Origin of the sequence: Pseudomonas sp. GD03944, assembly GCF_029839275.1 — a bacterium.
Lineage (GTDB): Bacteria > Pseudomonadota > Gammaproteobacteria > Pseudomonadales > Pseudomonadaceae > Aquipseudomonas.
Map to the genome: position 1 here is coordinate 111,583 of NZ_JAOCAH010000004.1, position 57,003 is coordinate 168,585.

The window sequence follows — 57,003 nt, forward strand, 5'->3', positions numbered from 1 at the left end:
CCAGCGGTAGCGCCGGTGCGCTGTTCTACACCTGGCTGCGTCGACCAGCCGTTCAGTCGTAATGCCGGTTTCTCCCTGATCAACCAGAAGGTTTTTTCCATGACGAGTGTCGTTCGCGGTCTGCTGGCTGCCTGTGTGCTGGCCAGCCCTTGGGTCCAGGCCATGGATTACCGGGTCGAGACCGTCACCGGGGGGCTCGAGTACCCCTGGGCCATGGCATTCCTGCCGGACGGGCGCATGCTGGTCACCGAGCGTCCGGGGCGCCTGCGCATCGTCGGGGCCGATGGGGCGTTGCAGGCCGAGCCGGTTGGCGGCTTGCCGGAGGGCTTTCATGCGGCCCAGGCCGGGTTGATGGACGTGGTGCTCGACCCCGACTTCGCCAGCAACCAGCAGCTTTACCTGAGCTATGCCTACGGCACGCTGGACGCCAACAACACGCGGCTGTCCCGCGCCCGCCTGGTCGACGGCCAGTTGCAGGACGTGCAGACGCTGTTCAGCGCGCAGCCGGCCAAGGCGGGTGCCTCGCATTACGGCGGGCGCCTGGCATTCCTGGCCGATGGCACCCTGGTCCTGACCCTGGGCGACGCGTTCGATCTGCGCGAAGAGGCGCAGAACCCTGCCAATCACCTGGGCAAGATCGTGCGCCTCAACCGCGATGGCAGCGTGCCCGCGGACAATCCGCTGGTAGGCAAGGCCGGTGCGGCGCCGGAGATCTACAGCCTGGGGCACCGCAACGTACAGGGCATCGCCTATGACGCGCAGAACCGGCGCCTCTACAGCCACGAACACGGCCCCCGCGGCGGTGACGAACTCAACCTGATCGAGCCGGGCAATAATTACGGCTGGCCCCTGGTGTCCTTCGGGGTCGACTACACCGGCGCCCATGTCACGCCTTATACCGAGCTGCCGGGCTACGAGCCGCCGTTGCTGCACTGGACGCCCTCCGTGGCGCCTTCCAGCCTGATGCTCTACCGCGGCCAGCGGTTCCCGCAGTGGGACGGCGACCTGTTCGCCTCGACGCTGGCGGAGAAGAGCGTGCGCCGCATCCGTCTGCAGGACGGCATGCTGGCAGGGGAAGAGGTGTTGTTCGAGGAGCTGGACGAGCGTATTCGCGCGGTCTACGCCGGGCCCGACGGCGCCCTCTATCTGCTGACCGACAACGCCAAGGGGCGCGTACTGCGCGTCGTGCCGACGGAATGATGGGGCTCGGGGCGGTGCGTGCGGCATACTGCGCGCCCTGATCACACGCCACGACCGCACCATGACGCCACTGAAGTACCTGCAGGGCTACCCTGAATCGCTGCAAGCGCAGATCCGTCGCCTGATCGACGAGCAGCGCCTGGGGGATTACCTGGCGCAGCGTTACACCGGCCGGCATGACGTGCAGAGCGACAAGGCCCTGTACGCCTACACCATGGCCCTGAAGCAGGAGCACCTGAAGAGCGCCCCCGGCATCGACAAGGTGCTGTTCGACAACCGCCTGGACCTGACCCACCGTGCGCTAGGGCTGCACACGGCGATCTCCCGGGTCCAGGGCGGACGGCTCAAGGCCAAGAAGGAAATCCGCGTGGCGGCGTTGTTCAAGGACGCGGCGCCGGAGTTCCTGCGCATGATCGTGGTGCACGAGCTGGCGCACCTGAAGGAGGCCGACCACAACAAGGCCTTCTACAACCTGTGCGAATATATGTTGCCCGGCTACCACCAGGTCGAGTTCGACCTGCGCGTCTACCTCACCTGGCGCGAGCTGCCGAAGCAGCCCTGAGCATTCAGCCCCGCAGGCGCACGTTGAGCTGATCGACCACCACGGCCCAGTCCGCGTCTTCGAGGAGTTCCTCGCGCAGCAGCGCCGCCTGCGCCTTGTTCCAGAATGGCGCCTCCGACAGCTTGCAGGTCGGGGCCAGGGGCGAGTGATCGCGGATGAATCGGTCGATGCTGGCCTGGTCGGCGGGCAGGCCCAGTTGCTTGAACAGGGCGGACAGGTCGTGAACCGGATTTTCCATGGCAGGGGTCTCCTCGAGTGGGTGTCTATTAGATGGACTCGCGCCGGGCGAGAACGATCCCTGGATGCAGCATTCGCACGAGGTGCTGCTAGTCTGGATAACAGGCGGTGCGCCTTCGGCATAAGGTCCTGAGAACATGCATTCTGGCGTTCTGCGTAGCGTACTCGCGGCGTGCTTGGCGCTGTGGGTCGGCGTGGCCTCGGGCCGTGAGATCCTCGCGGTGGGCACGAGCTTTCCCGGTGTGTTCGAGCGTACCTCGTCGGGGGAGTACCGCGGCCTGGCCACAAGCGTATTGACCATCGCCCTGAAATCCATGGGGCACAGCGTGCGGTTCGAGCTGTATCCCTGGGCCCGGGCGCAGCGGATGGTCGAGCAGGGCCAGGCCGACGTGCTGATCGGACCGTACCGCAACCCCCAGCGCGAAACGCGCTTCGCCTTCGCCAGTGACGCCTTCTACCGCGACCGCATCGTGTTCTACCGGCACGCCAGCCATCGGCCGCACTGGTCGGGCAACTACCAGGACCTCAAGGGGCAGCGTATCGGCGTGGTGCGGGGCTGGTCCTACGGGACGGATTTTGACGCGGCGCGCTGGCAGCTCGACCTGGTGACGGTGGAAAGCGTGGAAAACGGCCTGCGCATGCTCAGCATCGGGCGCCTGGAGCTGCTGGCCAGCAACCAGCGCAACACCCGGCCGATGCTCCAGGAGCTGGGCCTGAACGACGAAGTCGCCGAACTCGCGCAGGAAATCGACACCCAGGACGGCTACTTCGCCTTCCCAAGGCTGCCCAGCCATCAGCCGCTGCGCGAGTCGTTCGACCAGACTTTCCGGCAGATGATCGACCAGGGACGCCTGGCCACCCTGGCCGCCTATTGGCAGGTCGACATCCCCACGCCGTGACGGTCCGCCGGGCGCCGACTAGCGAACGCGCAGCACCTCGAATACCTGAACACGCCCAGCGACCTGCACGCTGACCTCGTCGCCCTCGCGGCTGCCGAGCAGCGCCTGGCCCAGCGGCGCGCGTGGGCTGATGACGCGGATGTCCTGCCCCTCCAGGGATACCTTCATGCCGGCACCGTGCGGGCCGAGGAACAGGCACTGCTCGTCGCCTTCGGCATCCGCCAGCCAGACCAGTGCCGACAGCTGGATGCCCTGCTGCTCGTCGAACGTGCGCAGTACCAGGTGCTGCCAGGTGCTCAGCGCCTGGCGGATCTCCTCCACGCGGCGAGCCTGCCCGGCGGCCAGGTAGGAGGCTTCCAGCCCCAGCGTGTCGTACTTGTTCTCGGCGATGTTCTCTTCGTGGGTCGCGGTCTCGTACGCCGTCAGCGCCGCCCGCTCCGCATTCGCCAGGTCGGCGCGCAGGGTTTCGATGATCAGGTGGTGCAGCTGGGATTTGTCCACGGGGCGCTCGGCTGGCAGGAGGCGTGAGGGATTATCGGCGATCGCGGTGCGTCCTGGCAGCCCTGACGCTCGTCAAGGCTGCCACGGACCTCAAGCGGCTGCTGGCCGTCCCTTGATCAGGTGCGCCGCGAGGGTACGCAGCGGGCCGAGCTGGCGGCAGATCAGCGCCAGTTGGGTCTGCACCAGGCGCTGCGCGTCGTCGGCGTCGTCCGGCAGGCGTTCCAGTTCGCAGGCCAGCTGTTCTTCGGTGTCGCTGTGGATCGCCACGGCCTGCTGGTCGCGCAGGCCCCGGGAGATGTCGTCGAGGCTGTCGGCCAGGCGCGTGGCGCTCTGCATCAGGTGGGCCTGCTCGTCCGCCAGGAGGATTTCGCCGCGGTGCGCGCCCAGGCCCGAGAGGTAGCTCAGCAGGGTGTGGGAAAGCACCAGGAAGCGGAAGCCGATGTCGGCCTCCTTACGGAAATGCCCCGGCTCCATGAGCATGTTGCCGAGGGTGGTGGACAGCGCCGCGTCGGCGTTGTGGGCGTTGCGGCGGGCCAGGCGGTAGTCCAGGTTGTCGCGTTTGCCCTGGGCGTACTGCTGGATGATCTGGCGCAGGTAGGTGCTGTTGCAGCTCAGGGTATTGGCCACGACGCGGTTCAGGCGGCGGCCCTGCCAGTCCGGCAGGATCAGGAACACCGCCAGGCCGGCGATCAGGCTGCCGAGCAGGGTATCCACCAGGCGCGGCACGATCAGGCCGTAGCCGTCGCCCACCTGGTTGAAGCAGAACAGCACCAGCAGGGTGATGGCCGCCGTGGCCAGGGTGTAGCGGGTGCTGCGCGTGGCGAAGAACACCACGCCGGCCACCACTGCCAGCAGCGCCTGGATCAGCGGTGCGGGGAACAGGTCGATCAGCGCCCAGCCGAGCAGCAGCCCGATCACCGTGCCGCTGATGCGCTGCACCAGCTTCATGCGGGTCGCGCCGTAGTTCGGCTGGCAGACGAAGACCGTGGTCAGCAGGATCCAGTAGCCCTGTTCCGGGTGAATCCAGTGCAGCACGCCGTAGCCGGCCGCCAGGGCGATGGACAGACGCAGCGCATGGCGGAACAGCAGGGAGGTCGGTGTCATCTGCAGGCGCAGGCGTTCCCAGACGTCCTTGAACGATTGCGGCTCGCGGTCGAGCAGGCTGCTGTCCTGTTCTTCGGCCAGGGCGTCGGGGTTGCTGGCGTTGCCGAGCAACTGGTCGAGGGTCGCCAGGTTGCCGGTCAGTGCGTTCAGCGAACGCAGCAGGTGGCGCCAGGCCGGGTTGCTCTGCACCCGCAGGTGTTCCAGGGAGGCGCGCAGGTCTTCCAGGGCCTGGCTGCACAGCTCACGGTATTCGAAGGACTGGCGCAGCTCGATGGCCTGGGCCAGGCGCTGACAGGCCTCGCCGTGCAGGCGCAGCAGGCGCTGGCAGCGGAACAGCACGTCGCTGTGGAAGAACGCCTCGGCCAGTTCGTTGTAGGGGTAATGGGACGAGCTGGCGCGCTCGTGGATGTCCTGGGCCAGGAAGTACAGCTTCAGGTAGCGGCTGACCTTTGGCCCCGGTCGGCCGTTGCCGACCCGGTGCAGGATGATTTCCTTGGTGGCGTTCAGCGCAGCCACCACTCGACCGTTCTGCTTGGCCAGGGCCAGGCGCCGCTCTTCGACGTCCAGCTGGCGCAATGGCTCGAACAGCGCGGCCTTGAGCTTGAGGTACTGGCCGAGTTCGCGGAACAGCCGCGCCAGGCTGTGTTGCACCGGCTGGTTGGAGAACAGCGCGTTCCAGATCACCGAGAGCACGCCGTACCAGGCCGCGCCGGCCACCAGCAGCAGCGGTTCGAGCCACAGGCCGGCGGTGCCGCCGCGCTGCTCCACGCCGATCATGCTGTAGACCGCCAGGATCAGGGTGGCCGAGCCCAGGGTGGCGAAGCGCTCGCCCAGGGCGCCGAGCATGGTCAGGGCGAAAGCCGAGACGGCCAGGGCGCTGACGAACAGCCAGGGGTAGGGGAACAGGAATTCGACGGTGTAGGCGGCAGCCGTGAAGCAGCCCAGGGTCACCAGCAGGGCGCCCAGGCGGCCTTGCCAGCTGTCGTCGGTTTCCGCCAGGGCGCTGGCGATCACCCCGAGGAACAGCGGGATCAGGCTGTGCATCCAGCCCTGGGACCAGCACAGCAACAGGCTGCCACTCAGCGCGATGAATACCCGCAAGCTGTAGCTGAACTTGTCCAGCGCCCACAGACGGCGCAAAGAATGGCTGAGTGAAGTGGCGGGCATTCGAACGGCCTTGTTCCTCATCGATTAAGAGCAGACTAACGGAGTATTCGGACGCCTGGCACTCCCCCGGCGGCACCTTTTGCGGCGTGCGTCTCGTCGCGGCGGTTGCCGGCCTGTTCGGGCCGCCCTCCAAGTCGATTCACGCGCGCAGTGGCAGCGGTGCCGCTGCCGCATCTGCTGGGGCTTTCAGTGGATTTCCCTGAAATCCGAAGGCTATTCAGGTGGGCCGTGGCGTGCGGTTTTCTAGACTTTCCTCTGTCAATCCACGCAATTGCCCGGAGGTTTGCCATGCGAGTGGGTGTCCCCAAGGAAATCAAGAACCATGAGTACCGCGTCGGCCTGACGCCGCAATCGGTGGCGGAGCTCAGTGCCCTCGGCCATGAGGTCTGGGTCGAGACCCAGGCCGGCGCGGCGATCGGTTTCAGCGATGCCGACTACCAGGCGGCGGGTGCCCAGGTCGCCGCCACGGCCGAGGCGGTGTTCGAGGCCGCGCAGCTGATCGTCAAGGTCAAGGAGCCGCTGACCGAAGAGCGCGCCCGCCTGCGTGCGCACCACACCCTGTTCACCTACCTGCACCTGGCGCCCGATCGGCCACAAACCGATGAGCTGATGGGCAGCGGAGCGACCTGTATCGCCTATGAGACCGTGACCGATGGTAATGGGCGCCTGCCTTTGCTGGCGCCGATGTCGGAAGTGGCGGGGCGGATGTCGATCCAGGCCGGTGCCCATTGCCTGGAGAAAGCCCGCGGCGGACGTGGTGTGTTGCTGGGTGGTGTGCCGGGTGTGGCGCCGGGCAAGGTGGTGATCCTCGGCGGTGGGGTGGTGGGTAGCCATGCCCTGGCCATGGCGGTGGGGCTCGGTGCCGAGGTCGTGGTGCTGGACAAGAGCGTCGACGCCCTGCGCCGGCTGGATGCCCAGTACGGCAACCGGGTCACCACCCTGTATTCGACCCGGGCGGCAGTGCGCGAGCAGGTGCTGGCGGCGGACCTGGTGATTGGCGGCGTGCTGATCCCCGGTGCGGCGGCGCCCAAGCTGATCAGCGCCGAGATGGTGAAGCAGATGCGGCCCGGCGCGGTGCTGGTGGACGTGGCGATCGACCAGGGCGGCTGTGCGGAGACCTCGAAAGCCACCACCCATGCCGACCCGATCTACCTCGTCGACGAGGTGGTGCATTACTGCGTGGCCAACATGCCCGGCGCGGTGGCACGAACCTCGACCCTGGCCCTGAACAACGCCACGCTGCCCTTCGTCGTGGCCCTGGCGGAGAAGGGCACGCGCCGCGCCCTGGAGGACGACCCGCACCTGCTCAACGGCCTCAACGTGGCCCGCGGCGCGATCACCTGCGGCAGCGTGGCGGAGGCCCATGGCCTCGCCCATCAGTCAGCGGAGGGGGTGCTGGAACACCTGCGGGACGCGGGCTGAGCGATCACACGTACTGGGCAGCCGCGTAGCCGGACGCCCAGGCCCACTGGAAGTTGAAGCCGCCGAGGTGGCCGGTGACGTCCAGCACTTCGCCGACGAAATACAGGCCGGGCGACTTCAGCGATTCCAGGGTCTTGGAGGACACCTCGCGGGTATCGACACCGCCCAGGGTCACCTCGGCGGTGCGGTAGCCCTCGGTGCCGGCGGGCACCAGTTGCCAGTCCGCCAGTTGCTCGGCAATCGCCTTGAGTTCGCCCGGGGTGTACTGCTTCATCGGTTTGGAGACGAACCAACTGTCGGCCAGCAGCCCGGCCATCTTCTTGGTGAACAGCTCGGCGAGCAGGGTCTTCAGCTCACTGTTGGGGCGCTCGCGTTGCTGGCTGGCCAGCCAGTCCGGCAGGTCGATATGGGGCAGCAGGTTGATGCTGACGGTATCGCCCGGCTGCCAGAACGAGGAAATCTGCAGGATCGCCGGGCCGCTGAGGCCGCGGTGGGTGAACAGAATGTTCTCGCGGAAGCTCTGGCCGTTGCAGCTCACCAGGCAATCCTCCACCGAGGTGCCCGACAGCTCGCTGCACAGGGCTTTCAGCTGCGGGTCGGTGATCGTGAACGGCACCAGACCGGCGCGGGTCGGCAGCAGCTCATGGCCGAACTGTTTGGCCACCTGGTAGCCGAAACCGGTGGCGCCCAGGGTCGGGATCGACAGGCCGCCGGTGGCGATCACCAGGGATTCGCAGCGCACCGCACCGGCACTGGTCTGCAGGCGGTAACCGCTGTCGGTCTTCTCGACCTGCTCCACCGAGGTGTCCAGGCGCAGCGTCACACCGGCTTCGTTGCACTCGGCCAGGAGCATCTCGAGGATGTCGCTGGACTTGTGGTCGCAGAACAGCTGGCCGAGCTTCTTCTCGTGGTAAGGCACGCCGTGCTTGGCCACCAGGCCGATGAAATCCCACTGGGTGTAACGGGCCAGGGCCGATTTGCAGAAGTGGGGGTTTTCCGAGAGAAAATTGCTCGGCTCGCAGTACATGTTGGTGAAATTGCAGCGCCCACCCCCGGACATCAGGATTTTCTTGCCGGCCTTGTTGGCATGGTCGAGCAGCAGCACCTGGCGCCCACGCCCCGCGGCGGTGAGCGCACACATGAGCCCGGCGGCTCCGGCTCCGATGATGACGACCTGGGGTGTAAGCACGGCAACTCCTCGCGACCTGACTGCACCGCTAACGGGCGCAAAAACAGCGCGCATCTTACCTCAGGCGCAGGCCCGCAGCGTCCTGTAGACGGCACCGTCAACCGGGGGCTTTGGGGTCGTTTCGCTCATCGCTCGCACTCACCTGTCAGGCATCGTCGCTTGCCAGACGCTAACCAGAAGCCGGGGCCTTGTTCATTGTGGCGCGGCGTCTCGTCATGGCCGTTTCATTTCTGATACATATTGCAGGCGGGTGCGGGCTGATGTTTTGTTCAGCCGCAGCTAGTCTTGTTCCTTCGCCCTCCGCGGAAAACGCCCATGAATGGACTGCGTGCGTGCTGCCTCTTGTTGCTCTGGCCCGTCCTGGGACAGGCATCGGAAGCACTGCGCCTGGTGGCGAATCCCTGGCCGCCGTTCACCGATCAGCGTATGGCCAACGGCGGTGTGGCCACCGAGCTGGTGACCACCGCGTTGACCCGTGCCGGCTACCGCACGCAGTACAACGAAGTGCCGTGGGAGCGGGCGATCCGGGGCTTGCAGCGCGACGATTACGACGTGCTGGTCAACGCCTGGTACACCGATGAGCGCGCCCGCTTCGGCTATTTCTCGCAGCCGTACCTGATCAACCGGGTGCGCTTCATGCAGCGCAAGGGCGCGGGGATTCGTTACCAGAGCCTGGTGGACCTCTATCCCTACAGCATCGCGGTCGTCCGCGGCTATGCCTACTCCAGCGAGTTCGACCAGGACAGCCGGCTGACCAAGGTGGGGGTGCTCGGCTTCGAAACCGGCGCGCGCATGCTGCACGCCCGGCGGGTGCAACTGATGGTGGAGGACGAGCTGGTGGCGCGCTTCTACCTGGGCCGCGAGCTACGGTCGATTCGCAACGAGCTGGAGTTCCTGCCGCAGCCGTTGAGCGAGAACGGCCTGCACATTCTGGTCAGTCGCCAGCACCCGCAACACAAGGCGATTGCCGAGGCGTTCGACCAGGCGATCGAGGCCATGCACGCCGACGGCACCTATGCCGAGATTTTCGCGCGCCACGGCCTGTAGCGATCACTGCCAGTGGGTGCGTCCGCGGCCCTGGCGCTTGGCCTGGTACAGCCGCTGATCGGCCTCATGCAGCAGGCTTTCCAGGTCCTCCGGATGGCCGTGGTAGACCCCCGCACTGAATGACAGCGGCGGTGCATCCACCGCGTATTTCAACGTGCCGCAGTGCACCCGCAGCGCATCCAGCAGGCGGGCGAGACGCACGTCATCGAGGTGGCTGACCAGGGCGAATTCTTCCCCGCCCAGCCGTCCCACGAGGGTGTCCGGGAAGGCCAGGGACAGCGCCCGGGCGAAGGCCACCAGGGCCGCGTCGCCGCTGGCGTGGCCATGTTCGTCGTTGATGCGCTTGAAGAAATCCAGGTCGAGCATCGCCACGCTGAGGTTGCGGCCATCGCGCTGGGCCTGCTGGAACAGCTGCAGGCCTTGTTCGTAGAAGGCGCGGCGGTTGTTCAGCCCGGTGAGGGCGTCGAACTGGGCGGCCTGCTTCAGCGCGCGCATCAGGTCGCGGCGCTCCAGGGTGGAGATCACCCGGCAGTTGAGTTCTTCGGGGCAGAAGGGCTTGCGCAGGAAGTCATCGGCGCCGTGCTTGATGAACATGGCGCTGAGCGAGCCCTTGGTGTCGGCGGACAGGCCGATGATGATCAGCTCGTGCAGGCGCATCTTCTGCCGCAGGATCTTCACCAGCTCGAAGCCGCTGATGCCCGGCATGCTGTGGTCGACCACCAGCAGGTCGATGTCCGGCTGTTCGCGCAGGATACGCAAGGCTTCGTCGCCGTCCTGGGCATCGATGACCTGGAAGCGTTGCGGGGTCAGCACGTGGCGGATGAAGTGGCGGGTGGCCTCCGAGTCTTCGGCAACCAGGATCTTCACCTGGCTGTTGCTTTCCAGGCGGTGCAGCAGGCGGAAGGCGTATTCGTAGGAGTGCTGGCTTTCCTTGAGCACATAGTCGACTACGCCCTTGAGCAGCAGTTCGTCGCGGCGCTGCTCGTTGTAGGCACCGCTGAGGACGATGCACGGCAGGTTGTAGCGCATCACCAGGTCGACGCTTTCGCCATTGGGCGCATCGGGCAGGTGCAGGTCGACGATGGCGGCGAAGAACAGGTCGGCCGAGGTTTCCAGCATCACTTCGGCCTCGCCCAGGGAGGCACAGAATACCGGCTGCAGGTCGTACTCCTGGCGGAACAGGTGCTCGAGGATTTTCAGCACCATCGGGCTGTCTTCGATAACCAGGATATTGCGCATCGGAACCTCCGAATTGTCCGGGTGCCTGTCACGTCCCAGGCGCGGCGCCGCCGCGCGATCGTCCGCTGAGCTTACAGTGTTCTGACGCGCAACGAGCGCCCCTTGATCTTGCCTTCACTCAGGCGCTTGAGCGCCTGCTTGGCCACGCCACGCTCCACGGCGACGAAGGCCTGGAAGTCGAAAATCGCGATCTTGCCGACCTGCGCCCCGGGAATGCCCGCCTCGCCGGTGAGGGCGCCGAGGATGTCGCCAGGGCGCAGCTTGTCCTTGCGCCCGGCCGCGATGCACAGGGTGATCATCGGCGGCTGCAGCGGCTCGCCGCCCTTGGCTTTGAGGCTGCTGAGCGGGTGCCAGTTGAGCGGGCTCTTCTGCAGCGTTTCGATGGCCTGAGCGCGGTGCGCTTCGGCCGGCGCCACCAGGCTCATGGCCATGCCTTGCTCGCCGGCGCGACCGGTACGGCCTACGCGGTGGATATGGGTTTCCGAGTCGCGGGCCAGCTCCACGTTGATCACCATGTCCAGGGCATCGATATCCAGGCCGCGGGCAGCCACGTCGGTGGCCACCAGCACGGACAGGCTGCGGTTGGCGAACATTGCCAGAACCTGGTCGCGGTCGCGTTGCTCCAGGTCTCCATTCAGGGCCATGGCGGAAATGCCGTTGCCCTTCAGGTGGTCGACCACGTCCTGGCACTGCTGCTTGGTGAAGCAGAAGGCCACGCAGGATTGCGGGCGGAAGCTGGTCAGCAGCTTGACCACCGCGTCCAGCCGCTCTTCGGGGGCGATTTCATAGAAGCGCTGCTCGATCTGGGTGTCGTCGTGCAGGGTTTCCGCCTTCACCTGCTGCGGGTCGCGCATGAAACTGCTGGCCAGCTGCTTGATCCCGGCCGGGTAGGTGGCCGAGAACAGCAGGGTCTGCCGGCGGGCCGGGGTCTGCTGGATGATCTCGGCGATGCTGTCGTAGAAGCCCATGTCGAGCATGCGGTCGGCTTCGTCGAGCACCAGGGTGTTGAGTCCGTCGACCTTCAGCGTGCCCTTGGCCAGGTGCTGCTGCACGCGGCCCGGGGTGCCGACGATGATCTGCGCGCCGTGTTCCAGCGAGCCGATCTGCGGGCCGAACGGCACGCCGCCACAGAGGGTGAGAATCTTGATGTTGTCTTCGCCCCGCGCCAGCCGGCGCAGTTCCTTTGCCACCTGGTCCGCCAGCTCACGGGTCGGGCACAGCACCAGGGCCTGGCAGCCGAAGTAGCGCGGGTTGAGCGGGTTGAGCAGGCCGATGCCGAAGGCCGCCGTCTTGCCGCTGCCGGTCTTGGCCTGGGCGATCAGGTCCATGCCCTTGAGAATCACCGGCAGGCTTTGTGCCTGGATCGGTGTCATTTCGGCGTAGCCGAGGGACTCCAGGTTGGCCAGCATGGCGGCGGACAGGGGGAGTTTGGAAAAGGCGCTGGTGCTCACGGCGAAGACTCGGGGGTGATGAAACAGGCCGGCAGTGTAACAGCCGGCCCGCGTCGTGTCGGTGACTCGGCGCGTGCCTGGCGGATGACGCATGACGCGAAGGGCCTGGCATCGGCACCCTTGGAATGTAATAGTGTTTCATTGTTTCCAGAGAACCGTCCATGACCGCTGTACCGTCCACCCGCCTTCACTCGATCGACGCCCTGCGCGGCCTGGTCATCCTGTTCATGCTGCTCGACCACGTTCGCGAGACCTTTTACCTGCACCTGCAGGTGTCCGACCCCATGGACGTGACGACCACCGACGCGGGGCTGTTCTTCAGCCGTACCCTGGCGCACCTGTGCGCGCCGGTGTTCATCCTGCTCACCGGCCTGGCTGCCTTTCTCTATGGCGAGAAGTACCAGGGCCGCGCGGCGGTCTCCAGCTTCCTGTTCAAGCGTGGCCTGTTCCTGGTGGTGCTGGAGCTGACCCTGGTCAACTTCGCCTGGACCTTCCAGTTCCCGCCCAGCGTGATCTACCTGCAGGTGATCTGGGCCATCGGCCTGAGCATGCTGGCGCTATCCGCCCTGGTCTGGTTGCCGCGCGTGGCGCTGGCCGTGCTCGGCCTGGTGCTGGTCGCCGGACACAATCTGCTCGATGGTCTGCACTTCCCGCTGGACTCCTGGCTGCATGCGCCCTGGGCCGTGCTGCATGACCGCGGCTGGATCGAGGTTTTGGAGGGGCTGCGCCTGCGCACCTCCTACCCGGTGCTACCGTGGATTGGCGTGATCGCCCTCGGCTATGCCATGGGGCCCTGGTTCGCCCGGGGCAGCGATGCCCAGCAGCGTCGCCGCTACCTGATCAGCACTGGCGTGGGCGCGCTGGTCGGGTTCGGGGTGCTGCGCCTGCTCAACGGCTATGGCGAGAAACCTTGGTTCAGCGGTGACACCGCGGTGCAGACCCTGATGAGTTTCTTCAACATCACCAAATACCCGCCGTCGCTACTGTTCCTGGCGCTGACCCTGGGGATCGGTGTCCTGCTGCTGGTGCTGTTCGAGCGCCGCAACGAAGGCCGGTGGGTGCGCTGGCTGGCGGTATTCGGTGCCGCGCCGATGTTCTTCTACCTGCTGCACCTCTATGTATTGAAGGTGCTGTACCTGATCGCGGTGGCGATCTGGGGCACCAACCAGGGGCAGTACTTCGGTTTCGATGGGCTCTGGAGCGTATGGCTGGGGGCAGTGCTGCTGTCGGTGGCGCTGTACCTGCCGGTGCGCTGGTTCGCCCGCCTAAAGGCTCGGCGCCGTGACATCGCCTGGCTCAAGTACTTGTAGATGAGGCACTGAATGGTGGACACGCTTCGCGGTGTCCACCCTACGGCGGGCTCAGGTTCTGTGGGAGGGGCTTTAGCCGCGACTGCTCCCATGGGATCAAAAAAACTCGCGGCTGAAGCCCCTCCCACGATTCTCCGTCAGGCCGCTGAATGCTGGTCGCGCAGCGCCGGTTTGCGCACCGGCGTATCGCCGGCCACATAGTAGGGCGCCGTGCTGCGCGGCAGCGCCTGACGGCCGCGGATACGGTCGGCGATTTTCTCGGCAATCATGATGGTGGTGGCGTTGAGGTTGCCGGTGATGATCTCCGGCATGATCGACGCATCCACCACCCGCAGGCCCTGCACGCCGTGCACCCGGCCCTGGCCGTCGACCACCGCCATGTCGTCTTCGCCCATCTTGCAGGAGCAGGACGGATGGAACGCGGTTTCCGCGTGTTCGCGAATAAAGGCATCCAGCTCAGCATCGCTCTGCACGTGGGCACCGGGGCTGATCTCGCGGCCACGGTACGGGTCGAGCGCCGGCTGCGCCATGATCTCGCGGGTCAGGCGGATGCCGTCGCGAAATTCCTGCCAGTCCTGCTCATGGCTCATGTAGTTGAAGAGGATGCTCGGGTGCTGGCGCGGATCCCTGGATTTCAGGTGCACACGGCCGCGGCTCGGTGAGCGCATCGAACCCACGTGGGCCTGGAAGCCGTGTTCGTTCACCGCGTTGCTGCCGTTGTAATTGATCGCCACCGGCAGGAAGTGGAACTGGATGTTGGGCCAGGCGAATTCCGGCCGGGTGCGGATGAAACCGCCGGCCTCGAACTGGTTGCTGGCGCCGATGCCGTGGCCGGTGAACAGCCATTGCGCGCCGATCCCCGGCTGGTTCAGCAGCTTCAGCGCCGGGTACAGCGACACCGGTTGGGTGCACGCGTACTGTAGGTACATCTCCAGGTGGTCCTGCAGGTTGGCGCCGACGCCGGGCAGCTCATGCACCAGGTCGATGCCCAGGCTGCGGAGCAAATCGCCGGGGCCGACGCCGGAGCGTTGCAGGATCTGCGGCGAGGCGATGGCGCCAGCGCACAGCAGCACCTCGCGGCGGGCGTGAACGGTGGTGGCGCTGTTCGCGCTGCCCACCAGGTAGGCGACGCCGCTGGCGCGCGTACCGTCGAACAGGATGCGGTCGGTGGTGGCGTGGGTGACGATGGTCAGGTTCGGCCGCTCCCGCGCCTGGTCCAGGTAGCCACGGGCGGTGCTGGCGCGGCGGCCTTCCGGGGTCACGGTGCGGTCCATCGGGCCGAAGCCTTCCTGCTGGTAGCCGTTGAGGTCTTCCGTGCGCGGGTAGCCGGCCTGCACGCCGGCCTCGACCATGGCATGGAACAGCGGGTTGTTGCCGGCCTTGGGCGTGGTCACGCTCACCGGGCCGTCGCCGCCGTGGTAGTCGTTGGGGCCGATGTCGCGGGTCTCGGCCTTGCGGAAATACGGCAGGCAATCGAGGTAACTCCAGTCTTCCAGGCCGGGTTGCTGCGCCCAGTTGTCGAAGTCCAGGGCGTTGCCGCGGATGTAGCACATGCCGTTGATCAGCGACGAGCCGCCCAGGCCCTTGCCGCGCCCGCATTCCATGCGGCGATTGTTCATGTGGGGCTCGGGGTCTGTCTCGTAGGCCCAGTTGTAGCGCCGGCCCTGCAGCGGAAAGGCCAGGGCGGCGGGCATCTGGGTGCGGAAGTCCAGGCGATAATCCGGGCCGCCGGCTTCGAGCAGCAGCACGCTGACGTTTGCGTCCTCGGTCAGGCGGGTCGCCAGCACGTTACCGGCCGAGCCGGCACCGATGATGATGTAGTCGAATTCCTGAGGCATGGCTCCTCCTGCTGCCCGGGTGCGACTCGGGGCATGGTGTGGCGGTCCCGGTCACTCCGGGCGGCGCGGTGGCGGGTTGTGTGGAAGGGGCTTCAGCTGCGATAGGGTTCGCTGCTGAAGCGCCTCCCACAAGGCGGTGCGGGCGTCAGAACACCGAGGTGTAACCGCCCAGCTCGACCTGCACGGACTTGATCCGGGTGTAGTGCTCCAGCGTGCTCAGGCCGTTCTCGCGGCCGACGCCGGACTGCTTGTAGCCGCCCACCGGCATCTCGGCCGGCGATTCGCCCCAGGTGTTGATCCAGCAGATGCCGGCTTCCAGCTGGTGGATGACCCGATGCGCACGAGCCAGGTCGCGGGTCACCAGGCCGGCGGCCAGGCCGTAGGTGGTGTCGTTGGCGCGGCGGATCACTTCTTCTTCGCTGTCGTAGATGAGGATGCTCATCACCGGGCCGAAGATTTCCTCGCGCACGATGGTCATGCTGTCCTTGCAGTCGGTGAATACCGTCGGTGCGACATAGGCGCCGTTGGCGTGGTCGCCCTCGGTCACTCGTTCGCCGCCAATCAGCAGGCGCGCGCCTTCGCTGCGACCTTTTTCGATGTAGCCGAGCACGCTTTCCATGTGGGCGAAGCTGGTCAGCGGGCCGAAGTTGGTGGTTTCCGCCAGCGGGTCGCCCAGGCGGATGCGTTTGACCCGCTCCAGCACCTTGGACTCGAAGCGCGCTTGCAGCATGCGCGGCACGAACACCCGGGTGCCGTTGGTGCACACTTGGCCCGAGCTGTAGAAGTTGGCCATGACCGCGATGTCGGCGGCACGGTCCAGGTCGGCGTCTTCGAAGACGATCAGCGGCGACTTGCCGCCCAGCTCCATGGTCACTTCCTTGAGCGACGAGCTGGAGGCGCTGGCCATGACCTTCTTGCCGGTCTCGGTGCCGCCGGTGAAGGAAATCTTCTCGATCTGCGGGTGCTCGGTCAGCCACTGGCCCACTTCGCGGCCGCTGCCGGTGAGTACGTTGAACACGCCATCGGGCAAGCCGGCCTCGGTGTAGATCTCGGCCAGCTTCAGGGTGGTCAGCGAGGTGACTTCGCTGGGCTTGAACACCATCGCGTTGCCGGCGGCCAGGGCCGGTGCGGACTTCCACAGGGCGATCTGGATCGGGTAGTTCCAGGCGCCGATGCCGGCCACCACGCCCAGGGGTTCGCGACGGGTGTAGACGAAGGACGACTCGCGCAGCGGAATCTGCTGGCCCTCGATGGCGGGCACCAGGCCGGCGTAGTACTCCAGCACATCGGCACCGGTGACGATGTCGACATAGCGGGTTTCCGACAGCGGCTTGCCGGTGTCCAGGGTCTCCAGTTCGGCCAACTGGTCATTACGTTCACGCAGGATGTCCACGGCCTTGCGCAGGATGCGCGAACGCTGCATGGCGGTCATCGCCGCCCACACCTTCTGCCCCTTGGCAGCGCTGGCGACGGCCAGCTCGACATCCGCCTGGCTGGCGCGCTGCACCTTGGCCAGCACCTCGCCGGTGGCGGGGTTGATGCTGTCGAAGGTTTCGCCGCTGCTGGCGGAGACGTAGCGGCCACCGATGTAGAGCTGCTGTTCGTCGAAGCGGGGCATGGGCTGTCCTCTGGCAAGTGGTTTGGCTGAGAACAGGCTATTTTATTTATATTGAACGATCAATCAATAAAAACGACAGGGCGAACGCCAATCGCGACATGATCACCGTGGCCGGGGCTGTGGATAAGGCTGAAGAGCTCGGGGCTGAAGCCCCTCCTACAAGGGGCGCACACCCTCTTTGTGGGAGGCGCTTCAGCGGCGGCTGGGCGACCTAGCTGCCTGCCTTGCCCAACTGCAGGTCCAGGTAGTCGTAGGCGATGCGCATCGCCTGCTGGGTGTCGAAGGCCTCGCCGGACAGCGCGCCGCGCAGCCACAGGCCGTCGATCAGCGCCGCCAGGCCACGGGCTGCAGCACGGGCCTGCTCGCGGGGCAGGGCGCGGACGAACTGCCCGCACAGGTTGGAATACAGGCGGTGGTCGTTGATCCGCTGCAGGCGCTGCAGCGAGGGCTGGTGCATGCTGGTGGCCCAGAACGCCAGCCAGGTCTTCATCGCCGGGCCGCTGACCTGGGTTTCATCGAAGTTGCCGTCGATGATCGCGCGCAGGTGGGCCCGTGGCGTGTCTTCGCGCAGGGCGTTGCGCCGTGCACGCACGGCGTCGCTCAGGGCCTGCATCAGGTGGCGCATGGTGGCGTCGAGCAGGCCGTTCTTGTCCTGGAAGTAATGGCTGATGATGCCGTTGGACACGCCGGCGAGGCGCGCGATGTAGGCAATGCTGGCGTCGCTCATGCCGACCTGGTCGACCGCTTCGAGGGTGGCCGCGATCAATTGCGAACGGCGGATCGGCTGCATTCCGACCTTGGGCATTTGTCTCTCCGTGGAGGCGGGGTTCCGGTTGCGCGCAGTCTAGGCCGATTTTTATTGATCGATCAATCAACCTGGCCAGGTGCGCAAATGCAGGCCACCTCCTTCACGGAAACGAAAAAGCGGGCCGAAGCCCGCTTTTTCAATCACGCAAACGGTGGCTTATTTCAGCCACTCGGCCACGCGATCCGGGTTCTTCGCGATCCAGTCCTTGGCCGCGTCTTCCGGCTTCACGCCGTCGCGGATGGACAGCATCACCGCCCCCACTTCTTCGGCGCTCCAGGACAGTTTCTTCAGGAAGGCCGCGGCGTCAGGTGCCTTGGCTTCCAGGCCCGGGTTGGCCACGGTGTCGACGTGCTCGGCTTCACCGAAGACGTTTTTCGGGTCTTCCAGGAAGCGCAGCTTCCATTGGGCGAACATCCAGTGCGGAATCCAGCCGGTCACCACGATCGGCTTCTTGGCCTTCTCGGCACGGGTCAGGGCGGTGGCCATGGCCGGGCCCGAACTCGGCATCAGCTTGATGCTCTTGAGGTCGTATTCCTTGATGGCGTCTTCGGTGCGGCGCATCACGCCGGCACCGGCGTCGATGCCGGTGATCTTGCCGTCGAAGTCCTTGGCGTATTTCTCCAGGTCGGCGATGGTCTTGGCTTCCACGTATTCCGGCACGATCAGGCCGATCTTGGCGCCGTCATAGTTGGTGCCCAGGACGGTGACCTTGTCCTTGAGCTTCTCGAAATATTCGCCGTGGGTGGCGGGCAGCCAGGCGGACAGGGTGGCGTCCAGGTCGCCGCGGGCCACGCCTTGCCACATGATGGCCGGCTCCACCGGCTGCAGGGTGACGTCATAGCCCAGCTTGGTCTTGAGGATTTCGCCGGCGACATGGGTCACGGCGACGCTGTCGTCCCAGCCGTTGACGTAGCCGATTTTCAGGGCAGGTTTGTCCGCTGCCATGGCGCCGGACATGCCCATGGCCAGAGCGGCGACGCCCAGGCTTTGCAGGCAGAGGGTTTTCAGGTTGCGCATACGTGTTTGCTCCATCAGTGAGTGGCAGTTCGAATTGTGTTACTGGCTCGTTCTGATTGCGGGCCTTGCGGTCGTCGGCGTGCGCTAGCAGGGAACATTCCCTGTGGCCGGTCCGCGAGGAAAGCCGGTGCATCGGTTGCGGCGGCTTTACCAGGCCCACCCGCCTGATGCGGGTGGGCCGGGTGGGTGACGGGCGATTACAGCCCGACGTGTTTCTTCACAGCGGCGACGCCGTCCTGGCCGTCATAGGTGGTGACGCCGGCCAGCCACTTGTCCAGGGCTGCCGGGTTGGCCTTGATCCAGCTCTTGGCCACGTCGACCGGGTCCTGTTTTTCCAGGACCTTCTCCATCAGCTGGCTTTCGATCTCGACGCTGAACTGCAGGTTGTTCAGCAGCTTGCCGACGTTGGCGCAACGTGCCTCGTAGTCCGGCGGTACCACGGTGTAGACCTTAGCGGCGCCGTAGTCCGGGCCGAACACGTCATCGCCGCCTGACAGGTAGGTGATGTCGAACTGGGTGTTCATCGGGTGCGGGGCCCAGCCGAGGAAGACCACCGGCTCCTTCTTGCGCACCGCGCGCTGCACCTGGACCAGCATGCCGGCCTCGCTGGACTCGACCATCTTGAAACCGCCGAGGCCGTACTGGTCACCCTTGATCATTTTCTCGATCAGCAGGTTGCCGTCGTTGCCCGGCTCGATGCCGTAGATCTTGGCGCCCAGCTGGTCCTTGAATTTGGCGATGTCCTGGAAGCTTTTCAGCCCGGCTTCGGCCGCGTAGGTCGGCACGGCCAGGGTGTACTTGGCGCCTTCGAGGTTGGCGGTCGGCAGCACCTTCACGCCGTTGTCCTTGAGGAATGGCTCGATGACCGCGTCCATGGACGGCGCCCAGTAGCCGAGGAAGACATCCACCTGGCCGCTCTTCACACCGGTGAAGGCGATCGGCACCGACGCCATGATCTTGCGCGGCTGGTAGCCCAGGCCTTCGGCCAGGGTCATGGCCACGCCGGTGGTGGCGGCGATGTCGGCCCAGCCGATTTCGGCGAAACGCACCTGCTTGCAGCTTTCCGGTTCCTGCGCCCACGCACCTTGCACCAGTGCGCAGGACAGCAGGCCGGCGCCCGCCATTGCTTTCAGTTTGTTCATTTACGACTCCCTGTGTCCGTGAAAAGTGAGCTGTTGCTTACTGCCGTTGCAGCTTCGCGCTCAGCCAGCCGAACAGACTGCTGCGGTTGGCGGGTTGCGGGGTGCCGAAACTTTCAGTGATGCGGTCGAGAATGATGGCCAGCAATACGACGGCCATGCCGCTCTCGAAGCCTAGACCGATATCGAGGCGTTGGATGCTCGCCAGTACGTCGTTGCCCAGGCCACCGGCGCCGACCATGGAGGCGATGATCACCATCGACAGGGCCATCATGATGGTCTGGTTGACCCCGGCCATGATCGAGGGCATGGCGTTGGGCAGCTGGACCTTGAACAGGAGCTGGCGGCTGGTGCAGCCGAAGGATTGACCGGCTTCGACGATTTCCTTGTTGACCTGGCGGATGCCCAGGCTGGTCAGGCGCACCGCCGGTGGCATGGCGAAGATCACCGTGGCGATGATCCCCGGCACGCGGCCGAGGCCGAAGAGCATGGCCGCCGGGATCAGGTAGACGAACGCCGGCATGGTCTGCATGAAGTCGAGGATCGGGCGGATGATGGTCGCCACGCGCTCGCTCTTGGCCGCCCAGATGCCCAGCGGGATGCCCAGCAGCAGGCTGATCAGGGTGGCGGAGAAGGTCAGGCCCAGGGTGACCACGGTCTGTTCCCAGAAGCCGGTCATGACGATCAGGACGAACGACACCGCGGTGAAGATGGCGAAGCGCGCGCCGATGCGCCACAGGCCGAGGCCGACGAAGATGGCGATCAGCAGCCAGGCCGGCGGCAGCATCAGAATCTTCTCGATGGCCTCGGAGAAGCCGGCGACCACACTGCCGATGCTGTCGAAGGCACCGCTGTAGTTATCCAGCAGGTGCTGAACGACGTCGTTGACCCAGCTGCCCAGGTCGAGCTTCTTCTCACTCATGGGATTCTCCCTGCAGGCGGGTCAACAGGCGGCCCTTGCTGATGGCGCCACAGTAGTGACCGTGCTGGTCGACCACCGGGATCGGCCCCTCGTTGTCCACCAGGCGACCGATGACCTGGTCCAGCGGCAGGTCTTCCGGCACCGGGTCGATGTGCTTGAGCACGTTCGGTTCCAGGCTGCAGGATTCGCCGCCTTCGACCAGCAGGGCGATCTTCTCCAGGCTGATGGAGCCCTGGAAGTTGTTCTGCTCGTCGACGATGAACGCGTAGTGCTTGTCCAGCGCCTGCAGCTCCTGGCAGACCTTCTGCGCGTCGGGGGCGCGGCCGTTGTGCACGTAGAGCGGCACGCTGTCGGCCATCAGCTGGCCGGCGGTGAGGTAGCGGCTGGTGTCGACGGTGTCGAAGAAGTTGCGCACGTAGTCGTTGGCCGGGTTGTCGATCAACTCCTGGGGCGTGCCGACCTGAATCAGCTTGCCGCCTTCCATGATGCCGATGCGGGTACCGATGCGCATGGCTTCCTCGATGTCGTGGGACACGAAGATGATGGTGCGGCGGTGGGTCTTCTGCAGCTCCAGCAACACGTCCTGCATCTCGCGGCGCTTGAGCGGGTCGAGGGCCGAGAAGGCCTCGTCCATGATGATCATCGAGGGGTCGACGGCCAGGGCGCGGGCCAGGCCGACACGCTGCTGCATGCCGCCGGACAGCTCATGGGGGAACTTGTGGGCGAAGGTGTCGAGGCCGACCTGCTTGAGGACTTCCATGGCGCGCTGTTCGCGCTCCTTGCGGCCCTTGCCGGCGACTTCGAGACCGAACGCGGCGTTGTCCAGCACCGTGCGCGAGGGCATCAGGGCGAAGGACTGGAAGACCATGCTCATGTCGCGGCGGCGCAGGTCGATCAACTGCGACTGCGGCAGCTTGGCCACGTTCTGGCCGTCGATGTAGACGTTGCCGGAGCTGGGCTCGACCAGGCGGTTGATCAAGCGGATGAGGGTGGATTTGCCTGAGCCGGAAAGGCCCATGAGGACGAAGATTTCGCCTTCTTCAACGCTGAACGACACATCGCTGACGCCGATCACTGCGCCTTTTTCGGCGAGGATCCTGTCTTTGCTCCAGCCTTGCTTGAGCAAATCGATGGCTTCTTGTGGCTGTGGGCCGAAAACCTTGTAGAGATTCTCGACGACGATTTTTCCAGACTGCATGGGATTGTTCCCCTTCAGTAGACATCCAGACAGCTACACGGAACCCGCCGCGCGCCCGAAAGCGCTCGTCAGGTGATGCCGACTGTTCTTGCCTGTGTGGGTTTGCATGATTCCGAGGTTGGGACGGCGTTTCGCTTACATGCCAGCATGGGACACTCGGGCACCGCACAGGTTGCGCGCCGCGTGCAAAGAGAGCACAGGGCGTTACCTGAACGAGTGGATGAGTGAAACCTGCTATGCCGTGTTGCAAACCGCTTTCCGAACCCTCTGGCAGTTACGAAGCCCAATCCTTTGGGGTTTCACACCTCATTCCCGAGATGTGCGTACATCCGAAATTTCTTGTTGGGCTGGCGCCCGTCTGGGGGATGCCAGCGCTTATCTGTTCTTCGGTCCAGAGCGGTGGAGCTCCGGTCTGTCATCCCCGGTTCAGGGCGACAGCGACGAAATCGGCTGACTCAACGATATAGCCTTCCAGTCGGCGCAATTGTCGGTTTACGACTCTGACGTGTTGGGCGACGACATGGGGCTGATCTAAAAAAACCATAACAGATTAGTTCGGCCCTTGGCCAAGCCTGGAGGCCACGAACGGCGCGGTTTTCAGCCGTTGCCCGGCGCGCAGGCAAGGTACGCCGGGGGCTGTGGCGAATTGAAAAAAAATGAAATTTATAGCCGTTTGCCAGTGTCTGATGGCCGATTTGCGACGCTGCCGTCGCGTCGCGTGACGCCTTCGAGCCATCGATCGAGCACCTGCGGATTGGCCTTCAACCAGGCCTTGGCTTCGCGTCGCCGGTTGGTGCTCTGGTTGAGAATCGCACCCATCAGGTGGTTCTCCATGTCCAGGCTGAAACGCAGGTTTTTCAGCAGGCGTCCGATGTTCGGGCACTGCTCCGCGTAGCCGGCGCGCACGTTGGTGTAGACCGTGGCACCGCCGAAGTTCGGACCGAAATACGCGTCGCCACCGTCGAGGTAGCGCAGGGCGAACTGGTTGTTCATCGGGTGCGGCTCCCAGCCGAGAAACACCACCCACTGCTTGAGGTGTTCGGCGCGCTTGACCTGCGCCAGCATGCTGCTTTCGCTGGATTCCACCAGGGTGAAGGTGCCCAGGCCGAAGGCGTCCTTGTCGATCATCTGCTGGATCAGCTTGTTGCCGTCGTTGCCCGGCTCGATGCCATAGATCCTGCCGCCGAGCTGCTCCTTGAATGTCGCCAGGTCGGCGAAGTTCTGCACGCCGCCGTCGAAGGCCACCTGGTTGACGGCCAGGGTGTATTTGGCGCCTTCCAGGTTGGCCGCGATGGTCTGCACCGTGCCGTTCTCCACATAAGGTTTGATGTCGTTTTCCATGCTCGGCATCCAGTTACCGAGGAATACGTCGATCTGCTTGTCCTGCAGGGCCTTGTAGGTGTCGGGCACCGACAGCCGCTTGACCTGGGTGCGGTAGCCCTGGTCGGTGAGTACCACGCGGGTCACGGCGGTGGTGACGGTGATGTCGGTCCAGCCGACATCCGCGAAACGCACCACATCGCAGTCGGCGGGTTCCACGGCGGCGTTGGCCAGCCAGGGGGCGAGCAGGGCGGCGCTCAGCAGTGCGCGGGTATGCAGGTTCATCGGCACCTCCAGTCTGTGGGTGGGCAGATCGGCCATGGGCGCCAGGATCATGGCGCTGGCGCCGTGTCGCTGCCTATCGGCCGGGTCGTAACCAGAACGGTGCTGTCGCGCCGGGAATGCAGGCACGTTGCGCGCGGTGCGGATACGACAGTGACCGTGGCGGATTTGGATATGGGCGAGTCGGTGTGAGGCGATTGCCGCCTGGGGGAAAGCCAGATGATGGTGACGTAGCCGTCCTTCAGCTCGGGAGTCAGCCGTGGCGATTAGTGTTTTCGACCTGTTCAAGATCGGTATCGGGCCTTCCAGTTCGCATACCGTCGGCCCCATGCGCGCCGCCGCCCTGTTCGTCGGTGCGCTGCGTGAACGTCAGCTGCTCGAGCGCACCGGGCGCCTGGAGGTTCGTCTGTACGGCTCCCTGTCGGCCACCGGCGTTGGCCATGGCAGCGACAGCGCCGTGATCATGGGCCTGATGGGCGAGTGGCCGGACAGCATCGACCCGCAGCAGATCACCCCGCGCATCGCCACGCTGCGCGAGCGCGGCGAACTGCTGCTCGACGGCCGTCTGCCAGTGGCGTTCGACTGGTCGCGCGACATGCTGCTGCTCGACGAAAACCTGCCCTATCACCCCAACGCCATGACCCTGACCGCCTTCGACGGGCAGGGCGACGAGCTGCACCGCGACACCTATTACTCGATCGGCGGCGGCTTCGTGGTCGATGCCGAACAGGCGGCCGCCGGACAGCTGGACCAGGACCACACGGCGTTGCCGTACGATTTCTCCAGTGCCGTCGAGCTGCTGGAGCTGTGCCAGCGCCACAACCTGCGTGTGTCCGAACTGATGCTGGCCAACGAGCGCGCCTGGCGCAGCGATGCCGAGATCCGCAGCGGCCTGCTGCGCCTCTGGCAGGCCATGCGCGACTGCGTGGAAAACGGCCTGAAGCACGAAGGCATATTGCCTGGTGGGCTCAACGTGCAACGCCGCGCCGCGCGCCTTCACCGCAGCCTGCTGGAGCTGGGCAAGCCGAATGTCATCGGTTCCACGTTGTCGGCCATGGAGTGGGTCAACCTGTTCGCCCTGGCGGTCAACGAAGAAAATGCCGCCGGCGGGCGCATGGTCACTGCACCCACCAACGGCGCGGCGGGCATCATCCCGGCGGTGCTGCACTACTACATGAAGTTCAACCCCGATGCCTGCGACGACGACGTGATCAACTACCTGCTCGCCGCCGCCGCGGTGGGCATCCTGTGCAAGAAGAACGCCTCGATCTCCGGCGCCGAAGTGGGTTGCCAGGGCGAAGTCGGCTCGGCCTGCGCCATGGCCGCCGCCGGCCTGGCGGAAGTGCTCGGGGCCACTCCGGAGCAACTGGAAAACGCCGCGGAAATCGGCCTGGAGCACAACCTCGGGCTGACCTGCGACCCGGTCGGCGGGCTGGTCCAGGTGCCGTGCATCGAGCGCAACGCCATCGCCGCGGTGAAGGCGATCAACGCGGCGCAGATGGCCCTGCGCGGCGACGGCCAGCACTTCATTTCCCTGGACCGGGTGATCCGCACCATGCGCGACACCGGTGCCGACATGCAGGACAAGTACAAGGAAACGTCGCGCGGCGGACTGGCCGTCAGCGCCATCGAATGCTGATCGCTCGACCTGCTTTCGCTCACCGGAAAATGCCGCCGCCAGCTTTTGGTGCGCGGCCTCTCGAGACGTGATTTTCGGGGGTGAAAAGCGCCGTTTCAGGCGCCGTGTTACCGCCCGGATTCACACCGCCGAGGCGGGTGACAGTCACCCCGTTCACAGTGCTACCGAAATGCTCACACCCCTTTAGCCACGGGGCTTTCGGTCGCAAACAGAATACTTCTGTCGCTCCTGCCAAAGCCACGTGGCACGCACCTTGTAAAGGCGCCGAATTTTTTATTGAACGCGCGATCAATCTAGGCATGAGGTTTGCGTTGGAATTGGCATCGATCCGGGGTGGTTTCAACCCGGACGCAACAAAAACAGAGCCCGTCTGAAAAAGGGCTCGACACCGTGCTTAGCGTGAGGGCTTCACTGATGTCACAGTTCAACCAAGGGGCCCAGCCCCAGAGCCGTGTTCCGCAGTCCATCGGCTTCCTGCTCCTGGATAACTTCACCCTGATTTCCCTGGCTTCGGCAGTCGAGCCCTTGCGCATGGCCAACCAGTTGTCCGGCAAGGAACTCTACCGCTGGCACACCCTCACCCAGAGCGGCTCGCCGGTGTCCGCCAGCGACGGTCTGCAGATCACCCCGGACGCCGGCCTGCACAACGCCCCGGCACTGGATGCGGTGATCGTCTGCGGCGGCGTGGACATCCAGCACAGCGTCACCCGCGAGCACCTGCACTGGCTGCAGGGCCTGGCCCGCCAGGGGCGGCAGATGGGCGCGGTGTGCACCGGCAGCTGGGCGCTGGCCAAAGCCGGCCTGCTCGACGGCTACGATTGCAGCGTGCACTGGGAATTCCTCGCTGCCATGCAGGAAGCCTTCCCCCGCGCCGCCATCACCACCCGCCTGTTCTCCATCGACCGCAACCGCAACACCTCGTCCGGCGGTACCGCGCCGATGGACATGATGCTGCACCTGATCGCCCGGGAGCACGGCCGCGAACTGGCGGCGGCGATTTCCGAGATGTTCATCTACGAGCGCATCCGCAACGAGCAGGACCACCAGCGCGTGCCCCTCAAGCACATGCTCGGTACCAACCAGCCGAAGCTGCAGGAAATCGTCGCGCTGATGGAGGCCAACCTGGAGGAGCCGATCGACCTCGACGAGCTGGCCTGCTACGTCGACGTGTCGCGGCGCCAGCTGGAGCGCCTGTTCCAGAAGTACCTGCACTGCTCGCCGTCGCGCTACTACCTCAAGCTGCGCCTGATCCGCGCGCGCCAGCTGCTCAAGCAGACGTCGATGTCGATCATCGAAGTGGCGTCGGTGTGTGGTTTCGTGTCCACGCCGCACTTCTCCAAGTGCTACCGCGAGTACTTCGGCATTCCGCCGCGCGACGAGCGCGCCGGCCAGGCCTCGAACGGCATCGTCGCGCTGGTGCCGATGCCGGAAGACCTGATGCGGCCTTCGTCCTCCACTGCCATGGCGGCCCTGGCCCGGGCCCAGGGCGAGTCCACCTTCGCCAGCGTACGGGTGTAACGGCGGCGGGCGGGTCGAAAACAGGCGCCGGTGGCGCCTGTTTTCATTCGGCTGATATTTCAGCGCACTCCAAAAACAAGCCCGCTCCTACACAGGGCAATACCAGCCCCGTAGGAGCGGGCTTGCCCGCGAGCTGTTGATCTTCTTCTAACGCAATCAGGCCATCACGCCTGCCGCGGTACCAGCGCCGGCAGCAGGGTGCGGGAGATCGCCTCGCGCACGTTGGGCAGCAGGGTGGCGCTGCCGCCCAGCAATTCTTCCACCAGGCGACGCAGCGCCACGGCGCGTTCAGGGCTCAGACCGCTGACGGCATGCTCGCACGCCTGTTCGGCGGTTACGCCCGGCGGAATGGCCAGGCCCAGGGCCACCAGGCGTTCGCGCAGGTCTTCCTGGTCGATCAGATCGGCATGCATCATCGGTTCATCCTCCATTGGTCAGACTGTGGCCACCCCGGCCGCCCCTGTAGGAGCGGCCTCAGCCGCGAGCTCTTTGGCCGTTCATGTCGCGTCAGCGCAGCACGCCTTCTTCGAGCAGCAGTTTGAAGATAGCCTCCGCGCCGGCTTCGGGCGAGACATCCTTGAGCACCTGTCCGCCGCCACCCGAGGCTTTGGCCGTGGCGGCTTTCATTCGTTCCGCGCCGGTCTTTGCCTTGATCACCTTCAGGCGCTTCGGCCGTGGGCGGGCGGGCTGCAACTGGGTCTGTTCGAACAGCGGGTCGTCGGTCACCGTGACCTCGTGGGCCTCCAGCTGGCCGCGGCGCGCCGGGCCGAAGGCGCTCTGGCGGGCCATGGGCGCGGCGTTGTCGATGCTGGCCAGGAACGGCACGCGCACTTTCAGGCGCCGCCGTTGGCCGCGGGGCAGGGCTTGCAGCACCTGCGCCACGCCGTTCTCGACCTTTTCCACTTCCGCCAGGCCGACCACCAGGGGCCAGCCGAGGCGTTCCGCCAGCAGGAACGGCAGCAGGCCGGAGCCTTCACCGGTTTCCGCCTGGCTGCCGGTCAGCACCAGTTGGGCGCCGGCCTCCTTGAGGTGATCCACCAGCACCGGCAGGGCGTCGGCACCGGCCGGTTGCTCCAGCACGTGCAGGCGCTCCAGGCCCATGCCCAGGTAGCCGCGCAAGGCGTCGGCCTGCGGGTCGCCGGCATGCAGCACCTGCAGATCGGCACCGGCCAGGCGCAGGCCGAGCTCGACGGCGCGGGCATCCTGTTCGGCGCGGCGCGGCCGGCCGGAGGTCGGGTGGGCGCCCACGGACACCAGGGCGACGATATTCAGGTCAGTCATGAAAACCTCGATCCGCAGCGGTGGCGTCAGCCGCGGTCAGATAGCGCGAGCAAACGCTCGCGGCTGAAGCCCCTCCCACGGGGGAATAGCGGTGTGCGTCAGGCTGCATCGCGCTTGCCCTCCTGGCGCCAGGCGGCGATGCGCGCCATCAGCGCGGTCAGTACTGCCGCCGAGTCGCCGATCACCGAGAGGTCGGCGCGTTTGATCATGTCGCAGCCGGGGTCCCTGTTCACCGCGATCACCTTGTCGCAGGCGCCAATGCCCTGCAGGTGCTGGATCGCGCCGGAAATACCCACGGCCATGTACACCCGGGCCGTGACCCAAGTGCCAGTGGCGCCGACCTGACGGTCGCGCGGCATGAAGCCGTCATCCACCGCCACCCGCGAGGCACCTTCGGTGGCGCCCAGGGCTTGGGCAGCCTGGTGGAACAGGGCCCAGTCCTTGACCCCGTTGCCACCCGACAGGATGAATTCCGACTCGGCCATGGGGATCAGCGCCGGGTCCACCGCCACCGCGCCGAGGTCCTCGATGCGCGGCAGGCTGTGGGCAATGGCTGCGGTCAGTTCCAGCGGGCGCGCCTCGTGGCGGGTTTCGCTGACCGGTTCTGCGCACTCCACGGCGGCCAGCATCAGGCGAGGCGCCGGGCGCGCCAGGTCTTCCTGGCCAGCCCCGGCGCGGCCGATGCACTGCCCGTCGTTGACCTGCCAGACCCGCGTCGCCGGGCGCTCGCCGAGTTTGGCGGCCAGGCGGCGACCCAGCTCACCGCCGCCAGTGCGGCTGTCCGGCAACAGCCAGTGGCGCGGCGCCAGCTGGCTTTCCACGGCACTGAGGGCCAGTACCCGGGATTCCGGGGCGTAGCCGTCGAAGGCGTCGCCCTCGATCTGCAGCAGGCGGTCCACGCCAGCAGTGGCGAAGGCGGTTTCCTTGTGCTCGCCGAACACCACGGCCACCACCGCGCCGTCGCTGCCGGCGAGCTTGTGGGCCAGGCCGAGCAGGTCCTTGTCGTGGCTGCTCAGGCGGCCGCCTACCATGTCCGGCACCACCACGATGTGGAATGCCGGTTGTTCGATGGTGTGCAACGGCAGCTGGACTGTTTCGCTGGCGGCGCTGCGTTTGCCGGCGGTGCCTTGCTGGGTGCCGCTGCGGTCGATGCGCTTGAGTCCGGACGGGCCGACGAAGCCGGCGGCGATGGCGTGCGGGTTCTTGCGCAGGATGCCGTTGGGCCCCATCCAGGTGGTCTGGTGCTGCGCCTGCACGGCCGCGTGCAGCGGATGCAGGCGGTTACGGGCGATCCACTCGGCCCGCGGGTCGCGGCGGATGATGTCGCTCATGGGCGGTTCTCCGTGGCTCGTGCCGTCTCTGTGGCGAAGGTATCCATCACTGCACCTCCGCCAGTTCACGGGCGGCCGGGGCCGGCTTTTTTGCCGCGGGCGCCGCCTCGATCAGCGCCTCGGCCACCAGCTCGGCGATGTCCTTGATGTCAGGGCGCGGGGCGACCACGCCTTCGAGCATCACGGTGCACTGCGGGCAACCCACGGCCACCACTTCGGCACCGGTTTCCTTGATGTCGACCATGCGCATGTCGGGAATCCGCTGCTTGCCCGGGATGTCGGTGATTGGCGCGCCGCCACCGCCGCCGCAGCAGCGCGAGCGGAAGCCGGAGCGCTCCATTTCCTTGACCTCGATACCGATGGCCTTGAGCACGGCGCGCGGTGCCTCGTACTCGCCGTTGTAGCGGCCCAGGTAGCAAGGGTCGTGGTAGGTCACCGAACCGTTGGCCAGGGCGTGTTGGCCGAGGCTGAGCAGGTCACGCTGCATCAGGGTCTCGATGAAGGTGCTGTGGTGCATGACCTGGTAATGGCCGCCCAGCGCACCGTATTCGTTCTTCAGCACATGGAAGCTGTGCGGGTCGCAGGAGACGATGGTCTTGAAACGGTATTTGGCCAGGGTGGCGATATTGCGGCTGGCCAGGTGCTGGAAGGTCGCTTCGTCGCCCAGGCGCCGGGCCACGTCGCCGCTGTCGCGTTCTTCCAGGCCGAGCACGGCGAAGTCCACGTTGGCCGCCTTGAGGATCTTCACGAAGGCACGCAGGGTGCGCTGGTTGCGCATGTCGAAGGCGCCGTCGCCGACCCAGAACAGCACCTCGGTCTGCTGCTTGTCACTCATCAGCGGCAGGTTCAGGTCGGCCGCCCAGTTCAGCCGGCCGCCCGGTGCGAAGCCGCCCGGGTTGTCGGTGGCGATCAGGTTGTCCAGCACCTCGGCGCCCTTGTTCGGGGTGGCGCCTTTTTCCAGGGTCAGGTGGCGGCGCATGTCGACGATGGCGTCGACGTGCTCGATCATCATCGGGCATTCCTCGACGCAGGCGCGGCAGGTGGTGCACGACCACAGCGTCTCGGCATCCACCAGGGCCTTGCCGTTCAGGTTGACGATGGGTTGGTGCGGGCCGCCGCTGTGTTCGCCCAGCGGCTTGCCAGGGTACGGCGAGCCGGCGAACGAGGCGTCGTTGCCACCAGCCAGGCCGATGACCATGTCCTGGATCAGCTTCTTCGGGTTCAGCGGCTGGCCGGCGGCGAAGGCCGGGCACATCGCCTCGCACTTGCCGCACTGCACGCAGGCGTCGAAGCCGAGCAACTGGTTCCAGGTGAAATCCGTGGGTTTTTCCACGCCCAGCGGGGCGTTCGGATCGTTCAGGTCCAGGGCTTTCAAGCCGGTCGAGCGGCCACCGCCGAAGCGTTCGGCGCGGCGGTGCCAGGCCAAGTGCAGGGCGCCGGCGAAGGCGTGCTTCATCGGCCCGCCCCAGGTCATGCCGAAGAACAGCTCGGACACGCCCCAGGCCACACCCACCGCGAGAATCGCGGCCAGCACCCAGCCGCCGAAGCCTTCCGGCAGAATCCCGGCCACCGGCAGGGTGGCGATGAAGAAGCTGGCCGCGAACATCAGCAGGCTTTTCGGCAGGCGCATCCACGGGCCTTTCGACAGGCGCGCCGGCGGGTCGAGGCGGCGTTTGGCGACGAACAGCGCACCGACGAACATCAGCACCGTGGCGGCCAGCAGGGCATAGCCCAGCAGCCGGCTCTGCAGCCCGAACCCATGGACCAGGATCGCCAGCAGCGCCGCCAGCACGAAACCGCCGGCGGTGGCCACGTGGGTCCTGGACATGTACTTGTCGCGTTCGACCACGTGGTGCAGGTCCACCAGGTAGCGGCGCGGCATCTTCAGCAGCCCGCCGATCCAGTCGACCTTGGCCGGCCGGCCACGGCGCCACATGAAGAAGCGCTTCGCCGCGCCGAGCACAGCGAGGCCGAGGGCGGCGAAGAGCAGGATGGGGAGCAGGGTGTTTAACATCGACGACATCCTCAAGCCCGAGGGCGGGGCTGGTGGGAGGGGATTGGCCGCGATGCGTGTCGCCCCGGCCAAGCCTCTCCCACACCGATTCAGCGTTTAGATCAGAAGTCCTTGCACAGCCGCAGCGCGTCGTAGATCGCCGCGTGGGTGTTGCGCTGGGCCACGCAGTCGCCGATGCGGAACAGCAGGTAGCCGTCGCCGGCCTGGGACAGGCAGGGTTGCGGCTGGATGGCGAACAGCGCCTCGACGTCGATCTGGCCCTTGTTGCGCGAGCCGTCCTTGAGCGCGTAGTACAGGGTTTCGTCCGGCCGTACGCCGTTCTCCACCACCACCTGGTCGACCACCCGCTCTTCCTTGGCGCCGGTGTATTCGTTCTCCAGCACCGCCACCACCTTGTCGCCCTCGCGGTAGACCTTTTCCAGCATCAGGTCGCCGGTCATGATCACTTCCTTGGGGTACAGGCTGCGGTAGTAGGTCGGGAAGCTGGTACCGCCGATGGCCACGCCCGGCTTGATGTCGTCGGTGACGATTTCCACCTTGGCGCCTTTCTCGGCCATGAAGTCGGCCACCGACATGCCGGTGAATTCGCAGATGGTGTCGTACACCAGCACGTTGTTACCCGGTGCCACCTTGCCGTCGAGGATGTCCCAGCTGCTGACCACCAGGCCTTCGGCCGAGCCCCAGTGCTCGTTCTGCTCGACGAACGGGTGGCCGCCGTTGGCCAGCACCACGATGTCCGGGCGCAGGTCGAGAATGGTGTCGACATCGGCGCCGGTGCCCAGGCGCAGGTCGATGTTCAGGCGCGCCAGCTCCAGCTGGAACCAGCGGGTGATACCGGCCATCTGGTCACGTTGCGGGGCCTTGGCGGCCAGGCTGATCTGCCCGCCGAGGCTGTCTTTCTTCTCGAACAGGGTCACGTCGTGGCCGCGTTCGGCGGCTACGCGGGCGGCTTCCATCCCGGCCGGGCCGCCGCCGACGATCACCACTTTGCGCTTGGGCCCGGTGGATTTCTCGATGATGTGCGGCAGGCCCATGTACTCGCGGCTGGTGGCGGCGTTCTGGATGCACAGCACGTCCAGGCCCTGGTACTGGCGGTCGATGCAGTAGTTGGCGCCGACGCACTGCTTGATCTGGTCGACCTGGCCCATCTTGATCTTGGCGATCAGGTGCGGGTCGGCGATGTGCGCGCGGGTCATGCCGACCATGTCCACGTAGCCGCCTTCGAGGATGCGCGTGGCCTGGTTCGGGTCCTTGATGTTCTGCGCGTGCAGCACCGGCACCTTGACCACTTCCTTGATCCCGGCCGCCAGGTGCAGGAATGGCTCCGGCGGGTAACTCATGTTCGGGATGACGTTCGCCAGGGTGTTGTGGGTGTCGCAGCCCGAGCCCACCACGCCGATGAAGTCGAGCATGCCGGTGTCGTCGTAGTACTTGGCGATCTGCTTCATGTCCTCGTGGGACAGGCCGTCCGGGTGGAACTCGTCACCGCAGATGCGCATGCCCACGCAGAAATCGTCGCCCACTTCGGCCCGCACGGCCTTGAGCACTTCCAGGCCGAACTTCATGCGGCCCTCGAAGGTGCCGCCCCATTCGTCGGTGCGCTTGTTGACCCGCGGCGACCAGAACTGGTCGATCATGTGCTGGTGCACGGCGGACAGCTCGACGCCGTCCAGGCCGCCCTCCTTCGCCCGGCGCGCGGCCTGGGCGTAGTTGCCGATCACCCGCCAGATTTCCTCGACCTCGATGGTCTTGCAGGTGGCGCGGTGCACCGGCTCGCGGATGCCCGACGGCGACATCAGGGTCGGCCAGTGGAAACCGTCCCAGCGCGAGCGGCGACCCATGTGGGTAATCTGGATCATGATCTTGGCGCCGTGCTTGTGCATGGCGTCGGCCAGGTTCTGGAAATGCGGAATGATGCGGTCGGTGGACAGGTTGACCGAGCTCCACCACTGCTGCGGGCTGTCGATGGCCACCACGGACGAGCCGCCGCAGATGGCCAGGCCGATGCCGCCCTTGGCCTTCTCTTCGTAGTACTTCACGTAGCGCTCGGTGGTCATCCCGCCGTCGGTGGCGTAGACCTCGGCGTGCGCGGTGCTGAGCACGCGGTTGCGGATGGTGAGCTTGCCGATCTGGATCGGCTGGAACATCGATTCGAAAGCCATTGCGGCACCCTCTGAAAACTACTGCGCTCGGTTATGCGGCGTTGGAGGCAGAAGCGAAAATGCTCATTTACTACTCGTAAACTCCGCTTTTCGCTTCTGCCTCCGCCTTGCCTACCCTTCGCTCGCTACGTTTTCAATCACGGTTGAATTGGGTTTCTTAGAGTGGTTTCACACGGAACAGCCCATGGTCGTGGCCGTCCTGGGAGGCGCCGTAGACCTGTTCGGCCACGGTGCGCAGGGCGCTGCCCTTGGCGGCCAGGATCTGGTCCATGGCGCCGGCGAACCAGCCGGTGAACATGTAGTCCACCGGGCGCCCGCACTGGCCGTAGACGTAGACGAAGGCGGAGTGGTCCAGGCGCACCTCGCAGGTGCCCTTGTCCAGGTCGATCGACTGGATCTTGAACAGGCCCCAGCCGCGTTGCGACAGGCGCTTCATGTAGTGCTCGAACACCTCGACCCCCACCAGCCCGTGGCACTCGGCCTCTTTCTCGCACCAGTGCCAGGCGGACTTGTAGCCGGCCTTGTAGAGAATCTCGGCATACGCCTCGGCGCCCAGCACCTCTTCGATACCGATGTGGTTGTTGACGAAGAAATGCCGCGGCACATACAGCATCGGCAGGGCATCGGTGGTCCAGACGCCGGTTTCGTCGTCGACCTGGATGGGCATTTCGGGGGCGTGAGAGGCCATGTGTTTAAGCTCCAGAATTCGTTGTCTTGCGTGTTTGAAAAAGCATGGATGAATGCCTGTGGAGCCGTAGCGAGCACGCCGAGAGCAAGGAGACCCGCAGCGACACGCGAGAGCAGTACGCATGTACGGCGAGCGTGTCGCGAGGACGCGACGCAGCTATCGGTGGGCGCAGCAGGCTCCGGAGGTATTCGTCATTCGCCCCAGACGTCCTTGAGAACCCTTACCCAGTTCTCCCCCATGACCTTGCGCACCACGCGCTCGGGCATGCCGCGCTTGAGCAGGGTCTCGGTGAGGTTGGGGAATTCGCCCACGGTGCGGATGCCCAGCGGGTTGACGATCTTGCCGAAGTTGGTCAGGCGGCGGGCGTACCCCTTGTCGTGTGTCAGCCACTCGAAGAAGTCCTGGCCGTGGCCCTGGGTGAAGTCGGTGCCGATGCCGATGGCGTCTTCGCCAACGATGTTCATCACGTACTCGATGGCCTCGGCGTAGTCGTCGATGGTCGAGTCGATGCCCTTGGCCAGGAACGGCGCGAACATGGTCACGCCGACGAAGCCGCCATGATCGGCGATGAACTTCAGTTCTTCATCGGACTTGTTGCGCGGGTGTTCTTTCAGGCCGGACGGCAGGCAGTGCGAGTAGCAGACCGGCTTCTTCGATTCGAGGATGACCTCTTCGGAGGTCTTGCTGCCGACGTGGGACAGGTCGCACATGATGCCGACCCGGTTCATCTCGGCGACGATCTCGCGGCCGAAGCCCGACAGGCCGCCGTCGCGCTCGTAGCAGCCGGTGCCCACCAGGTTCTGGGTGTTGTAGCACATCTGCACGATGCCCACGCCGAGCTGCTTGAACACGTCCACGTAGCCCAGTTGGTCCTCGAACGCATGGGCGTTCTGGAAGCCGAAGAGGATGCCGGTCTTGCCCTGTTCCTTGGCCTTGCGGATGTCGGCGGTGGTGCGCACCGGAATCACCAGGTCGCTGTTGTCGCGGATCAGCTTCTGGCTGGCGACGATGTTGTTCACCGTGGCCTGGAAGCCTTCCCACACCGACACCGTGCAGTTGGCGGCGGTCAGCCCCCCCTTGCGCATGTCTTCGAACAGTTCGCGGTTCCATTTGGCGATGATCAGACCGTCGATGACGATGCTGTCGGCGTGCACTTCGGCTGGGCTCATCAGGCTGTCCCCTTAGCTCGGCGCGCCGAATCTTCTGCCGGCGCTTTGGGGTGAGCATATCCCTGGGGGGCGGGGCGCCCCGGTGCAAAAACGACGGGGGTATTGCCGAAAGCGTCAAGCGCAGGTCGCGAACGGATAGGCCGCCAGCCTGATCGTCCAATGGTCTGTGGGAGCGGGCTTTAGCCGCGACGGCCGCTGGCGCGCCGGTTTCAGGTCGCCAGGGCGGGCAGGGCGTGGCGGTCCTGGCTGGGGCGGGTGGCGAAGCGCGAGCGGTAGCAGCGGGAAAAATACGATGCCGACTCGAAGCCGCAGGCGACACCCACGTCCATGACGCTCATGTCGGTCTGGCGCAGCAACTGGCGCGCCTTGTCCAGGCGCAGGGCGAGGTAGAAGGTCGACGGCGTGGCATCCAGGTGCTGGCGAAACAGGCGCTCCAGCTGGCGGATCGTCACACCGACCCGCTCGGCCAGGGCCTGGGTGCTCAGCGGTTGCTCGCTGTGCTGCTCCATGGCGCCGATGACCTGCACCAGCTTTTTATTGTGCACACCGTAGCGGCTGGCGATCTGCATGCGCTGGTGGTCCTGGCGCGAACGGATACGGCCGACCACGAACTGTTCCGACACCGCCACGGCCAGGGCTTCGCCATGGTCCCGGCCGATCAGGGTCAGCATCAGGTCCAGGCTGGCGGTGCCGCCGGCACTGGTGATGCGACGGCCGTCGATCTCGAACAGCTCCTGGGTCACGTTGAGGCCGGGGTAGCGCTCCTGGAAGGCGCCGATGGCTTCCCAGTGCAGGGTCAGGCGCTGGGTATCGAACAGCTCGGCTTCGGCCAGCACGAAGCTGCCGGTGTCGATGCCGCCGAGCAGGGCGCCTTCCCGTTCGAGGCGGTTCAGCCAGTGGCCCAGGCGCGGGGTGAAGGTGGCGAGCGGGTCGAAGCCGGCCACCACGAACAGGGTGTCGCCGCTGCCGAGGGCTTCCAGGGCGCCATCGACGTTCAGCGACATGCCGTTGCTGCTGGCCACCGCGGCGCCGTCCACGCTGAGCAGGTGCCAGCGGTACAGCTCGCCCTGGAAACGGTTGGCCACCCGCAGCGGTTCGATGGCCGACATCAGGCCCATCATGGAAAAGCCCGGCAGCAGGAAAAACCACAATGTCTGAGGCATTCGGTGTGTCCTTGGGTCTTTCTTTCAGGTGCGTGCGCGAAGCGTCTGGCCCATCGGTTCGACCAGGGCTGGCGCCGCGAAAAACCATCGAGTGTACCGTTCGTTACTAAACGGCAGGTAGGGTAGGAGGGCAAGCAAAGTGGTCGCTTCTGTTCAACAGGTAGTCGTTTTAGTGCGTTTTCCACGCCATTTCGCTGCGTAATGTGGCCACATCGGGCGTCGTGCACCTGCTCGAACGCAGGTGCGGAACCCCGAGCACGGAGGGGCTGAATGCCTCTGCACAACAACAGACAGGGCGCACGGCCGCATGGCCGGCCCCTGATAAACCGTACCGCCGAAGGGGAGCATCAATGAAAGGTCTCAACACACTCGCGGGTTGCTGTTTACTCACTCTGTTCAGTTCGTCGCTGCTGGCCGCGGACGACGCCAGTTGCCAGAAAGTGCGCCTGGGCGCGGTCGGCTGGACCGACGTGGTCGCCACCACGGCCGTGGCGACCGAGCTGCTCAACGGCCTGGGCTACGAAACCACCCAGACCCAGGCCTCGCAGCAGATCATTTTCGCCGGCATCCAGAAGGGCCAGGTCGATGCCTTCCTCGGCTACTGGAAGCCGATCATGGACGACAACATCAAGCCGTTCCTCGCCAGCGGATCGGTCAAGGTCGCCCCCGCACCGTCGCTCGACGACGCCATCGCGGTACTCGCCGTACCGACCTACACCGCCGAGGCGGGCCTGAAGACGTTCGCTGATATCGCCAAGTTCAAGGACCAGCTGGACGGCAAGATCTACGGCATCGAATCCGGCTCCGGCGCCAACACCGCGATCCAGAAGATGATCGACAGCAACCAGTTCGGCCTGGGCGGCTTCAAGCTGATCGAGTCCAGCGAAGCGGCGATGCTGACCGCGGTCAGCCGTGCGGTGAAGAACGAGAAACCGGTGGTGTTCTTCGGCTGGAAGCCGCACCCGATGAACATCCAGATGCCCATCACCTACCTGACGGGCAGTGAAGATGTGTTCGGCCCCAATGACGGTGCCGCCACGGTGTCCACCGTCACCGCACCGGATTTCGCCACGCGCTGCCCGAATGCCGACCGCCTGCTGACCGGCCTGCGCTTCACCAGTGCCCAGGAAGCCGAGCTGATGGCGCCGATCATGGACCGCCAGGCCCCAGCCACGGTCGCTCGCGACTGGCTCAAGGCCAACCCCGAGGTGGTCAAGGGCTGGCTTGACGGCGTGACCAGCTTTGACGGCAAGAACGGCGCCGACGCGGTGATCGCTTCGCTCCAGTAACGCCTCTCTCACTGACGCTACACCCGTGCGCGGCTCGACCGCGTACGGCTCCCTGCCGCCTGAAAAAAGGATCTGAACCGTGAATTACGAAGTCATCGTCACCTGCGCGGTCACCGGCGCCGGTGACACCGTTGGCAAGCACCCGGCCATTCCCGTCACCCCCAAGGAAATCGCCGCCGCCGCCATCGAAGCGGCCAAGGCCGGGGCCACGGTCGCCCACTGCCACGTGCGCGACCCTCAGACCGGCAAGCCGAGCCGTGACGTGGCGCTGTACCGCGAACTGGTCGAGCGCATCCGTGAAAGCGACACCGACGTGATCATCAACCTCACCGCCGGCATGGGCGGCGACCTGGAGATCGGCCGCGGCGAGCAGCCCCTGGAGTTCGGCGCCGGCACCGACCTGGTCGGCCCGCTGGAGCGCCTCAAGCACGTGGAAGAGCTGCTGCCGGAAATCTGCACCCTGGATTGCGGCACCCTGAACTTCGGCGACGGCGACTTCATCTACGTCTCCACCCCGGCGCAGCTGCGTGCCGGTGCCAAGCGCATCACCGAACTGGGGGTGAAGGCCGAGCTGGAAATCTTCGACACCGGCCACCTGTGGTTCGCCAAGCAGATGCTCAAGGAAGGCCTGCTCGACGACCCGCTGTTCCAGCTCTGCCTGGGCATCCCGTGGGGCGCCCCGGCGGACACCACCACCATGAAAGCCATGGCCGACAACCTGCCGGCGGGTGCCACCTGGGCCGGTTTCGGCATCGGTCGTTCGCAGATGCCGATGGTGGCTCAGGCCATGCTGCTGGGCGGCAACGTGCGGGTCGGCCTGGAAGACAACATCTGGCTCGACCGCGGCGTGCACGCCAGCAACGGCCAACTGGTTGAACGCGCCGTCGAGATCATCGAACGCCTGGGCGGCCGCGCCCTGACCCCGGCCGAGGGCCGCGCCAAGATGAACCTGAAACGTCGCGGCTGAAGCCCCTCCCACGGGGGTTACGCCAGGCCCATACACAGTTTGTGGGAGGGGCTTCAGCCGCGAGCTTTTTGCAGCGTTCGCCAACCCCTCCCACACCACGCAGATCAATCGACCAGGAGCTGTCATGCCCTACATCACCGACATCAAGACCTTCGCCGCCCTCGGCACCGGCGTCATCGGCGCCGGCTGGATCGCCCGTGCCCTGGCCCATGGCCTGGACGTGATCGCCTGGGACCCGGCCCCTGGCGCCGAAGCGGCCTTGCGCACGCGCCTGGAAAACGCCTGGCCGGCGCTGGAACAACAAGGCCTGGCCCCCGGCGCCTCGCTGCAGCGCCTGCGTTTCGTCGACAGCATCGACGACTGCGTACGCGACGCCGACTTCATCCAGGAAAGCGCCCCGGAACGCCTCGAACTCAAGTGTGAGCTGCACGCGAAAATCAGCGCGGCGGCCCGCCCCGATGTGCTGATCGGCTCCAGCACCTCGGGCCTGCTGCCCAGCGAGTTCTACGCTGACGCTGTGCACCCGGAGCGCTGCGTGGTCGGCCACCCGTTCAACCCGGTCTACCTGCTGCCGCTGGTGGAAGTGGTGGGCGGCGCGAAAACCGCACCGGAGGCGGTGCAGGCGGCGATTGCGGTGTACCAGTCCCTGGGCATGCGCCCGCTGCACGTGCGCAAGGAAGTGCCGGGTTTCATCGCCGACCGCCTGCTCGAAGCGCTGTGGCGCGAGGCCCTGCACCTGGTCAACGACGGCGTGGCCACCACCGGCGAGATCGACGATGCCATCCGCTTCGGCGCCGGCCTGCGCTGGTCGTTCATGGGCTCGTTTCTTACCTACACCCTGGCCGGCGGCCCGGCGGGCATGCGCCACTTCATGGCCCAGTTCGGCCCGGCGCTGAAGCTGCCCTGGACCTACCTGGAAGCACCGGAGCTGACCGACGCGTTGATCGACAAGGTGGTGGAGGGCACCGCCGAGCAGCAGGGCTCCCGCCAGTTGCCCGACCTGGAACGCTACCGCGACGACTGCCTGCTGGCGGTACTGGCCGCGATCCGGGAAACCAAGGCCAAGCACGGCTTCGACTTCGCTGAATAATCCCAGGTGTAGGAGGGGCTTCAGCCGCGAGCTTGTTTCGCTCGTCAACGGGGCCACCTCCTCCCGACGTTCTGTTTGCTTCGCCACCCGCCTGCCCAAGGACACCCTATGCCCCTCACCACCTACCGCACCCCGGTGCTGCCCGACTGGGTCGACTACAACGGCCACCTGCGCGATGCCTTCTACCTGCTGATCTTTAGCTACGCCACCGACGCCCTGATGGACCACCTCGGCCTGGACGAACAGGGCCGCGCCCGCACGGGGCACACCCTGTACACCCTGGAATGCCACCTCAACTACCTGGCCGAAGTGAAGCTCGGCAGCGATGTCGAAGTGCGCACCCAGTTGCTGGCCCACGACCGCAAGCGCCTGCATATTCACCACGGGCTGTATCTGCCCGGAGCCGAATCCCCCCTGGCGGAAAGCGAACAGATGCTGATGAACATCGACACCACCAGCGGCCGCTCTGCCGCGTTCGATGAACAGGTGGCCCTAGCGGTAACGGCCTTGGGCGAGGCGCACCGGCAACTGCCCAGGCCGGCCTGCGTCGGTCGGGTGATCGGGCTGCCGGCGTAGTGCTTGGTTCGCTGAAGGGAGAGGAGCGGCTAGCGTTCGATCCGCAGCCGCGTAGAGCCTTGGCGCAGGGCGATACCGTCATCCACATCGACGGTGTTGACGGCGTAGAGCCGGCGGTCCGGCGTAACCAGGCACCAGTTGTAGCCCTTGGGTAAGTCGAGGGCTTGAGGCTCTAATAAGACATCCGTTGAAAAGGTCTCGGCTATCTTATTAGCGAGGCTGATCTCATCTATCTGCAATTCGTCTGAGGCCCACGAAAGTCCTGCGCTTCGCTGAAACTCCGCGTCATGCTCAAGGTACTGTAAGAAAATTGCGGAGGGTGCCTTTGGGAAATCTAAGGACTCAACACCTTCAGGAATAGCCTTGTTGAACAAGGCAACTACTTTATCTTCAGGAATATGATCTCTTATGAAAAAACTAATAAATTTGCTCATTTAATACCTCTATCTTGCATGAGGTCCAGCAGTTGAGAGGTCCGTTGTTTTTGCTCGGGGGTAAAGATTCCTTTTTGGGACATTATGTCCAAAGATTGTCTTGCGTTAGAAAGTCCCTTCTTCTTTGCCGTTACCAAGATGTTGTACTCCGCCGAGGTTATGTTTACGGTTCCTGGGCCGCTTACAGGATGTATGGAGTTTTCGTGCAATCCAAATACTCTTCCTGACGAGGTATTGAAGAATTCTCCGTTCCGGATTTCTTCTCCTCGTGTATGTATTTCTTTTAAATCTTTTGCCACCTCCTCAGGCGCTACGGTGTACATCGTATTTCCTGTGTTTTTGGGAATGGTAACCTTATGAGGGAAGTGCCTTTCACTTAATTTCAGGTGGCTCCAACTACGCAAGATCGGGACCGCAGGTACTTCAACTGGAATCGCTGGCGGCCTTTTGACTTCAACTATCTGAGCTCCCTGCCCAGTCCCCCGCACATGTCCACTTAATTTGATCCTGGCGCGTTTGAGTGCTGCGCTCAAGCGTTTTAGTGCATTGCCCAGTCGGGTGAGCTTGCTTACGTAGCTGACCGAAGAGGCCCCGCGGGCGGCCAGGCCTAAGCCACCGGTGAAGACGATTAGTAGAGCGGCTAGGACAATTTCAAATAGCGCTGCTCCCCCGAATTCCGCCACTTCTTCGACGTTCTGGGCTTTGGCATAGTCGACGGCGAAGCGGCCGAGCATTGCCTTGCTGGGGCCGTCTTCGTAGATGAAGTTGGCCAGTTCGTAGGCCTCTGCCAGCTGTTCACGGGTGATGCTGGTCGGGTCGAAGCCCAGGGCTTCCACCAGCTCCCGGTGTTGCTCGGCGCTGAACTGGCGGTTGTAGGCGGCAAGCCAGCTTTCTCCCGTACTGGATTTTGCTTGCCAGGCACTGCGCAGGGCATTGGTGAACACCGTAAACGGGTTAACCAGGTCCGAGTACTCCTTGACGGTCTTGAGGAGTCCCCAGGCTCCTAGGAAGAAGCCTTTTCCGGCAGCCAGCCGAACATGGATGTAATTGGACACGACATTGCGCTGATCCTGAACGGCCTGCAGCTTGGCCGCTTCCGCGCGTTCCGCAGCGAGTATCTCGTCCAGCACTGTCTGCAGTTCTGATCGTGCGCTGGTGATGTCGTTGTCCACATCTGTATCAGCCAGCAGCTGCGCATCGTATTCGTTGCTCTGGATAGTCTGGGTCAAGCTCCCGCGGGCATCCAGGCCGCCGCGGATGACGTTGCCGCCAGCAGTGGAGAGACTGTAGGGAATGTTGGCGCCCAGGCATTCGCCATTGTCCCAGACGAAGCGCAGACCGATTAGGCAACGGCTGGTCTGGGCCGCCCCGCCCTCCAGGGGGCGCGGAGCCTGGCGATCGAAGTCGCCGTTGTAGGGCTCTTGTGGTGGGGCTGGGCGCTCGTTGCGGTTGTTGGGGACGTAACCACTCATCGTCTTGCATCCATGCTGTGCCGGTATCGGCGAGGGTACTTGATCAGCCTCCGATGCTAATCAGGGAGCCGTGTGCAAAGTCTTGCGCACTGCCGAAGGGGATTTGTATTTTTGTGACGCAGGCTTGAAAAATAGCGGAGCGGATGGGCGATTTCGGATGAGTGGCAGGGGCTGGGCCCGACACCGCGCCATAAAAAAAGCCCCTGTCAGGTGATACGTCCTGACGGGGGCAAACAACCCTTTCGGGCCTCAGTGTTCGGGGCGGCGCGGCTTGCAGGCGATCAGGCCATAGATGGCCAGGGCGATCACCAGCAGCAGGCTCAGGCTCACGCGGGTCAGTCCACGCCGACCTGGCGCAGGTAGGGCGCCGGGGCTTCGCCCAGGTTGTTGAGCAGGCGCGCGCTGTACCAGTCGATGAAGTTGACCACGCCAAACTCGTAGGTCTTGGAGTACGGACCCGGCTGGTAGGCGGTGGAGTTGATGCCGCGCTGGTTCTCTTCGGCCAGACGGCGGTCCTGGTCGTTGGTGGCGTCCCAGACCTGGCGCAGGCGGGCGACGTCGTAGTCGACGCCTTCAACGGCATCCTTGTGCACCAGCCACTTGGTGGTGACTATGGTTTCCTGGGCACTGATCGGCCAGACGGTGAAGACGATCATGTGATCGCCCATGCAGTGGTTCCAGGAGTGCGGCAGGTGCAGGATGCGCATCGAGCCGAGGTCCGGGTTCTGGATGCGGCCCATGAGTTTCTTGCAGCCCTGCTGGCCGTCCATGGTCATGGAGACGGTGCCCTTGAGCAGCGGCATGCGCACGATGCGGTTGCGCAGGCCGAAGCTGGCGTGGGCGTAGGGAATCTTCTCCGCATCCCACTTGGCGGCGGATTCGGCCACGTGGTCCTTGAACGCCTGGCTGGCGCGGGGGTCGGTGACGTCGTCCCATTCCAGCAGGGTGTTGAGCAGCTCGGGGTGCGAGCCGTTGCAGTGGTAGCACTCGCGGTTGTTCTCGAGCACCAACTTCCAGTTGGCCTTTTCCATCAGGGTGGTCTGCACCGCCACCTTGGTGTTCTCCATGTCGTAGGGCTCCATGTAATGAGCCAGGGTCGACAGGAAGTCATCGATGGCCGGTGGGTTCTCGGCCAGGGAAATGAAGATGTAGCCGCCGGCGACCTTGCAGTTCACCGGCTTGAGGCCGTACTGCTTCATGTCGAAGTCGGCGCCCATTTCGGTGCCGGCGAACAGCAGGCGACCGTCCAGCTCGTAGGTCCATTGGTGGTACGGGCAGACGAGCTTGGCCACCTTGCCCTTGTCGCTGGTGCACAGGCGCGAGCCGCGGTGGCGGCAGACGTTGTGGAAGGCGTGCACCACGCCATCGGCGCCGCGGATCACCAGGATCGGGTTGTCGCCGATCTGCAGGGTAAGGAAGTTGCCCTTGGTCGGAATTTCGCAGGTCATGCCGGCGATCAGCCATTCCTTGTGGAAGATCTCCTGCATGTCGATCTGGAACAGGCGTTCGTCGTTGTAGAACGGCTGGGGCAGGGAGAAGGTGCGCTCGCGGGTCTGCAGCATTTCGGCCGTTGCCTTGCGTGCCGGCGCCAGCGGATCGCCCAGACTCAGGGTGGAAGTGACGTCCATCGGTAACTCCTCAATGGCGAATCGCCCAGGCGATTGCCGCAAAAAGTGGCTGTTTCGGTTGTCACGCAAGGTGGCGTTCGGCCCCGCCCCGCACCTGCCGATGGCGCCTGGGAGGAAGGGGAGTCCGCTCATGACCTTTATGGTTCGGCTGAGTTGGAGTGTGGAGTCGGCCGTGGCAATGACCTTATCCATGGGCGACATGGCCGAATCCGTTTCCGACGCGGTAAGCCCCGTGGTTTGCGGCAGGTCGCGATAAGCATGTAAATGTCGCTGGCAGATAAATGAGTGCGCCTGACGATGCGCACAATCCGCCGCAAGAGGCGGACCCATAGCCGCCGTGCGCGAGAGAGACGACCATGTCGAACGACTTCCTCAATCCTGTTACGACCCAGACCTGGAGCAACGGCCGGCACGTCGTGCGGTGCGTCAAGGTGATCCAGGAAACCTGGGATGTGCGCACCTTCTGTTTCATGGCCGACCAGCCGGTCCTGTTCTTCTTCAAGCCGGGCCAGTTCGTCACCCTGGAGCTGGAGATCGACGGCCAGCCGATCATGCGCTCCTACACCATCTCCAGCTCGCCGTCGGTGCCCTACAGCTTTTCCATCACCATCAAGCGCGTGCCGGGCGGCAAGGTCTCCAACTGGCTGCACGACAACCTGCACGAGGGCCAGGAGCTGGCGGTGCACGGCCCGGTCGGCCTGTTCAACGCCATCGACTTCCCGGCGCCGAAGGTGCTGTACCTCTCCGGTGGCGTGGGCATCACCCCGGTGATGTCGATGGCGCGCTGGTTCTATGACACCAATGGCAACGTCGACATGGTGTTCGTGCACAGCGCCCGCTCGCCGAAGGACATCATCTACCACCGCGAGCTGGAACATATGGCGGCGCGGATCAGCAACTTCAGCCTGCACGTGATCTGCGAGAAGCACGGCCTGGGCGAGGCCTGGGCCGGGTACCGCGGCTACCTCAACCAGCGGATGCTGGAGCTGATCGCCCCGGACTACCTGGAGCGGGAAATCTTCTGCTGCGGGCCGACGCCCTACATGAGCGCGGTCAAGCGCCTGCTCGAAGCCAACGGCTACGACATGGCGCGCTACCACGAGGAAGCCTTCGGCCCGACGCCGCCGGAAGTCCGTGCCGAGGTCAAGGAACTGGCCGCCTCGGCCGCCGAAGCACCGCCGGTGCCGGTGGCCGACCAGTTGCAGGTGGCCTTCGCCGCCACCGGCAAGAGCATCCGCGTCGACCCGGGCGAGACCGTGCATACCGCCGCCGCCAAACTCGGCCTGCACATCCCCAAGGCGTGCGGCATGGGCATTTGTGGCACGTGCAAGGTGATGAAGACCTCGGGCGAGGTGGAGATGGACCACAACGGTGGCATCACCGACGAGGACGTGGCCGAGGGCTACATCCTGTCCTGCTGCAGCGTGCCCAAGGGCGACGTGGTCATCGACTTCTGAGGCAATCGCTCAAAAAACGAGCGATACCCTGCAGGCCTTGTCGTATACGGCCTGCAGGGTTATCCACACACCTTATGCACAGCTCTCTGCACAGTAATTGTGGGCTAACTCACTGAAATGGCTGGGAAAAGCCCACGGCTCTCGGGCCTTTCCAGGTCGTTGTCGCGGGCGCTTTCGGTGCTCAGAAAACAGCCAGCGCCCTGTATACCCCGAAAACCCGGCTCTGTGGCGGTGTTTCTACAGCTTGTCCACAGATCGATCCCCTGTCCGTGTGGTTAATTTGGCCTGTCAGCGTGCGTCGTTTCGTTTTCTCTGGGGATAAGCCCGTTCTAGCGGCCTTCGCCCTGCCGTTGCGCAAACCGTGCTCAACAGGCTGAACACGCCGTTTTGTAAAGGCTTCAGCCATCTATCCACAGCTAATCGACAGCTTAATGCACAGTATCTGTGCGCAACGCGGTGCTGCAGGTCATTGAAATTGCTCATTAAATAGACGCAAGGCCGCAGCTGCCGTGGGCCCTGGGCTGCAGAGGAGGCTGTACAGCTTATCAACAGGTTGGTCCACGATAACCGGGGGTAAGTGGCGGCTTCCGCCGCCGTGCGGCCAGGCGTGGCATCTGGCGTTGGCCTGTCTACGAGGCTGTTCGAAAACTGATCGATTGCCTGCAGCCCTTTATTCATGCGCGCTGGCGCGTTTGTCGTACAGCTTATCCACAGATCGGTACAGGGTTTTCGGGGGTAAGTGCCGGTGAGTTGGACGTCTTGAAATGGCATAACGTATTGAAGTTGCTCGAAAAATATCCAATGACGCGCAGCCCTTGCGCTTTGTGGCCTGTAGTGGCCGCCCTACAGGTTTTCCACAGCTTGCTCCACCGATACCGTGGGTAAGTTCAGGCCTTGGCAGACGCCTCCGATTATTCAAGGTCGAAACCTGCCTCGCCAGGCCAGTCCGGCGGGTAGATGCCGGCCCGCACGGCATGGTGAAAACTGGAATGGGGCCAATCCCCGACGCGACGTGCCCAGCCGTGCTTCACCGGGTCCAGGTGAATGGCGTCGTAATGGCGGCGAAAATCCTCGGCATCACGAATCCGGTGTTGCTCGTGGTGTCGCTGCCAGACACCCAGCCGGCGCCGTCGGCCGAACGTGGCGCGCAGGGGGAGGTGGCGGGTGAACTGGTGCTTGAGCAGCGTCCAGCGACAATCAGGGTCGTTATCGCCCTGGGGCAGCGTCCACAGGCAATGCATGTGGTCGGGCAGCACCACCCAGGCATTGATGCGCAGCGGATGCTGCAGCCGGGTGAGGTCGGTAGCCCGGCGCAACAGGTCGATGTGGCGGGTCAGCAGGTCGCTGCCGCGATCGCTCAGGCTGACGGTGAAGAAGTAGGTGCCGCCTGGCACCCAGGCAGGAGGGGTCTGTGGCATGGGACGCATCCGTGTGTCCGTTGATATGCCCGAAGCAGTGTAGCCAGCGCCGTGCGGGCGCGTCTTATGCACAGTGAGATCGTGAAAACCCTGTCTAATCGGTCAGCAACGCTAACTGACTGAAATCGTTCGAAAAACGATCGATGAGCTGTAAGCCTTGGCGTACGTGACGTTGAGCAGTTGTCCTACAGTTTATCCACAGGCTAATCCACTGCTATAGGGGGTAAGTGGAGCGGCATAGGTCGCTCCACTTTCAGGCGTTCAGGTCGCTGTGGCGGCGGATGTCGCCAGGTGCCGCAGAGGTTTTTCCACGGTCGGGTTCAGCCAGGAGAGGGCGAGGTGACACACCCCCATTGAGGCGTGCCCTCCAGGCGCTCGGCTTCCCTGACGCTCCAGTCACCGGTCTCACCGCTCAGGCAAAAGCGCTTGTAGAACCAGGCTCGCCGATTGTTCTGATCACCTGCTTGCAGCAGAACCTCGTATACGCCTGGCTCGAGCTCCTGAGGGGAAACGTGAGTCGAGAACAGGGCAAGGGGTTTGCCGTATTCGATACAGGCGCCGGGTTGTAGCTGGATGGACGAAACAGGCAGCTCCTGGGACGTCACGATTTCCCAGGCCGGGTAGGTAGGCCGGTTGACGTGTACCGCGTACAGCGTGACCTGGTTCTGGTCCAGGCGAGCCGGGCGGGAAAAGAAACCAGGGACCTCATAGGTGTCGGCAGCTCCCAGGCACAAGGAGCCATTGCTTATCCACACCTGCGCATCGCCATCGTGATGCCGAGACATCGCCTGGCCTTCGCCGGGGCAGGCGAAGGCCAATAGGGGCACCAGAGCAGCCGCGCAGAGAGGCACGCTCATACGTCCTGCGCTGTGATGGGGTGGCCAACGCGTCATCGGCGATGATTTTACGCCATGGCCTCTCGGATGTCCGCCGCCAGCTGCCGTACCCGCGCTTCTTCGGTGTCCCAGGAGCACATGAAGCGGGCTCCGCCGGCGCCGATGAAGGTGTAGAAGCGCCAGCCCTTGGCGCGCAGGTGTTCCAGGGCCGGTTCGGACATCTGCAGGAACACGCCGTTGGCCTCCACCGGGAACATCAGGCTGACCCCCGGCACGTCGCTGACCAGTTCGGCGAGCAGGCGTGCGCAGTGGTTGGCGTGGCGCGCGTACTTCAGCCAGGCCTCGTTCTGCAGGATGCCCACCCAGGGGGCGGAGAGGTAGCGCATCTTCGAGGCTAGTTGCCCAGCCTGCTTGCAGCGGTAGTCGAAGTCTTCGGCCAGGTCTTTGTTGAAGAACAGGATGGCTTCGCCCACCGCCATGCCGTTCTTGGTGCCGCCGAAACACAGCACGTCGACGCCGGCTTTCCAGGTCAGCTCGGCCGGGGTGCAGCCAAGGAAGGCGCAGGCGTTGGAGAAGCGCGCGCCGTCCATGTGCAGGTTGAGGCCCAGTTCGCGGCAGGTGTCGCTGATCGCGCGGACTTCTTCCGGGCGGTACACGGTGCCGACTTCGGTGGCCTGGGTCAGGGTCACGACGCGCGGTTTGGGAAAGTGGATGTCCTGGCGCTTCATCGCCACTTCACGGATCGCGTCCGGGGTCAGTTTGCCGCTGTCGGTCCTGGCCAGCAGCAGTTTGGAACCGTTGGAGAAGAACTCCGGCGCGCCGCACTCGTCGGTCTCGACGTGGGCGGTCTCCGAGCAGATCACGCTGTGGTAGCTCTGGCACAGGGCGGCCAGGGCCAGGGAGTTGGCGGCGGTGCCGTTGAAGGCGAAGAACACTTCGCAATCGGTTTCGAACAGCTGGCGGAAATGGTCGGCGGCGCGGGCCGTCCACTGGTCGTCGCCGTAGGCGCGCTGGTGACCCTGGTTGGCTTCCGCCATGGCGGCCCAGGCTTCCGGACAGATCCCTGAATAGTTGTCGCTGGCGAATTGCTGGCTCTGGTCGGGCATTGCGTATTCCTTTCTCGATCGGGCGCCGGTGGGGCATCGGCGAATGCCGCTACTTTACCCTTGCCCCACGCCGCGGTGGGGACATTGCCGCGACATCTTGTTCAGTCCAGGCGCTGCTCCGCCGGGTGGCGTCGCGGCGGAAAACGGAACTCATGGCGCCGCCTGGCCTCACAACTAGGGCCAGGCACGTGACCGCCTGACGAGGGATCGGCGCTTCAGCCGGTCGCTTCGTCTGCCGTGTCACGTGCCATGGACCATGAGAACAGGCCGTGATGCCTGGGCCGATGGGGGTTCGAACCCGGGGTTCGAGTCGTCGGCCAGGCGTCGCACTGTGACTGACCCGAACAGGAGTCCACCATGAACTACCGTCATCTGATCGCTTTTTTCGTGCCCGTGGCCTTTGCGCTGCCGTCCGTGGCCGCCGAGCCCTGGCCCGCTGGTGCCAAGGCCGCGTTCGTCAACGAATGCGTGGCCGGGGCGCCCGATGGGCACGACACGAGCAACCTGAAGGCGTATTGCGAATGTGCCGCCGAGAAGGTCAGCAGTGAGTTCAGCGAAGCGGAAATGCAGGCCATGGCCCGCCAGTCCCCGCCCGATCCCGCCATGCAGCAGCGCCTGATCAAGGCGTCGAGCAGCTGCGACAACAACCTGCAGCGTTGATGTGACAGCGTGCGCGCATTGACGGTGTCATTGGGTTACCGTCTGGCAATTCGATGACACCGTGAGTGCAGTGATGTCCACACCCCTTGCAGGTGCCGCCGGTCGCACCCGCGACGCCGCGCTGGACCTGGTCAAATGGCTGGCCCTGGCGACCATGTTCGTGGACCACCTGCGGCATGTCTGGCCGTCCCTGTATTGGGTGTACATCCCGGGCCGCCTGGCCTTTCCTTTCTTCTGCCTGGCGATCGCCGCCAACCTGATGCGGCCGACAGCCGGCGATGCCAAACCCTTTCCCCTGCGTTACCTCGGGCTGCTGGTGCTGTTCGCGGTGCTGTCCGAGTGGCCGTATCGGCTGTTGGTCGGCAGTTCCCCGCAGTCGCTGAATGTAATGCCCACCCTGGTGCTGGGGCTGCTGATCGCCGGTGGGGTGCAGCAGCCCACCGGGCAGCGGCGCTGGCTGGCCATTGGCGCTGCGCTGCTGGCCGTGGTGACCCACCCCTGGCTGATGTTCGGCCTGGCCGGCGCCCTGTTGCCCGCCGCCTTCGTCCTGGCCCTGAGACGACCGGCCGCGAACTGGATCTGGCCGGTGGTGCTGTGCCTGGCGGCGAACTACTGGCCGCCGTTCTACCTGGATGCGACCCGCGGCGATCCCTTCGCCTGGTTGTTCATCCTGATCTGCATCGCCGCGCCGCTGCTCGGTCTGTGGCTGCTGCGCCAGCCCCTGCAGGGGCGGGTGCCGCCGGTGCGGCGCTGGGCCTACCTGTTCTATCCCGGTCACTTCCTGCTGTTGGTCGGCCTGCGCACGCTGTTCACCTGAGCCTCGCCCGGCCCTGACGGCCGGGCCCTTCCTGCGTTCTTTTCCGGCAGCGCCCTTTCGGCGTCGTCGTCATGTCGCAAACGCGACCCCCCGTGGCGTGGATAGGCATCTGACCGATCAGGGCGAGTCATACCATCGGCTCCACAAGGGCTCGTCCCGCTTCCGACACAGATGCGCCGCTCACGGTGCTGCAGGAGATCAGCGATGTTCAGCAAGCATGACCAGATCCAGGGCTACGACGACGAACTGCTGGGCGCGATCAACGCCGAGGAGCGTCGCCAGGAGCACCATATCGAGCTGATCGCCTCGGAGAACTACACCAGCAAACGCGTCATGGAAGCCCAGGGCAGCGGCCTGACCAACAAGTACGCCGAGGGCTACCCGGGCAAGCGCTACTACGGTGGTTGCGAGCACGTCGACGTGGTCGAGCAGCTGGCCATCGACCGCGCCAAGCAACTGTTCGGCGCCGATTACGCCAACGTCCAGCCGCACTCCGGCTCCTCCGCCAACAGCGCGGTGTACCTGGCGCTGCTGCAGGCCGGTGACACCATCCTGGGCATGAGCCTGGCCCATGGCGGCCACCTGACCCACGGCGCCAAGGTGTCGTCCTCGGGCAAGCTGTACAACGCCGTGCAGTACGGCCTGGACACCGCCACCGGGCTGATCGACTACGACGAGGTCGAGCGCCTGGCCGTCGAGCACAAGCCGAAGATGATCGTCGCCGGGTTCTCGGCCTACTCGAAAACCCTGGATTTCCCACGCTTCCGCGCCATCGCCGACAAGGTCGGGGCGCTGCTGTTCGTCGACATGGCCCACGTCGCCGGCCTGGTCGCCGCCGGCCTGTACCCGAACCCGATTCCCTTCGCCGACGTGGTCACCACCACCACCCACAAGACCCTGCGCGGCCCCCGCGGCGGGCTGATCCTGGCCAAGGGCAACGAAGAGATCGAGAAGAAGCTCAACTCCGCGGTGTTCCCTGGCGCCCAGGGCGGCCCGCTGATGCACGTGATCGCGGCCAAGGCCGTGTGCTTCAAGGAAGCGCTGGAGCCAGGCTTCAAGGACTACCAGGCCCAGGTCATCAAGAACGCTCAGGCCATGGCCAAGGTGTTCATCGACCGCGGTTTCGACGTGGTCTCCGGCGGCACCGACAACCACCTGTTCCTGGTCAGCCTGATCAAGCAGGGCATCACCGGCAAGGACGCGGACGCCGCCCTGGGGCGCACCGGCATCACCGTGAACAAGAACGCGGTGCCCAACGACCCGCAGTCGCCGTTCGTCACCTCCGGGCTGCGCATCGGCACGCCGGCGATCACCACCCGCGGCCTCAAGGAAGCCCAGAGCACCGAGCTGGCCGGGTGGATCTGCGATGTGCTCGACCACCTGGGCGATGCCGACGTGGAAGCCCAGGTCGCCACGCTGGTGGCCGGCCTCTGCGCCGACTACCCGGTTTATCGCTGAGTTGTAGACGCAATCGGATTTGTAGGATGGGTCGAGCACGGCGATACCCATCCAACCGATTTCCCTGGGTATCGCTGCGCTCAACCCAGGCTACGCCCGATCTGGCGGTGGTGTAGGGCGGCAGCGAGGACTGGCGGATTCGTCTGCACACCGTTTTCACGTATCAGGAGTATCCACTGATGCAACGTTTTTCCGGCTTCGGCCTGTTCAAGCACTCGTTCAGCCACCATGAGAACTGGCAGCGCATGTGGCGCAACCCGACGCCCAAGCCGGTGTACGACGTGATCATCGTCGGCGGTGGCGGCCACGGCCTGGCGACCGCCTACTACCTGGCCAAAGAGTTCGGCGTGAAGAACGTCGCGGTGGTCGAGAAGGGCTGGCTGGGCGGCGGCAACACCGCGCGCAACACCACCATCGTGCGCTCCAACTACCTGTGGGACGAGTCGGCCCACCTCTACGAACACGCCATGAAACTGTGGGAGGGCCTGTCCCAGGACCTCAACTACAACGTCATGTTCTCCCAGCGTGGCGTCTACAACCTGTGCCACACCCTGCAGGACATGCGCGATTCCGAGCGTCGGGTCAGCGCCAACTGGCTCAACGGCGTGGACGGCGAGCTGCTCGACGCCAAGCAGGTGGCCGAGGAGATTCCCTACCTCGACTGCAGCAAGAACACCCGCTACCCGATCATGGGCTCCACCGTGCAGCGCCGCGGTGGCGTGGCCCGTCACGATGCCGTGGCCTGGGGTTACGCCCGCGCTGCCGATGCCCTGGGCGTGGACCTGATCCAGCAGACCGAAGTGATCGGCTTCCGCAAGGAAAACGGCGTGGTCATCGGCGTCGAGACCAGCAAGGGCTTCATCGGCGGTAAGCGTGTGGGCGTGGTCACCGCCGGTAACTCCGGGCACATGGCCAAGCTCGCCGGCTTCCGCCTGCCGCTGGAGTCGCACCCGTTGCAGGCCCTGGTGTCGGAGCCGATCAAGCCGATCATCGACAGCGTGATCATGTCCAACGCCGTGCACGGCTACATCAGCCAGTCGGACAAGGGCGACCTGGTCATCGGCGCCGGTATCGATGGCTACAACGGCTATGGCCAGCGTGGCTCGTACCCGACCATCGAGCACACCCTGCAGGCCATCGTCGAAATGTTCCCGGTGCTGTCGCGGGTGCGCATGAACCGCCAGTGGGGCGGCATTGTCGACACCTCGCCGGACGCCTGCCCGATCATTTCCAATACCCCGGTGCCGAACCTGTTCTTCAACTGCGGCTGGGGCACCGGTGGCTTCAAGGCCACCCCCGGCTCCGGCCACGTGTTCGCGGCGAGCCTGGCCAAGGGCGAGATGCACCCCCTGGCCCAGCCGTTCTCCATGGACCGCTTCCACACCGGCGCACTGATCGACGAGCACGGCGCTGCTGCCGTGGCTCACTAAGGAGAACCGCCATGCTGCATATCTTCTGCCCTCACTGTGGCGAGTTGCGCTCCGAAGAGGAATTCCATGCCAAGGGCCAGGCGCACATTCCGCGTCCGCTGGACCCCAATGCCTGCACCGACGCCGAGTGGGGCGACTACCTGTTCTTCCGCGATAACCCGCGTGGCATCCACCACGAGCTGTGGATCCACGCCGCCGGGTGCCGCAAGTACTTCAACGTCACGCGCCACACCGTGAGCTACGAGATTCTGGAAACCTACAAGATCGGTGAGAAACCCAGCGTGACCGAGGGCGCCAGCACCGAGAAGAAGACCGCCGGCCAAGGAGTAACCGCATGAGCCAGGTCAATCGTCTTTCCCAGGGTGGCCGCATCGACCGTGGCCAGCCCATCAGCTTCAGCTTCAACGGCCAGACCTACCAGGGCTACGCCGGTGACACCCTGGCCGCTGCCCTGCTGGCCAACGGCGTGGACATCGTCGGCCGCAGCTTCAAGTACTCCCGCCCGCGCGGCATCGTCGCCGCCGGTGCGGAAGAGCCCAACGCCGTGCTGCAGATCGGTTCCAACGAAGCCGCCCAGGTGCCCAACGTGCGCGCCACCCAGCAGGCGCTGTACCCGGGCCTGGTGGCCGCCAGCACCAACGGCTGGCCGAGCGTCAACACCGACATCATGGGGATTCTCGGCAAGGTCGGCGGCAAGATGATGCCGCCCGGGTTCTACTACAAGACCTTCATGTACCCGCAGAACCTCTGGCTGACCTACGAGAAGTACATCCGCAAGGCCGCCGGCCTGGGCCGCTCGCCCACCGAGGTCGACCCGGACAGCTACGACTACATGAACCAGCACTGCGACGTGCTGGTGGTGGGCGCCGGCCCCGCCGGCCTGGCCGCTGCCCTGGCCGCCGCGCGCAGCGGTGCGCGGGTGATCCTGGCCGATGAACAGGAAGAGTTCGGCGGCAGCCTGCTCGGCACCCGGGAAACCCTCGACGGCAAGCCGGCCGCCGACTGGGTGGCCCAGGTCATCGCCGAACTGAGCACCCTGCCGGAAGTGACCCTGTTGTCCCGGGCCACGGTCAACGGCTACCACGACCACAACTTCCTCACCATTCACCAGCGCCTCACCGACCACCTGGGCGAGATCGCCCCGATGGGCATGGTGCGCCAGCGCATGCACCGCGTGCGGGCCAAGCGCGTGGTGCTGGCCACCGGCGCCCACGAGCGGCCGCAGGTGTACGCCAACAACGACGTGCCCGGCAACATGCTGGCGGACGCCGTGTCCACTTACGTGCGCCGCTATGGCGTGGCGCCGGGCCGTCAGCTGGTGCTGTCGACCAACAACGATTACGCCTACCGCGTGGTACTCGACTGGCTCGATGCCGGCTTGCAGGTGGTCGCCGTCGCCGATGCGCGCAGCAATCCCCGTGGTGCCTGGGTCGAAGAGGCGCGTCAGCGCGGCGTGCGGATTCTCACCGGCAGCGCGGTGGTCGAGGCCCGCGGCAGCAAGCGCGTCACGGGTGCGCGGGTCTGCGCCATCGACCTGATGAACCACAAGGTCACCAGCCCGGGTGAAGTGCTCGATTGCGACCTGATCGTCAGCTCCGGCGGCTACAGCCCGGTGGTGCACCTGGCGTCCCACCTGGGCGGCAAACCGATCTGGCGCGAAGACATCCTGGCCTTCGTGCCGGGTGAGGGCTTCCAGAAGCGCCTGTGCGCCGGTGCTCTGAACGGCGTGTTCGCACTGGGCAATGCCCTGGCCGATGGCTTCGAGGCGGGTGCCAATGCCGCCGCCGAAGCGGGCTTCAAGCGGGTCGAAGGCAGCGTGCCGCTGGCCGAGTCCCGGGTCGAAGAGCCGGCCGTGGCGCTGTTCCAGGTGCCCCATGACAAATCCACGGCCCGTGCGCCGAAGCAGTTCGTCGACCTGCAGAACGACGTCACCGCCGCCGGCATCGAACTGGCGACCCGCGAGGGCTTCGAATCGGTCGAGCACGTCAAACGCTACACCGCCCTCGGTTTCGGTACCGACCAGGGCAAGCTGGGCAATATCAACGGCCTTGCCATTGCCGCCCGTTCGCTGGGCATCAGCATCGCCCAGATGGGCACCACCATGTTCCGCCCCAACTACACGCCGGTGACCTTCGGCGCCGTGGCCGGCCGGCACTGCGGGCCGCTGTTCGAGCCCAAGCGCTACACCGCCATGCAGCGCTGGCACCTGCAGAATGGTGCCGAGTTCGAGGACGTCGGCCAGTGGAAGCGCCCCTGGTACTTCCCCAAGGCCGGTGAAGACCTGCACGCCGCCGTCGCCCGGGAATGCCTGGCGGTGCGCAATGCGGTGGGCATCCTCGACGCCTCGACCCTGGGCAAGATCGACATCCAGGGCCCGGATGCGCGGGAGTTCCTCAACCGCGTGTACACCAACGCCTGGACCAAGCTGGACGTGGGCAAGGCGCGCTACGGCCTGATGTGCAAGGAAGACGGCATGGTCTTCGACGACGGCGTGACCGCCTGCCTGGCCGACAACCACTTCCTGATGACCACCACCACCGGCGGTGCTGCCCGGGTAATGGAATGGCTGGAGATCTACCACCAGACCGAATGGCCGGAGCTAAAGGTGTACTTCACCTCGGTCACCGACCACTGGGCGACCATGACCCTGTCCGGGCCCAACAGCCGCAAGCTGCTGGCCGAAGTCACCGACATCGACCTGGACAAGGACGGCTTCCCGTTCATGACCTGGAAGGAAGGCCTGGTCGGCGGCGTGCCGGCCCGGGTGTTCCGCATCTCCTTCACCGGTGAGCTGAGCTACGAAGTCAACGTGCAGGCCGACTACGCCCTGGGCGTGTGGGAAAAGATCATCGAGGCCGGCAAGAAACATGGCCTGACGCCGTACGGCACCGAGACCATGCACGTGCTGCGGGCAGAGAAGGGTTTCATCATCGTCGGCCAGGACACCGACGGTTCGGTGACCCCGGACGACCTCAACATGGGCTGGTGCGTCGGCCGGACCAAGCCGTTCTCCTGGATCGGCTGGCGCGGCATGAACCGCGAGGACTGCCTGCGCGAGGAGCGCAAGCAACTGGTCGGCCTCAAACCGGTCGATCCCAAGGCGGTGCTGCCAGAAGGCGCGCAGCTGGTGTTCGACACCCAGCAGAGCATCCCGATGACCATGGTCGGCCACGTCACCTCCAGCTACATGAGCGCGGCGCTGGGCTATTCGTTCGCCATGGGCGTGGTCAAGGGCGGCCTCAAGCGGGTCGGCGAGCGGGTGTTCGCCCCCTTGCGCGATGGCAGCGTGATCGAAGCCGAAATCGTCAGTTCCGTGTTCTATGACCCGAAAGGGGAGCGCCAGAATGTCTAACCTGATCAACGTTTATCAGCAGCGCCCGGACGCGGCCCACGCCGAGTCGCCGCTGTTCCACGCCGGCCTGCACGAGCTGGCCGACAAGGGCTCGAAGTCCGCCGGCATCACCCTGCGCGAGAAGAAGCTGCTCGGTCACCTGACCTTGCGCGGCGACGCCAAGGACCCGGCCTTCGCCGGCGGCGTGCACAAGGCCCTGGGCCTGGAGCTGCCGGTGGCCCTGACCCTGGTGGCCGATGGCGACACCTCCCTGCAATGGCTGGCCCCGGACGAGTGGCTGCTGATCGTGCCCAGCGGCACCGAATTCGCCGTCGAGCAGAAGCTGCGCGCGGCGCTGGAAGGCCTGTTCTTCGCGGTGGTCAACGTCAGCGGCGGGCAGACCCTGCTGGAGCTGTCCGGGCCGAAGGTGCGCCAGTTGCTGATGAAGTCCACCAGCTATGACGTGCACCCGAGCAATTTCCCGGTGGGCAAGGCGGTGGGTACCCATTTCGCCAAGTCGCAACTGGTGATTCGCCACACCGCCGAAGACACCTGGGAGCTGGTGGTGCGCCGCAGCTTCTCCGATTACTTCTGGCTGT

At 65.2% G+C, this 57,003-nt stretch carries 49 protein-coding genes (2 of these 49 cut by a window edge); 21 read left to right on the plus strand and 28 right to left on the minus strand.

Annotation, left to right across the window (positions count from 1 at the left end; all coding sequences use genetic code 11):
- The 3 genes from N5C28_RS08770 to N5C28_RS08780 form a co-directional block, all read left to right on the plus strand.
- Positions 1-62: the 3' end of a hypothetical protein gene (locus N5C28_RS08770; protein ID WP_279821679.1), read on the plus strand. 388 nt of this gene lie to the left of the window's left edge; only the last 62 of its 450 coding nucleotides appear in the window; its start codon lies beyond the left edge, outside the window; the stop codon is at positions 60-62.
- A 37-nt stretch (positions 63-99) separates the two neighbouring features.
- Entirely contained in the window at positions 100-1,200 is a 1,101-nt protein-coding gene (locus N5C28_RS08775) for a PQQ-dependent sugar dehydrogenase (RefSeq protein WP_279821680.1), read from the plus strand.
- Positions 1,201-1,261: 61 nt separating this feature from the next.
- Positions 1,262-1,762 carry a M48 family metallopeptidase gene (locus N5C28_RS08780; RefSeq protein WP_279821681.1) on the plus strand — a complete coding sequence of 167 codons (501 nt, stop codon included), beginning with the start codon at positions 1,262-1,264 and terminating at the stop codon, positions 1,760-1,762.
- A gap of 4 nt (positions 1,763-1,766) precedes the next feature.
- Here N5C28_RS08780 and N5C28_RS08785 read toward each other — a convergent pair whose 3' ends face one another.
- Positions 1,767-2,000 carry a DUF2789 domain-containing protein gene (locus N5C28_RS08785; protein WP_279821682.1) on the minus strand — a complete coding sequence of 78 codons (234 nt, stop codon included), beginning with the start codon at positions 1,998-2,000 and terminating at the stop codon, positions 1,767-1,769.
- 136 nt (positions 2,001-2,136) lie between these two features.
- On the opposite strand from N5C28_RS08785, the gene N5C28_RS08790 reads away from it, so the two are divergent.
- Positions 2,137-2,898, plus strand: coding sequence for a transporter substrate-binding domain-containing protein (locus tag N5C28_RS08790; RefSeq protein ID WP_279821683.1), 762 nt, complete (start codon positions 2,137-2,139; stop codon positions 2,896-2,898).
- A gap of 18 nt (positions 2,899-2,916) precedes the next feature.
- Here N5C28_RS08790 and N5C28_RS08795 read toward each other — a convergent pair whose 3' ends face one another.
- Together N5C28_RS08795 and yccS are read right to left on the minus strand one after the other, a co-directional pair.
- Positions 2,917-3,399 carry a GreA/GreB family elongation factor gene (locus tag N5C28_RS08795; RefSeq protein WP_279821685.1) on the minus strand — a complete coding sequence of 161 codons (483 nt, stop codon included), beginning with the start codon at positions 3,397-3,399 and terminating at the stop codon, positions 2,917-2,919.
- 90 nt (positions 3,400-3,489) lie between these two features.
- Entirely contained in the window at positions 3,490-5,670 is a 2,181-nt protein-coding gene (yccS, locus tag N5C28_RS08800) for a YccS family putative transporter (protein ID WP_279821686.1), read from the minus strand.
- A gap of 288 nt (positions 5,671-5,958) precedes the next feature.
- Between yccS and ald the strand changes: the two genes are divergently transcribed.
- Complete coding sequence (ald, locus tag N5C28_RS08805) at positions 5,959-7,092, plus strand: alanine dehydrogenase (RefSeq protein WP_279821687.1); 1,134 nt, start codon at positions 5,959-5,961, stop codon at positions 7,090-7,092.
- Between the two features lie 4 nt (positions 7,093-7,096).
- On the opposite strand, the gene N5C28_RS08810 is transcribed toward ald, so the two are convergent.
- Positions 7,097-8,281, minus strand: a complete 1,185-nt coding sequence (locus N5C28_RS08810; protein WP_279821688.1) for an NAD(P)/FAD-dependent oxidoreductase — start codon at positions 8,279-8,281, stop codon at positions 7,097-7,099.
- Between the two features lie 315 nt (positions 8,282-8,596).
- On the opposite strand from N5C28_RS08810, the gene N5C28_RS08815 reads away from it, so the two are divergent.
- Positions 8,597-9,328 carry a transporter substrate-binding domain-containing protein gene (locus N5C28_RS08815; RefSeq protein WP_279821689.1) on the plus strand — a complete coding sequence of 244 codons (732 nt, stop codon included), beginning with the start codon at positions 8,597-8,599 and terminating at the stop codon, positions 9,326-9,328.
- Between the two features lie 3 nt (positions 9,329-9,331).
- On the opposite strand, the gene N5C28_RS08820 is transcribed toward N5C28_RS08815, so the two are convergent.
- Together N5C28_RS08820 and dbpA are read right to left on the minus strand one after the other, a co-directional pair.
- Positions 9,332-10,567, minus strand: a complete 1,236-nt coding sequence (locus N5C28_RS08820) for a diguanylate cyclase (RefSeq protein ID WP_279821690.1) — start codon at positions 10,565-10,567, stop codon at positions 9,332-9,334.
- Positions 10,568-10,638: 71 nt separating this feature from the next.
- A complete protein-coding gene (gene dbpA / locus N5C28_RS08825) occupies positions 10,639-12,018 on the minus strand; it encodes an ATP-dependent RNA helicase DbpA (protein ID WP_279821691.1) in 1,380 nt (459 codons plus the stop codon).
- A 161-nt stretch (positions 12,019-12,179) separates the two neighbouring features.
- On the opposite strand from dbpA, the gene N5C28_RS08830 reads away from it, so the two are divergent.
- Entirely contained in the window at positions 12,180-13,328 is a 1,149-nt protein-coding gene (locus N5C28_RS08830; protein ID WP_279821692.1) for a DUF1624 domain-containing protein, read from the plus strand.
- 137 nt (positions 13,329-13,465) lie between these two features.
- Here the strand turns inward: N5C28_RS08830 and betA are convergent, their stop codons facing one another.
- From betA to choX (N5C28_RS08870), 8 genes are all read right to left on the minus strand, one after another.
- On the minus strand, positions 13,466-15,166 hold the full coding sequence (gene betA, locus N5C28_RS08835; RefSeq protein WP_279821693.1) for a choline dehydrogenase: 1,701 nt from the start codon (positions 15,164-15,166) through the stop codon (positions 13,466-13,468).
- A 145-nt stretch (positions 15,167-15,311) separates the two neighbouring features.
- On the minus strand, positions 15,312-16,784 hold the full coding sequence (gene betB / locus N5C28_RS08840) for a betaine-aldehyde dehydrogenase (RefSeq protein WP_279821694.1): 1,473 nt from the start codon (positions 16,782-16,784) through the stop codon (positions 15,312-15,314).
- A 211-nt stretch (positions 16,785-16,995) separates the two neighbouring features.
- Positions 16,996-17,589 (minus strand): transcriptional regulator BetI, encoded by a 594-nt coding sequence (betI, locus tag N5C28_RS08845; protein WP_279821695.1) that lies wholly within the window; start codon positions 17,587-17,589, stop codon positions 16,996-16,998.
- A gap of 159 nt (positions 17,590-17,748) precedes the next feature.
- Positions 17,749-18,609 carry a glycine betaine ABC transporter substrate-binding protein gene (locus N5C28_RS08850; protein WP_279821696.1) on the minus strand — a complete coding sequence of 287 codons (861 nt, stop codon included), beginning with the start codon at positions 18,607-18,609 and terminating at the stop codon, positions 17,749-17,751.
- A 197-nt stretch (positions 18,610-18,806) separates the two neighbouring features.
- Entirely contained in the window at positions 18,807-19,751 is a 945-nt protein-coding gene (locus N5C28_RS08855; protein WP_279821697.1) for a choline ABC transporter substrate-binding protein, read from the minus strand.
- A 37-nt stretch (positions 19,752-19,788) separates the two neighbouring features.
- Positions 19,789-20,670, minus strand: a complete 882-nt coding sequence (locus N5C28_RS08860) for a proline/glycine betaine ABC transporter permease (protein WP_279821698.1) — start codon at positions 20,668-20,670, stop codon at positions 19,789-19,791.
- Positions 20,663-21,868 (minus strand): glycine betaine/L-proline ABC transporter ATP-binding protein, encoded by a 1,206-nt coding sequence (locus N5C28_RS08865; RefSeq protein ID WP_279821699.1) that lies wholly within the window; start codon positions 21,866-21,868, stop codon positions 20,663-20,665. Before N5C28_RS08865 ends, N5C28_RS08860 begins: the two co-directional genes overlap by 8 nt.
- Before the next feature lie 663 nt (positions 21,869-22,531).
- Positions 22,532-23,473, minus strand: a complete 942-nt coding sequence (choX, locus tag N5C28_RS08870; protein WP_279821700.1) for a choline ABC transporter substrate-binding protein — start codon at positions 23,471-23,473, stop codon at positions 22,532-22,534.
- 256 nt (positions 23,474-23,729) lie between these two features.
- On the opposite strand from choX (N5C28_RS08870), the gene N5C28_RS08875 reads away from it, so the two are divergent.
- Both N5C28_RS08875 and N5C28_RS08880 read left to right on the plus strand, forming a co-directional pair.
- On the plus strand, positions 23,730-25,109 hold the full coding sequence (locus tag N5C28_RS08875; protein WP_279821701.1) for an L-serine ammonia-lyase: 1,380 nt from the start codon (positions 23,730-23,732) through the stop codon (positions 25,107-25,109).
- 414 nt (positions 25,110-25,523) lie between these two features.
- Entirely contained in the window at positions 25,524-26,627 is a 1,104-nt protein-coding gene (locus N5C28_RS08880; RefSeq protein WP_279821702.1) for a GlxA family transcriptional regulator, read from the plus strand.
- Between the two features lie 164 nt (positions 26,628-26,791).
- Here N5C28_RS08880 and N5C28_RS08885 read toward each other — a convergent pair whose 3' ends face one another.
- The 8 genes from N5C28_RS08885 to N5C28_RS08920 form a co-directional block, all read right to left on the minus strand.
- Positions 26,792-27,043: a hypothetical protein gene (locus N5C28_RS08885; protein WP_279821703.1), complete on the minus strand. Its 252-nt coding sequence runs from the start codon at positions 27,041-27,043 to the stop codon at positions 26,792-26,794.
- Between the two features lie 91 nt (positions 27,044-27,134).
- Positions 27,135-27,908 carry an electron transfer flavoprotein subunit beta gene (locus N5C28_RS08890; protein WP_279821704.1) on the minus strand — a complete coding sequence of 258 codons (774 nt, stop codon included), beginning with the start codon at positions 27,906-27,908 and terminating at the stop codon, positions 27,135-27,137.
- 98 nt (positions 27,909-28,006) lie between these two features.
- The gene (locus tag N5C28_RS08895) at positions 28,007-29,239 is read right to left on the minus strand and encodes an electron transfer flavoprotein subunit alpha/FixB family protein (protein WP_279821705.1); all 1,233 of its coding nucleotides are present in this window, start codon (positions 29,237-29,239) and stop codon (positions 28,007-28,009) included.
- Between the two features lie 46 nt (positions 29,240-29,285).
- Positions 29,286-31,253, minus strand: a complete 1,968-nt coding sequence (dgcB, locus tag N5C28_RS08900; protein ID WP_279821706.1) for a dimethylglycine demethylation protein DgcB — start codon at positions 31,251-31,253, stop codon at positions 29,286-29,288.
- A 101-nt stretch (positions 31,254-31,354) separates the two neighbouring features.
- The gene (dgcA, locus tag N5C28_RS08905; protein WP_279821707.1) at positions 31,355-33,415 is read right to left on the minus strand and encodes a dimethylglycine demethylation protein DgcA; all 2,061 of its coding nucleotides are present in this window, start codon (positions 33,413-33,415) and stop codon (positions 31,355-31,357) included.
- Between the two features lie 157 nt (positions 33,416-33,572).
- Positions 33,573-34,103, minus strand: a complete 531-nt coding sequence (locus tag N5C28_RS08910; protein ID WP_279821708.1) for a 4-vinyl reductase — start codon at positions 34,101-34,103, stop codon at positions 33,573-33,575.
- Between the two features lie 191 nt (positions 34,104-34,294).
- Positions 34,295-35,272 carry a dipeptidase gene (locus N5C28_RS08915; protein ID WP_279821709.1) on the minus strand — a complete coding sequence of 326 codons (978 nt, stop codon included), beginning with the start codon at positions 35,270-35,272 and terminating at the stop codon, positions 34,295-34,297.
- A gap of 209 nt (positions 35,273-35,481) precedes the next feature.
- Positions 35,482-36,435 carry a GlxA family transcriptional regulator gene (locus N5C28_RS08920; RefSeq protein WP_279821711.1) on the minus strand — a complete coding sequence of 318 codons (954 nt, stop codon included), beginning with the start codon at positions 36,433-36,435 and terminating at the stop codon, positions 35,482-35,484.
- Between the two features lie 350 nt (positions 36,436-36,785).
- Between N5C28_RS08920 and choX (N5C28_RS08925) the strand changes: the two genes are divergently transcribed.
- From choX (N5C28_RS08925) to N5C28_RS08940, 4 genes are all read left to right on the plus strand, one after another.
- Positions 36,786-37,724, plus strand: coding sequence for a choline ABC transporter substrate-binding protein (gene choX, locus N5C28_RS08925; protein ID WP_279821712.1), 939 nt, complete (start codon positions 36,786-36,788; stop codon positions 37,722-37,724).
- A 79-nt stretch (positions 37,725-37,803) separates the two neighbouring features.
- Entirely contained in the window at positions 37,804-38,691 is an 888-nt protein-coding gene (locus N5C28_RS08930) for a 3-keto-5-aminohexanoate cleavage protein (RefSeq protein ID WP_279821713.1), read from the plus strand.
- A gap of 124 nt (positions 38,692-38,815) precedes the next feature.
- Positions 38,816-39,781 (plus strand): L-carnitine dehydrogenase, encoded by a 966-nt coding sequence (locus tag N5C28_RS08935; protein ID WP_279821714.1) that lies wholly within the window; start codon positions 38,816-38,818, stop codon positions 39,779-39,781.
- Between the two features lie 108 nt (positions 39,782-39,889).
- Positions 39,890-40,357 (plus strand): thioesterase family protein, encoded by a 468-nt coding sequence (locus tag N5C28_RS08940; protein ID WP_279821715.1) that lies wholly within the window; start codon positions 39,890-39,892, stop codon positions 40,355-40,357.
- A gap of 29 nt (positions 40,358-40,386) precedes the next feature.
- Here N5C28_RS08940 and N5C28_RS08945 read toward each other — a convergent pair whose 3' ends face one another.
- From N5C28_RS08945 to gbcA, 3 genes are all read right to left on the minus strand, one after another.
- Positions 40,387-40,791 (minus strand): hypothetical protein, encoded by a 405-nt coding sequence (locus N5C28_RS08945; protein ID WP_279821716.1) that lies wholly within the window; start codon positions 40,789-40,791, stop codon positions 40,387-40,389.
- The gene (locus tag N5C28_RS08950) at positions 40,788-42,263 is read right to left on the minus strand and encodes a hypothetical protein (RefSeq protein WP_279821717.1); all 1,476 of its coding nucleotides are present in this window, start codon (positions 42,261-42,263) and stop codon (positions 40,788-40,790) included. Before N5C28_RS08950 ends, N5C28_RS08945 begins: the two co-directional genes overlap by 4 nt.
- A gap of 335 nt (positions 42,264-42,598) precedes the next feature.
- Positions 42,599-43,891 carry a glycine-betaine demethylase subunit GbcA gene (gene gbcA, locus N5C28_RS08955; RefSeq protein WP_279821718.1) on the minus strand — a complete coding sequence of 431 codons (1,293 nt, stop codon included), beginning with the start codon at positions 43,889-43,891 and terminating at the stop codon, positions 42,599-42,601.
- Between the two features lie 356 nt (positions 43,892-44,247).
- Between gbcA and gbcB the strand changes: the two genes are divergently transcribed.
- A complete protein-coding gene (gbcB, locus tag N5C28_RS08960; RefSeq protein WP_279821719.1) occupies positions 44,248-45,348 on the plus strand; it encodes a glycine-betaine demethylase subunit GbcB in 1,101 nt (366 codons plus the stop codon).
- A gap of 911 nt (positions 45,349-46,259) precedes the next feature.
- Here the strand turns inward: gbcB and N5C28_RS08965 are convergent.
- From N5C28_RS08965 to N5C28_RS08975, 3 genes are all read right to left on the minus strand, one after another.
- Positions 46,260-46,766 (minus strand): transposase, encoded by a 507-nt coding sequence (locus N5C28_RS08965; protein ID WP_279821721.1) that lies wholly within the window; start codon positions 46,764-46,766, stop codon positions 46,260-46,262.
- 320 nt (positions 46,767-47,086) lie between these two features.
- Positions 47,087-47,623 (minus strand): hypothetical protein, encoded by a 537-nt coding sequence (locus N5C28_RS08970; RefSeq protein ID WP_279821722.1) that lies wholly within the window; start codon positions 47,621-47,623, stop codon positions 47,087-47,089.
- Positions 47,624-47,670: 47 nt separating this feature from the next.
- Positions 47,671-48,708, minus strand: coding sequence for a low specificity L-threonine aldolase (locus N5C28_RS08975; RefSeq protein ID WP_279821723.1), 1,038 nt, complete (start codon positions 48,706-48,708; stop codon positions 47,671-47,673).
- 357 nt (positions 48,709-49,065) lie between these two features.
- On the opposite strand from N5C28_RS08975, the gene N5C28_RS08980 reads away from it, so the two are divergent.
- From N5C28_RS08980 to soxG, 7 genes are all read left to right on the plus strand, one after another.
- Entirely contained in the window at positions 49,066-49,368 is a 303-nt protein-coding gene (locus tag N5C28_RS08980; protein WP_279821724.1) for a hypothetical protein, read from the plus strand.
- Positions 49,369-49,441: 73 nt separating this feature from the next.
- Positions 49,442-50,185 (plus strand): TraX family protein, encoded by a 744-nt coding sequence (locus N5C28_RS08985; RefSeq protein WP_279821725.1) that lies wholly within the window; start codon positions 49,442-49,444, stop codon positions 50,183-50,185.
- Between the two features lie 204 nt (positions 50,186-50,389).
- Positions 50,390-51,643: a serine hydroxymethyltransferase gene (gene glyA / locus N5C28_RS08990; RefSeq protein ID WP_279821726.1), complete on the plus strand. Its 1,254-nt coding sequence runs from the start codon at positions 50,390-50,392 to the stop codon at positions 51,641-51,643.
- 179 nt (positions 51,644-51,822) lie between these two features.
- Positions 51,823-53,073: a sarcosine oxidase subunit beta family protein gene (locus N5C28_RS08995; RefSeq protein WP_279821727.1), complete on the plus strand. Its 1,251-nt coding sequence runs from the start codon at positions 51,823-51,825 to the stop codon at positions 53,071-53,073.
- Between the two features lie 11 nt (positions 53,074-53,084).
- A complete protein-coding gene (locus N5C28_RS09000; protein ID WP_279821728.1) occupies positions 53,085-53,411 on the plus strand; it encodes a sarcosine oxidase subunit delta in 327 nt (108 codons plus the stop codon).
- The gene (locus N5C28_RS09005; protein WP_279821729.1) at positions 53,408-56,425 is read left to right on the plus strand and encodes a sarcosine oxidase subunit alpha; all 3,018 of its coding nucleotides are present in this window, start codon (positions 53,408-53,410) and stop codon (positions 56,423-56,425) included. Before N5C28_RS09000 ends, N5C28_RS09005 begins: the two co-directional genes overlap by 4 nt.
- Positions 56,418-57,003 carry the 5' portion of a sarcosine oxidase subunit gamma family protein gene (soxG, locus tag N5C28_RS09010; protein WP_279821730.1) on the plus strand. Its footprint extends 47 nt past the window's final position, so 586 of the gene's 633 nt are visible here — the first part of the coding sequence; it begins with the start codon at positions 56,418-56,420; its stop codon lies off the right edge, out of view. Before N5C28_RS09005 ends, soxG begins: the two co-directional genes overlap by 8 nt.

What these genes read in the sequence shown, in the direction of transcription:
- gbcB (WP_279821719.1), top strand. Translation starts at nt 44,248, where the DNA reads ATGTCGAACGACTTCCTCAATCCTGTTACGACCCAGACCTGGAGCAAC.
- N5C28_RS09005 (WP_279821729.1), top strand. Translation starts at nt 53,408, where the DNA reads ATGAGCCAGGTCAATCGTCTTTCCCAGGGTGGCCGCATCGACCGTGGC.
- N5C28_RS08790 (WP_279821683.1), top strand. Translation starts at nt 2,137, where the DNA reads ATGCATTCTGGCGTTCTGCGTAGCGTACTCGCGGCGTGCTTGGCGCTG.
- N5C28_RS08945 (WP_279821716.1), bottom strand. Translation starts at nt 40,791, where the DNA reads ATGAGCAAATTTATTAGTTTTTTCATAAGAGATCATATTCCTGAAGAT.
- N5C28_RS08940 (WP_279821715.1), top strand. Translation starts at nt 39,890, where the DNA reads ATGCCCCTCACCACCTACCGCACCCCGGTGCTGCCCGACTGGGTCGAC.
- N5C28_RS08830 (WP_279821692.1), top strand. Translation starts at nt 12,180, where the DNA reads ATGACCGCTGTACCGTCCACCCGCCTTCACTCGATCGACGCCCTGCGC.
- N5C28_RS08855 (WP_279821697.1), bottom strand. Translation starts at nt 19,751, where the DNA reads ATGAACAAACTGAAAGCAATGGCGGGCGCCGGCCTGCTGTCCTGCGCA.
- N5C28_RS08865 (WP_279821699.1), bottom strand. Translation starts at nt 21,868, where the DNA reads ATGCAGTCTGGAAAAATCGTCGTCGAGAATCTCTACAAGGTTTTCGGC.
- N5C28_RS08895 (WP_279821705.1), bottom strand. Translation starts at nt 29,239, where the DNA reads ATGAGCGACATCATCCGCCGCGACCCGCGGGCCGAGTGGATCGCCCGT.
- N5C28_RS08910 (WP_279821708.1), bottom strand. Translation starts at nt 34,103, where the DNA reads ATGGCCTCTCACGCCCCCGAAATGCCCATCCAGGTCGACGACGAAACC.
- N5C28_RS08820 (WP_279821690.1), bottom strand. Translation starts at nt 10,567, where the DNA reads ATGCGCAATATCCTGGTTATCGAAGACAGCCCGATGGTGCTGAAAATC.
- N5C28_RS08995 (WP_279821727.1), top strand. Translation starts at nt 51,823, where the DNA reads ATGCAACGTTTTTCCGGCTTCGGCCTGTTCAAGCACTCGTTCAGCCAC.
- N5C28_RS08915 (WP_279821709.1), bottom strand. Translation starts at nt 35,272, where the DNA reads ATGAGCCCAGCCGAAGTGCACGCCGACAGCATCGTCATCGACGGTCTG.
- N5C28_RS08970 (WP_279821722.1), bottom strand. Translation starts at nt 47,623, where the DNA reads ATGAGCGTGCCTCTCTGCGCGGCTGCTCTGGTGCCCCTATTGGCCTTC.
- N5C28_RS09000 (WP_279821728.1), top strand. Translation starts at nt 53,085, where the DNA reads ATGCTGCATATCTTCTGCCCTCACTGTGGCGAGTTGCGCTCCGAAGAG.
- N5C28_RS08815 (WP_279821689.1), top strand. Translation starts at nt 8,597, where the DNA reads ATGAATGGACTGCGTGCGTGCTGCCTCTTGTTGCTCTGGCCCGTCCTG.
- yccS (WP_279821686.1), bottom strand. Translation starts at nt 5,670, where the DNA reads ATGCCCGCCACTTCACTCAGCCATTCTTTGCGCCGTCTGTGGGCGCTG.
- N5C28_RS08950 (WP_279821717.1), bottom strand. Translation starts at nt 42,263, where the DNA reads ATGAGTGGTTACGTCCCCAACAACCGCAACGAGCGCCCAGCCCCACCA.
- N5C28_RS08775 (WP_279821680.1), top strand. Translation starts at nt 100, where the DNA reads ATGACGAGTGTCGTTCGCGGTCTGCTGGCTGCCTGTGTGCTGGCCAGC.
- gbcA (WP_279821718.1), bottom strand. Translation starts at nt 43,891, where the DNA reads ATGGACGTCACTTCCACCCTGAGTCTGGGCGATCCGCTGGCGCCGGCA.
- betI (WP_279821695.1), bottom strand. Translation starts at nt 17,589, where the DNA reads ATGCCCAAGGTCGGAATGCAGCCGATCCGCCGTTCGCAATTGATCGCG.
- ald (WP_279821687.1), top strand. Translation starts at nt 5,959, where the DNA reads ATGCGAGTGGGTGTCCCCAAGGAAATCAAGAACCATGAGTACCGCGTC.
- N5C28_RS08780 (WP_279821681.1), top strand. Translation starts at nt 1,262, where the DNA reads ATGACGCCACTGAAGTACCTGCAGGGCTACCCTGAATCGCTGCAAGCG.
- N5C28_RS08920 (WP_279821711.1), bottom strand. Translation starts at nt 36,435, where the DNA reads ATGCCTCAGACATTGTGGTTTTTCCTGCTGCCGGGCTTTTCCATGATG.
- betB (WP_279821694.1), bottom strand. Translation starts at nt 16,784, where the DNA reads ATGCCCCGCTTCGACGAACAGCAGCTCTACATCGGTGGCCGCTACGTC.
- N5C28_RS08935 (WP_279821714.1), top strand. Translation starts at nt 38,816, where the DNA reads ATGCCCTACATCACCGACATCAAGACCTTCGCCGCCCTCGGCACCGGC.
- N5C28_RS08785 (WP_279821682.1), bottom strand. Translation starts at nt 2,000, where the DNA reads ATGGAAAATCCGGTTCACGACCTGTCCGCCCTGTTCAAGCAACTGGGC.
- N5C28_RS08965 (WP_279821721.1), bottom strand. Translation starts at nt 46,766, where the DNA reads ATGCCACAGACCCCTCCTGCCTGGGTGCCAGGCGGCACCTACTTCTTC.
- choX (WP_279821700.1), bottom strand. Translation starts at nt 23,473, where the DNA reads ATGAACCTGCATACCCGCGCACTGCTGAGCGCCGCCCTGCTCGCCCCC.
- N5C28_RS08880 (WP_279821702.1), top strand. Translation starts at nt 25,524, where the DNA reads ATGTCACAGTTCAACCAAGGGGCCCAGCCCCAGAGCCGTGTTCCGCAG.
- N5C28_RS08980 (WP_279821724.1), top strand. Translation starts at nt 49,066, where the DNA reads ATGAACTACCGTCATCTGATCGCTTTTTTCGTGCCCGTGGCCTTTGCG.
- dgcB (WP_279821706.1), bottom strand. Translation starts at nt 31,253, where the DNA reads ATGTTAAACACCCTGCTCCCCATCCTGCTCTTCGCCGCCCTCGGCCTC.
- N5C28_RS08860 (WP_279821698.1), bottom strand. Translation starts at nt 20,670, where the DNA reads ATGAGTGAGAAGAAGCTCGACCTGGGCAGCTGGGTCAACGACGTCGTT.
- N5C28_RS08975 (WP_279821723.1), bottom strand. Translation starts at nt 48,708, where the DNA reads ATGCCCGACCAGAGCCAGCAATTCGCCAGCGACAACTATTCAGGGATC.
- dgcA (WP_279821707.1), bottom strand. Translation starts at nt 33,415, where the DNA reads ATGGCTTTCGAATCGATGTTCCAGCCGATCCAGATCGGCAAGCTCACC.
- N5C28_RS08850 (WP_279821696.1), bottom strand. Translation starts at nt 18,609, where the DNA reads ATGCGCAACCTGAAAACCCTCTGCCTGCAAAGCCTGGGCGTCGCCGCT.
- N5C28_RS08885 (WP_279821703.1), bottom strand. Translation starts at nt 27,043, where the DNA reads ATGATGCATGCCGATCTGATCGACCAGGAAGACCTGCGCGAACGCCTG.
- glyA (WP_279821726.1), top strand. Translation starts at nt 50,390, where the DNA reads ATGTTCAGCAAGCATGACCAGATCCAGGGCTACGACGACGAACTGCTG.
- N5C28_RS08985 (WP_279821725.1), top strand. Translation starts at nt 49,442, where the DNA reads ATGTCCACACCCCTTGCAGGTGCCGCCGGTCGCACCCGCGACGCCGCG.
- choX (WP_279821712.1), top strand. Translation starts at nt 36,786, where the DNA reads ATGAAAGGTCTCAACACACTCGCGGGTTGCTGTTTACTCACTCTGTTC.
- N5C28_RS08890 (WP_279821704.1), bottom strand. Translation starts at nt 27,908, where the DNA reads ATGACTGACCTGAATATCGTCGCCCTGGTGTCCGTGGGCGCCCACCCG.
- betA (WP_279821693.1), bottom strand. Translation starts at nt 15,166, where the DNA reads ATGCCTCAGGAATTCGACTACATCATCATCGGTGCCGGCTCGGCCGGT.